Annotated in this window: 47 protein-coding genes and 6 pseudogenes; 50 read left to right on the forward strand and 3 right to left on the reverse strand. The window is 53.2% G+C overall.

Annotated elements, in window-relative coordinates; all coding sequences use genetic code 11:
- Positions 1-1,395, forward strand: a 1,395-nt coding sequence (locus tag NI21_RS0110990) for a VirD4-like conjugal transfer protein, CD1115 family (protein WP_033126272.1), incomplete at its 5' end; no start/stop codon positions are given.
- A gap of 146 nt (positions 1,396-1,541) precedes the next feature.
- Here NI21_RS0110990 and NI21_RS0110995 read toward each other — a convergent pair.
- A complete protein-coding gene (locus tag NI21_RS0110995; protein WP_002382856.1) occupies positions 1,542-2,750 on the reverse strand; it encodes an IS110-like element ISEnfa110 family transposase in 1,209 nt (402 codons plus the stop codon).
- Between the two features lie 471 nt (positions 2,751-3,221).
- Between NI21_RS0110995 and NI21_RS16480 the strand changes: the two are divergent.
- The 20 genes and pseudogenes from NI21_RS16480 to NI21_RS16500 all read left to right on the forward strand — a co-directional run.
- Positions 3,222-3,350 (forward strand): annotated as a pseudogene (locus NI21_RS16480) (Maff2 family mobile element protein); the annotation flags it as partial.
- A gap of 657 nt (positions 3,351-4,007) precedes the next feature.
- A complete protein-coding gene (gene tet(W) / locus NI21_RS0111000; RefSeq protein ID WP_033126273.1) occupies positions 4,008-5,927 on the forward strand; it encodes a tetracycline resistance ribosomal protection protein Tet(W) in 1,920 nt (639 codons plus the stop codon).
- Between the two features lie 50 nt (positions 5,928-5,977).
- Positions 5,978-6,745, forward strand: a complete 768-nt coding sequence (locus NI21_RS0111005; RefSeq protein WP_002586626.1) for a class I SAM-dependent methyltransferase — start codon at positions 5,978-5,980, stop codon at positions 6,743-6,745.
- Between the two features lie 171 nt (positions 6,746-6,916).
- Positions 6,917-7,339, forward strand: a complete 423-nt coding sequence (locus NI21_RS0111010) for a sigma-70 family RNA polymerase sigma factor (RefSeq protein ID WP_002586616.1) — start codon at positions 6,917-6,919, stop codon at positions 7,337-7,339.
- The gene (locus NI21_RS0111015) at positions 7,332-7,544 is read left to right on the forward strand and encodes a helix-turn-helix domain-containing protein (protein WP_002586615.1); all 213 of its coding nucleotides are present in this window, start codon (positions 7,332-7,334) and stop codon (positions 7,542-7,544) included. Before NI21_RS0111010 ends, NI21_RS0111015 begins: the two co-directional genes overlap by 8 nt.
- Positions 7,545-8,065: 521 nt before the next feature.
- Positions 8,066-8,464, forward strand: coding sequence for a plasmid mobilization relaxosome protein MobC (mobC, locus tag NI21_RS0111020; protein WP_009259638.1), 399 nt, complete (start codon positions 8,066-8,068; stop codon positions 8,462-8,464).
- A pseudogene (locus NI21_RS17285) lies at positions 8,436-9,464 on the forward strand (relaxase/mobilization nuclease domain-containing protein); the annotation flags it as partial. The gene mobC (NI21_RS0111020) and the pseudogene NI21_RS17285, both read left to right, overlap by 29 nt.
- Before the next feature lie 111 nt (positions 9,465-9,575).
- Positions 9,576-10,163 (forward strand): annotated as a pseudogene (locus NI21_RS17290) (relaxase); the annotation flags it as partial.
- Positions 10,153-10,539, forward strand: a complete 387-nt coding sequence (locus tag NI21_RS0111030) for a cysteine-rich VLP domain-containing protein (RefSeq protein WP_009259636.1) — start codon at positions 10,153-10,155, stop codon at positions 10,537-10,539. The pseudogene NI21_RS17290 and the gene NI21_RS0111030, both read left to right, overlap by 11 nt.
- A 136-nt stretch (positions 10,540-10,675) precedes the next feature.
- Positions 10,676-11,407 carry a replication initiator protein A gene (locus tag NI21_RS0111035; protein WP_009259635.1) on the forward strand — a complete coding sequence of 244 codons (732 nt, stop codon included), beginning with the start codon at positions 10,676-10,678 and terminating at the stop codon, positions 11,405-11,407.
- The gene (locus NI21_RS0111040; RefSeq protein WP_033126274.1) at positions 11,404-12,246 is read left to right on the forward strand and encodes an ATP-binding protein; all 843 of its coding nucleotides are present in this window, start codon (positions 11,404-11,406) and stop codon (positions 12,244-12,246) included. Before NI21_RS0111035 ends, NI21_RS0111040 begins: the two co-directional genes overlap by 4 nt.
- A gap of 14 nt (positions 12,247-12,260) precedes the next feature.
- Positions 12,261-12,449: a transposon-encoded TnpW family protein gene (locus NI21_RS0111045; RefSeq protein WP_009259633.1), complete on the forward strand. Its 189-nt coding sequence runs from the start codon at positions 12,261-12,263 to the stop codon at positions 12,447-12,449.
- 111 nt (positions 12,450-12,560) lie between these two features.
- Positions 12,561-14,180: a recombinase family protein gene (locus NI21_RS0111050; protein WP_009259632.1), complete on the forward strand. Its 1,620-nt coding sequence runs from the start codon at positions 12,561-12,563 to the stop codon at positions 14,178-14,180.
- A gap of 261 nt (positions 14,181-14,441) precedes the next feature.
- Entirely contained in the window at positions 14,442-14,666 is a 225-nt protein-coding gene (locus tag NI21_RS0111055; protein WP_033126275.1) for a helix-turn-helix transcriptional regulator, read from the forward strand.
- Positions 14,667-14,841: 175 nt separating this feature from the next.
- Positions 14,842-15,711, forward strand: a complete 870-nt coding sequence (locus tag NI21_RS0111060; protein WP_000228166.1) for a nucleotidyltransferase domain-containing protein — start codon at positions 14,842-14,844, stop codon at positions 15,709-15,711.
- A complete protein-coding gene (locus NI21_RS0111065) occupies positions 15,692-16,426 on the forward strand; it encodes a bifunctional 2-polyprenyl-6-hydroxyphenol methylase/3-demethylubiquinol 3-O-methyltransferase UbiG (RefSeq protein ID WP_000662263.1) in 735 nt (244 codons plus the stop codon). The genes NI21_RS0111060 and NI21_RS0111065 overlap by 20 nt, the downstream gene beginning before the upstream one ends.
- A gap of 32 nt (positions 16,427-16,458) precedes the next feature.
- Entirely contained in the window at positions 16,459-17,367 is a 909-nt protein-coding gene (ant(6), locus tag NI21_RS0111070; protein WP_024400881.1) for an aminoglycoside 6-adenylyltransferase, read from the forward strand.
- Positions 17,364-17,906 (forward strand): streptothricin N-acetyltransferase Sat4, encoded by a 543-nt coding sequence (gene sat4 / locus NI21_RS0111075; protein ID WP_000627290.1) that lies wholly within the window; start codon positions 17,364-17,366, stop codon positions 17,904-17,906. Before ant(6) ends, sat4 begins: the two co-directional genes overlap by 4 nt.
- 92 nt (positions 17,907-17,998) lie before the next feature.
- Complete coding sequence (aph(3')-IIIa, locus tag NI21_RS0111080; protein ID WP_001096887.1) at positions 17,999-18,793, forward strand: aminoglycoside O-phosphotransferase APH(3')-IIIa; 795 nt, start codon at positions 17,999-18,001, stop codon at positions 18,791-18,793.
- 275 nt (positions 18,794-19,068) lie between these two features.
- Positions 19,069-19,383 (forward strand): annotated as a pseudogene (locus tag NI21_RS16500) (helix-turn-helix transcriptional regulator); the annotation flags it as partial.
- A gap of 1 nt (position 19,384) precedes the next feature.
- On the opposite strand, the pseudogene NI21_RS0111085 reads toward NI21_RS16500, so the two are convergent.
- Positions 19,385-19,660: pseudogene (locus NI21_RS0111085) on the reverse strand (helix-turn-helix domain-containing protein); the annotation flags it as partial.
- Positions 19,661-20,193: 533 nt separating this feature from the next.
- Between NI21_RS0111085 and NI21_RS17050 the strand changes: the two are divergent.
- The 23 genes and pseudogenes from NI21_RS17050 to NI21_RS0111195 all read left to right on the forward strand — a co-directional run bounded on the left by NI21_RS17050 (position 20,194) and on the right by NI21_RS0111195 (position 40,903).
- Positions 20,194-20,385: a hypothetical protein gene (locus tag NI21_RS17050; RefSeq protein ID WP_171031583.1), complete on the forward strand. Its 192-nt coding sequence runs from the start codon at positions 20,194-20,196 to the stop codon at positions 20,383-20,385.
- Positions 20,386-20,724 carry a DeoR family transcriptional regulator gene (locus NI21_RS0111095; RefSeq protein WP_033126276.1) on the forward strand — a complete coding sequence of 113 codons (339 nt, stop codon included), beginning with the start codon at positions 20,386-20,388 and terminating at the stop codon, positions 20,722-20,724. It begins immediately after the preceding gene.
- Positions 20,721-21,020: a DUF3847 domain-containing protein gene (locus NI21_RS0111100; RefSeq protein ID WP_033126277.1), complete on the forward strand. Its 300-nt coding sequence runs from the start codon at positions 20,721-20,723 to the stop codon at positions 21,018-21,020. Before NI21_RS0111095 ends, NI21_RS0111100 begins: the two co-directional genes overlap by 4 nt.
- Positions 21,017-21,337 carry a transposon-transfer assisting family protein gene (locus NI21_RS0111105; RefSeq protein ID WP_052084072.1) on the forward strand — a complete coding sequence of 107 codons (321 nt, stop codon included), beginning with the start codon at positions 21,017-21,019 and terminating at the stop codon, positions 21,335-21,337. The genes NI21_RS0111100 and NI21_RS0111105 overlap by 4 nt, the downstream gene beginning before the upstream one ends.
- 336 nt (positions 21,338-21,673) lie before the next feature.
- Positions 21,674-21,895: a hypothetical protein gene (locus NI21_RS0111115; RefSeq protein ID WP_033126279.1), complete on the forward strand. Its 222-nt coding sequence runs from the start codon at positions 21,674-21,676 to the stop codon at positions 21,893-21,895.
- 135 nt (positions 21,896-22,030) lie between these two features.
- Entirely contained in the window at positions 22,031-23,620 is a 1,590-nt protein-coding gene (gene mobQ / locus NI21_RS0111120) for a MobQ family relaxase (protein ID WP_033126280.1), read from the forward strand.
- Positions 23,621-23,690: 70 nt separating this feature from the next.
- On the forward strand, positions 23,691-24,338 hold the full coding sequence (locus tag NI21_RS0111125) for a CHC2 zinc finger domain-containing protein (protein WP_173015420.1): 648 nt from the start codon (positions 23,691-23,693) through the stop codon (positions 24,336-24,338).
- A gap of 13 nt (positions 24,339-24,351) precedes the next feature.
- Positions 24,352-25,650 carry a virulence-associated E family protein gene (locus NI21_RS0111130; RefSeq protein WP_033126282.1) on the forward strand — a complete coding sequence of 433 codons (1,299 nt, stop codon included), beginning with the start codon at positions 24,352-24,354 and terminating at the stop codon, positions 25,648-25,650.
- Between the two features lie 253 nt (positions 25,651-25,903).
- On the forward strand, positions 25,904-26,101 hold the full coding sequence (locus NI21_RS0111135; RefSeq protein WP_033126283.1) for a hypothetical protein: 198 nt from the start codon (positions 25,904-25,906) through the stop codon (positions 26,099-26,101).
- A 6-nt stretch (positions 26,102-26,107) separates the two neighbouring features.
- Entirely contained in the window at positions 26,108-27,772 is a 1,665-nt protein-coding gene (locus NI21_RS0111140) for a recombinase family protein (RefSeq protein WP_033126284.1), read from the forward strand.
- Between the two features lie 91 nt (positions 27,773-27,863).
- Positions 27,864-27,950, forward strand: a pseudogene (locus NI21_RS16520) (Maff2 family mobile element protein); the annotation flags it as partial.
- An 83-nt stretch (positions 27,951-28,033) separates the two neighbouring features.
- The gene (locus NI21_RS0111145; protein WP_002578790.1) at positions 28,034-28,903 is read left to right on the forward strand and encodes a VirB6/TrbL-like conjugal transfer protein, CD1112 family; all 870 of its coding nucleotides are present in this window, start codon (positions 28,034-28,036) and stop codon (positions 28,901-28,903) included.
- A 20-nt stretch (positions 28,904-28,923) separates the two neighbouring features.
- Positions 28,924-29,346 (forward strand): PrgI family protein, encoded by a 423-nt coding sequence (locus NI21_RS0111150; protein WP_002578789.1) that lies wholly within the window; start codon positions 28,924-28,926, stop codon positions 29,344-29,346.
- A gap of 10 nt (positions 29,347-29,356) precedes the next feature.
- Entirely contained in the window at positions 29,357-31,738 is a 2,382-nt protein-coding gene (locus NI21_RS0111155) for a VirB4-like conjugal transfer ATPase, CD1110 family (protein ID WP_002578788.1), read from the forward strand.
- Positions 31,739-31,740: 2 nt separating this feature from the next.
- Entirely contained in the window at positions 31,741-32,109 is a 369-nt protein-coding gene (locus NI21_RS0111160) for a DUF3851 family protein (RefSeq protein WP_002578787.1), read from the forward strand.
- Positions 32,102-33,838, forward strand: coding sequence for a CD1108 family mobile element protein (locus NI21_RS0111165; protein WP_002588927.1), 1,737 nt, complete (start codon positions 32,102-32,104; stop codon positions 33,836-33,838). Before NI21_RS0111160 ends, NI21_RS0111165 begins: the two co-directional genes overlap by 8 nt.
- Positions 33,839-33,868: 30 nt before the next feature.
- Positions 33,869-34,126 (forward strand): DUF4315 family protein, encoded by a 258-nt coding sequence (locus NI21_RS0111170; RefSeq protein WP_002588926.1) that lies wholly within the window; start codon positions 33,869-33,871, stop codon positions 34,124-34,126.
- The gene (locus tag NI21_RS0111175) at positions 34,116-34,889 is read left to right on the forward strand and encodes a DUF4366 domain-containing protein (RefSeq protein ID WP_002588925.1); all 774 of its coding nucleotides are present in this window, start codon (positions 34,116-34,118) and stop codon (positions 34,887-34,889) included. The genes NI21_RS0111170 and NI21_RS0111175 overlap by 11 nt, the downstream gene beginning before the upstream one ends.
- The gene (locus NI21_RS17055) at positions 34,886-35,104 is read left to right on the forward strand and encodes a hypothetical protein (protein ID WP_038270835.1); all 219 of its coding nucleotides are present in this window, start codon (positions 34,886-34,888) and stop codon (positions 35,102-35,104) included. Before NI21_RS0111175 ends, NI21_RS17055 begins: the two co-directional genes overlap by 4 nt.
- Positions 35,085-37,184: a type IA DNA topoisomerase gene (locus NI21_RS0111180; protein WP_002588924.1), complete on the forward strand. Its 2,100-nt coding sequence runs from the start codon at positions 35,085-35,087 to the stop codon at positions 37,182-37,184. The genes NI21_RS17055 and NI21_RS0111180 overlap by 20 nt, the downstream gene beginning before the upstream one ends.
- Complete coding sequence (locus tag NI21_RS0111185; protein WP_002588923.1) at positions 37,181-37,462, forward strand: hypothetical protein; 282 nt, start codon at positions 37,181-37,183, stop codon at positions 37,460-37,462. The genes NI21_RS0111180 and NI21_RS0111185 overlap by 4 nt, the downstream gene beginning before the upstream one ends.
- Before the next feature lie 2 nt (positions 37,463-37,464).
- The gene (locus NI21_RS0111190) at positions 37,465-40,686 is read left to right on the forward strand and encodes a YodL domain-containing protein (protein ID WP_002588922.1); all 3,222 of its coding nucleotides are present in this window, start codon (positions 37,465-37,467) and stop codon (positions 40,684-40,686) included.
- Position 40,687: 1 nt separating this feature from the next.
- The gene (locus NI21_RS0111195) at positions 40,688-40,903 is read left to right on the forward strand and encodes a transposon-transfer assisting family protein (protein WP_002588921.1); all 216 of its coding nucleotides are present in this window, start codon (positions 40,688-40,690) and stop codon (positions 40,901-40,903) included.
- Positions 40,904-40,952: 49 nt separating this feature from the next.
- Here the strand turns inward: NI21_RS0111195 and NI21_RS17060 are convergent, their stop codons facing one another.
- The gene (locus tag NI21_RS17060; protein WP_072853160.1) at positions 40,953-41,756 is read right to left on the reverse strand and encodes a hypothetical protein; all 804 of its coding nucleotides are present in this window, start codon (positions 41,754-41,756) and stop codon (positions 40,953-40,955) included.
- Between NI21_RS17060 and NI21_RS17065 the strand changes: the two genes are divergently transcribed.
- The 6 genes from NI21_RS17065 to NI21_RS0111220 all read left to right on the forward strand — a co-directional run bounded on the left by NI21_RS17065 (position 41,755) and on the right by NI21_RS0111220 (position 52,068).
- Positions 41,755-42,111: a TnpV protein gene (locus tag NI21_RS17065; protein WP_072853158.1), complete on the forward strand. Its 357-nt coding sequence runs from the start codon at positions 41,755-41,757 to the stop codon at positions 42,109-42,111. The genes NI21_RS17060 and NI21_RS17065 overlap by 2 nt on opposite strands.
- Before the next feature lie 53 nt (positions 42,112-42,164).
- Positions 42,165-50,153, forward strand: a complete 7,989-nt coding sequence (locus tag NI21_RS0111200; RefSeq protein ID WP_242842850.1) for an SNF2-related protein — start codon at positions 42,165-42,167, stop codon at positions 50,151-50,153.
- 1 nt (position 50,154) lies between these two features.
- Positions 50,155-50,961, forward strand: coding sequence for a DUF3848 domain-containing protein (locus NI21_RS0111205; RefSeq protein ID WP_002578490.1), 807 nt, complete (start codon positions 50,155-50,157; stop codon positions 50,959-50,961).
- Complete coding sequence (gene mobC, locus NI21_RS0111210) at positions 50,958-51,302, forward strand: plasmid mobilization relaxosome protein MobC (protein ID WP_002578491.1); 345 nt, start codon at positions 50,958-50,960, stop codon at positions 51,300-51,302. Before NI21_RS0111205 ends, mobC (NI21_RS0111210) begins: the two co-directional genes overlap by 4 nt.
- Positions 51,303-51,454: 152 nt before the next feature.
- Positions 51,455-51,760 carry a hypothetical protein gene (locus NI21_RS0111215; RefSeq protein ID WP_002578492.1) on the forward strand — a complete coding sequence of 102 codons (306 nt, stop codon included), beginning with the start codon at positions 51,455-51,457 and terminating at the stop codon, positions 51,758-51,760.
- Positions 51,757-52,068, forward strand: a complete 312-nt coding sequence (locus NI21_RS0111220; RefSeq protein ID WP_002578493.1) for a CD1845 family protein — start codon at positions 51,757-51,759, stop codon at positions 52,066-52,068. The genes NI21_RS0111215 and NI21_RS0111220 overlap by 4 nt, the downstream gene beginning before the upstream one ends.
- Positions 52,069-52,190 lie beyond the last annotated feature (122 nt).

The following is a 52,190-nucleotide window of genomic DNA, read 5'->3' on the forward strand; positions in this document are numbered from 1 at the left end:
GTGATCGGTGGCTCCGGTTCCGGCAAGACCCGCTTCTGGCTGAAACCGAACCTGATGCAGATGCACAGCTCCTATGTGGTGACAGACCCAAAAGGCACCATCCTGGTGGAGTGCGGCAAAATGCTTCAGCGCGGCACACCCAAGCTGGGCAAGGACGGCAAGCCCATGAAGGATAAGCACGGCAAGGACATCTATGAGCCTTATCGGATCAAAGTCCTCAATACCATCAACTTCAAGAAGTCCATGCACTATAATCCCTTTGCCTACATCCACTCCGAAAAGGACATCTTGAAACTGGTCACGACGCTGATCGCCAACACCAAGGGCGAGGGCAAGGCCGGGGACGATTTTTGGGTTAAGGCCGAGACGCTTTTGTACTGCGCCCTCATTGGGTATATCCACTACGAGGCCCCGGTGGAGGAACAGAATTTCTCCACCCTCATCGAGTTCATCAACGCGATGGAGGTCCGGGAGGATGACGAGGAGTTCAAGAACCCCGTGGACCTGATGTTTGACGCGCTGGAGGCAGAGAAGCCCAACCACTTCGCCGTCCGTCAGTACAAAAAGTACAAGCTGGCTGCGGGCAAAACCGCAAAATCCATCCTGATTTCCTGCGGTGCGCGCCTTGCCGTGTTCGACATCGCGGAGCTGCGGGAGGTCACGGCCTACGACGAGCTGGAGCTGGATACCCTGGGAGACCGGAAAACCGCCTTGTTCTTGATTATGAGCGACACGGACGATAGCTTTAACTTCCTGATCTCCATGTGCTACACCCAGCTGTTCAATCTGCTCTGCGAAAAAGCGGACGATGTGTACGGCGGGCGGCTGCCGGTCCATGTGCGGTGCCTCATTGACGAGGCCGCCAATATTGGACAGATCCCTCGGCTGGAAAAGCTGGTTGCCACCATCCGAAGCCGTGAGATTTCCGCCTGCCTGGTGCTGCAAGCACAGTCCCAGCTCAAAGCTATCTACAAGGACAACGCCGATACCATCATCGGCAACATGGATACCTCCATCTTCCTGGGCGGCAAAGAGCCGACAACCCTCAAGGAGCTGGCCGCCGTGCTGGGCAAGGAGACCATCGACACCTACAACACCGGCGAGAGCCGGGGCCGCGAGACATCCCATTCTCTTAACTACCAAAAGCTCGGCAAAGAGCTTATGAGCCAGGATGAACTGGCCGTCATGGACGGCGGCAAGTGTATCCTCCAGCTGCGCGGTGTGCGGCCTTTCCTCTCGGACAAGTACGACATCACCAAGCACCCCAATTACCCGTACACCGCCGACGCGGACCCCAAGAACGCCTTTGACATCGAGGCGTTCCTGTCCACCCGGCTCAAGCTCAAGCCCAACGAGGTCTACGATGTGTATGAAGTAGACGCAGAGGGCGTGTAAATCTGTTCCGCTGTGAAAGACCTGCTAATAAAAGTCAAGTAGAAATTTCAGATTTTTAGGGAGGCGAAAAAATGCAATACAAAATCAAGCCGCTGAGCATCTCAAAATTAAAACGGCGGCCAGCCAGATGGTATAGAGTGTAAAAATCAGTCGTGCTCCAGGGATTCCAAGTAGGCTTTCACAGAAGCGTAGTAGATGCGCAGGAACTTGTTGGCAGAGGCCATCATGTAGACACGATATGGCTTGCCTTCAGAGCGTTTCTTGTCCATGAACTGGTACACCGGCTCGTCTATTGGAGCACATTGCAGGATGACGCTCATCACCAGAAAGAGCGTCCTGCGCAGTGAGGCAGATCCTCGCTTGGAAATGCTACGGCTACGGACATCTATTTGACCGGATTGGTAGGGCGGGGCGTCAATACCCGCAAAGGCAACCAACGCTTTTTTGGAATGAAAACGGCGTACATCGCCAATTTCAGCCAGGAGTTGAGGGCCGAGGGTTGGGCCAACACCAAACATCCCCATCACTACAGGATACTCCGGCAGAGAAGCTGCCAGGGATTGCATCTCCTGTTTGAGAGCAGCTAACGCGGAAGAAGTTGTCTGGAGTTGAGAAATGGCCTGTTCTACCAAAAGTTTTGCCGTATCCGTTTTCGGTATGACACCGAAGTGTCTGCAAGCAGAGGCATAAATATCCAGCGCCTTATCCTCGCTGAAATTGTAGCCGTGCTTTCTGCACCACTTCTGGTATTGGGTAGTAAAGGCCTTCTCAGACCGGCCACAAACGCACTCGCAATGCCAAAAAGTAGCGACAAAGTCCACCCACTTCTCGCTGCCATCGGCGCGGGGCGGACTGGTAAACAAGCGATTTGCGTCTGGGAAGGTGGTGTCCAGCAGGGAGATCAGGTTATTCTTCAGCATGGTCTGAACTTTGGAATACTGTTGGTACTGCCGGTAGCAGATTTTCAGCATGAGTCGGGTATCCTCCTCCGGGATATATCTCGGCAATGTGAGCCAGTGGTCAAGACCGTAGTTGGCCAGCTTTACGGCATCCTTTTTGTCGGTTTTGGCCCGTCTTAAACTGTTGTTTCCGTAGTCATGCACCAGCATTGCATTGACTACCGAGACATAAAGGCCCGCGTCGTGGAGCAGCCAGGCCACCGGAGCATGGTAATTACCCGTGGATTCCATCACCACACGGGTCTCGCCGTCCAGGCTTTTGAGCAGTCCTGCCAGCTCGCTCAGTTCATTGGCGGTGTGACGTACTTCAAAGGGTGAAACCACTACCTCTCCGAAGGGCCGCATGACTGCAATCATGCTCTTACCCTTGGAAACATCGATGCCAACGCAGTTCATTCACATTCCTCCAATACAAAGAATCTGCAACCGGAATCCATCTTTTCTCGCTGCCGATTCAATCTATTGTGTGACACGAACTCTCCGACATCCGGTGGTTCAACCTGCTTAAATCGAACGCTGCAACGAGAGGATGGCTAACAGTCTTTCACACGGACATACAAGCCCAAGGAGTGATTGGTCAGCCAGTTGCTCCTCTCATTGTAGCTTAGGCACGAGATGGAGGGAAAGCCGGACTGGCTGTCCGGCTTTCCTGTCCAAATTTATTGTAATAGGAGTGATCTTATCTACCCGCCTCAACCGCCCCGGATGGGGCCATCGGCGTACAAAGCGGACAATCACCAAAAAATAATGAAAAAAGGAGGACAGCCGGAATCAGGCCCCGGAAACCGGGTGCCGATTGTTCCGGCTTTTGTATGCCTATGAATGACTAAATCAAACTTTTCAAATGATTCCGGCTAACTATAATTTATGGCATTTTTCAATCAGGCTATCACCGTTCTTCAGACCCTCGTTATCGCTCTGGGCGCTGGTCTCGGCATCTGGGGTGTCATCAACCTGCTGGAAGGTTACGGCAACGACAACCCCGGTGCGAATGCTCATGTACGGTAAGGAAGCAAGCAACCGAAAACAATAGATAGACCGCCAGCACTACACTATTCCGAACCAAAGACCAAAAGATAAGCATTTTGAGAAAATCTAAACTTTTGGATTTTCCTACAATGCCGACTACGGCGAAATCCCTCCCACTCCTTATATATTTCTTTCTGTATACATTGAATTTGTATTTAGTAAAATGCAGACAACACCACGGATCGGCTTTTGGCTGGACAATTCCAACCAAACACCGCAGCAGACAGTAGAAACCATTCTGAACGTTAGGAAGCCGGTATGATTGTTACATATAAGGGGAAGAAAAATTTCTTTTAGATACTTGTTTTCCTAAAACTGATGTGATATAATAATTCTATTCCAGAAAAGGAGTAAAAAATATGCGGCAAGGTATTCTTAAATAAAACTATAATCAAATAGTGGGAACAAAGGATTATGATAGTCCCTTTTGTAGGGGCTTAGTTTTTTGTACCCAATTTAAGAATACTTTTGCCTTATCAATTTTGACATATCCCCAAAAACAGCAATCACAAACAGGTGTATGCTGTATATGTGTATGTCAGCAAATTATCATCCCCAGTGGTAAAAGTATTTTACTGCTGGGGATTTTTATGCCCTTCGGGGCAGTAAAGGGAGGACAATCACATGAAAATAATCAATATTGGAATTCTTGCCCATGTAGACGCTGGAAAGACGACCTTGACGGAGAGCCTGCTATATGCCAGCGGAGCCATTTCAGAACCGGGGAGCGTCGAAAAAGGGACAACGAGGACGGACACCATGTTTTTGGAGCGGCAGCGTGGGATTACCATTCAAGCGGCAGTCACTTCCTTCCAGTGGCACAGATGTAAAGTCAACATTGTGGATACGCCCGGCCACATGGATTTTTTGGCGGAGGTGTACCGCTCTTTGGCTGTTTTAGATGGGGCCATCTTGGTGATCTCCGCTAAAGATGGCGTGCAGGCCCAGACCCGTATTCTGTTCCATGCCCTGCGGAAAATGAACATTCCCACCGTTATCTTTATCAACAAGATCGACCAGGCTGGCGTTGATTTGCAGAGCGTGGTTCAGTCTGTTCGGGATAAGCTCTCCGCCGATATTATCATCAAGCAGACGGTGTCGCTGTCCCCGGAAATAGTCCTGGAGGAAAATACCGACATAGAAGCATGGGATGCGGTCATCGAAAATAACGATAAATTATTGGAAAAGTATATCGCAGGAGAACCAATCAGCCGGGAAAAACTTGTGCGGGAGGAACAGCGGCGGGTTCAAGACGCCTCCCTGTTCCCGGTCTATTATGGCAGCGCCAAAAAGGGCCTTGGCATTCAACCGTTGATGGATGCGGTGACAGGGCTGTTCCAACCGATTGGGGAACAGGGGAGCGCCGCCCTATGCGGCAGCGTTTTCAAGGTGGAGTATACAGATTGCGGCCAGCGGCGTGTCTATCTACGGCTATACAGCGGAACGCTGCGCCTGCGGGATACGGTGGCCCTGGCCGGGAGAGAAAAGCTGAAAATCACAGAGATGCGTATTCCATCCAAAGGGGAAATTGTTCGGACAGACACCGCTTATCCGGGTGAAATTGTTATCCTTCCCAGCGACAGCGTGAGGTTAAACGATGTATTAGGGGACCCAACCCGGCTCCCTCGTAAAAGGTGGCGTGAGGACCCCCTCCCCATGCTGCGGACGTCGATTGCGCCGAAAACGGCAGCGCAAAGAGAACGGCTGCTGGACGCTCTTACGCAACTTGCGGATACTGACCCGCTTTTGCGCTGCGAGGTGGATTCCATCACCCATGAGATCATTCTTTCTTTTTTGGGCCGGGTGCAGTTGGAGGTTGTTTCCGCTTTGCTGTCGGAAAAATACAAGCTTGAAACAGTGGTAAAGGAACCCACCGTCATTTATATGGAGCGGCCGCTCAAAGCAGCCAGCCACACCATCCATATCGAGGTGCCGCCCAACCCGTTTTGGGCATCCATCGGACTGTCTGTTACACCACTCCCGCTTGGCTCCGGTGTACAATACGAGAGCCGGGTTTCGCTGGGATACTTGAACCAGAGTTTTCAAAACGCTGTCAGGGATGGTATCCGTTACGGGCTGGAGCAGGGCTTGTTCGGCTGGAACGTAACGGACTGTAAGATTTGCTTTGAATACGGGCTTTATTACAGTCCGGTCAGCACGCCGGCGGACTTCCGCTCATTGGCCCCGATTGTATTGGAACAGGCATTGAAGGAATCGGGGACGCAGCTGCTGGAACCTTATCTCTCCTTCATCCTCTATGCGCCCCAGGAATACCTTTCCAGGGCTTATCATGATGCACCGAAATACTGTGCCACCATCGAAACGGCCCAGGTAAAAAAGGATGAAGTTGTCTTTACTGGCGAGATTCCCGCCCGCTGTATACAGGCATACCGTACTGATCTGGCCTTTTACACCAACGGGCGGAGCGTATGCCTTACAGAGCTGAAAGGATATCAGGCCGCTGTCGGTCAGCCGGTCATCCAGCCCCGCCGTCCAAACAGCCGCCTGGACAAGGTGCGCCATATGTTTCAGAAGGTAATGTAAAGATACATAATCGTCAAGACGGCAACAATCAGAAGTTATGGAGGGTAACAATGGAATATAGTAAGGAAGATTTAATGGAAGCAAAAAAGCAAATTTGGGGAGTGGGAGAGAACATGGGAACAGAGGAAAGTAAAAAAATCTGGGAGGAGAACGCACAATTTTGGGATAATGCAATGGGTGACGAATCTAATGAATTTCACAGAGAGGTAGTGCGTCCCAAAGTAACGGAACTTCTATCTCCTAATCCTGCGGATTACATTTTGGATATTGCGTGTGGCAATGGAAATTATTCTTCGTATCTTGCACAAAGAGGCGCTTCGGTTGTCGCTTTTGATTACAGCAAAAAAATGATAGAATTGGCTAAAAGACGGCAATCACAATATGCAAAACAAATTGAATTTTGTGTGGCGGATGCGACCGATAGAAAAAGTATATTAGAATTAAAAAGAAATCGAGCCTTTACGAAAGCAGTTTCTAATATGGCAATTATGGATATTACGGATATTGAACCACTTCTTATGGCTGTTTATGAACTGTTGCAGGAAAGCGGAATTTTTGTCTTTGCAACGCAACACCCTTGTTTTGTCACGTTGACTGAAAAATATATGACACCGCACAGTTACTATGATATAGCGATTGAAGGGCAACCGAAAGAGCAGATTTATTATCATCGTTCCATACAAGATATTTTTAACCTTTGTTTTAGAGCTGGATTTGTCATTGATGGATTTTATGAAGAATGTTTTAAAACCAACAAAGAAATTCCTATGGTAATGATAGTAAGGCTTAAGAAGGTAAAACGTGATAGCTTAAAATAAATTCAAGTTTGTCGGGTAAATAGCAAACCCAGCCGAGCCAGTCAACGGTCAAGATGAACGGCGCATATGCGCAGCCGTTGACAGCCCCGCCCGCCTTTGCTGGTAGGCAATCAAGGGGCGACAGCAAGAAGTGCCACCGCCCCGCACTATTATTCAGAAAGGGGAATTTCCATGACCGACCAGATAGCCTATCAAGAATATATCCAGCGCAGGTACAACGCCTTTTGCAAGACTGTTATCCGCTGTGCCGCCTTGGACAAGATTTTGAAGCTTAAACGGCAATGGGAACGGCAAGTTTCCCTTGACTATCTGATGAACGAGAAGTTTGTCCAGTTTGCCGCGTCGGAGCCGGACGAGGAATACCCATTTACCGTCTGCGGTCAGACCGTCCTGCTCTGCAACGCCGCCCTTGCCGACGCGATCTCTGTTTTGCCGGAGCAGACGCGGGAAGAAATCCTGCGCTATTACTTTCTGCGCCAGCCGCAGCGCGTGATCGGCGCGTGTATTGGCCGGTCACGCAGCACAGCGGGGCGGCATATCCAGCTTGCCTTGCAGCGGCTACGCGAAGAAATGGGGGTGAGCCGGTATGAGTAGACTTCTCCCCTATGAAACAATCCTCAAAGCCCGTGAGGGCGACCCAGAAGCCGTGAACGCTGTCCTGCTCCACTACGCCGGATATATCCGCTATTTCTCAAAAGTGAACGGGCAGGTCAACGCCGAGGTGGAGGACTATGTAAAGCAGCGGTTAATTGACTGTCAATTCAAGTTCCGGCTTGACGAACCACCGGACAAGTCATAAAAACTGAATACCAGCCGCCACCGACGCGGCCAGCGAAAGCAGTAAGTCTTGAAAAAGATTTACTGCTTTTTTTGTTGTCCGGCTCCGCTCCCGGCCATTTTGCCCCCTGCCGGTTGTAGTAGTAAGCGAGGAGGGAATTTTTCTGCCCTGGTGTTTGGCATTTGGAGCATTTACCCGTAGTAGAGGGCAAAGAGAAAGGATTTCTCCAACACCGGGTAGAAACCACTGCGTCCGGTGTCATTTTAGCGAAAGCGGGCAGGAATGCCCTTTACAGGATTAGTAGTAGCAGAAAAAGAGAAACAAACTTTTGTGGTTGCAGTTTTCCAAAAAAGTGGCGGACGGAAGTGAGAGAAAGTTTGCAGTCACGGAGAGCAAGTTTCTACCACGGTGCCAAAATCCGCAATTCTGCGGTTTTGCCCCTCGCGGGAAACTTGTTGGGGAGTGCCTTCCCCAAACCCTGCTATGCGGCTTGCGCCGCTTATCCCCGCCGCGCTCATGCGGCAAGAAAGGAGGTCACGACCATGCGAAAGAAATACAACACACCCCACCGCAGCCGCGTTGTGAAAACCCGGCTGTCCGAAGATGAATACGCCGACTTCACAGCGCGGCTTGCGCCCTATGGTATCAGCCAGTCGGAATTTCTCCGGCAGGCGATACGGCGCACGACCATACGCCCCGTTATCCATGTGTCAGCGGTCAATGATGAACTGCTTTCCGCTGTTGGAAAGCTGGCCGCCGAGTACGGCAGGATCGGCGGCAATCTCAATCAGATTGCCCGGTATCTGAACGAGTACGGCGCACCTTACAATGCGCTGTCCGGCGAGGTGCGCGCTGCCATAGCCGACCTTGCCGCCCTCAAGTATGAAGTCCTCAAGAAAGTAGGTGACGCGGTTGGCAACACTCAAGCATATCAACTCTAAAAATGCCGACTACGGAGCCGCCGAGCAATACCTGCTTTTTGAGCATGACGAGTTTACCATGAAGCCCGTCCTTGATGAAACCGGCAGGCTTATCCCCCGCGAGGACTACCGGCTGTCCACACTGAACTGCGACGGGGAGGATTTTGCCGTTGCGTGTATGCGGGCAAATCTCCGATACGGAAAGAACCAGCAGCGGGAAGATGTAAAAAGCCACCACTATATCATCAGCTTTGACCCACGGGACGGCCCGGACAATGGCTTGACCGTAGACCGGGCGCAGGCATTGGGGGAGCAATTCTGTAAAGAGCATTTCCCCGGCCACCAAGCCCTTGTATGCACCCACCCGGACGGGCATAACCACAGCGGCAACATTCATGTGCATATCGTTATCAATTCGCTGCGGATAGAGGAAGTGCCGTTCCTGCCCTATATGGACAGGCCAGCCGATACAAAGGCCGGTTGCAAGCACCGCTGTACCGACGCAGCCTTGCGCTACTTCAAGTCCGAAGTCATGGAGATGTGCCACCGGGAGGGGCTTTACCAAATCGACCTCTTGAACGGCAGTAAGAACCGCGTGACCGACCGGGAGTATTGGGCGCAGAAAAAAGGACAGGCCAAGCTGGACAGGCAGAACGCCCCCATGATTGCAGGCGGTATCACGCCCCGGCAGACCAAGTTTGAAACGAACAAAGAGAAGCTGCGGCAGACCATACGGAAAGCCCTTGCCACCGCCGCCAGCTTTGACGAATTTTCCTCTCTGCTGCTGCGGGAGGGCGTGAGCGTTAAGGAGAGCCGTGGGCGGCTTTCCTACCTCACGCCGGACAGGACGAAGCCCATTACCGCCCGGAAGCTGGGCGACGACTTTGACCGCGCCGCTGTCTTTGCCGTTTTGGAGCAGAACGCCGCCAGAGCCACAGAAAAGGCCGCAGCCATACCCGAATACCCCCGGCATGGGAAAACCGGCATACAGCCTACAAAAGCCCCACAAACCGCCCCGAAACTCGTCGGCGCAAGCTCCATATCCTTCGCTTCCCCGCAAGCGGGAAAGCTCACTCATTCCGCTGCTTCTCCTCTCCCCGCAAAGCCAGACGGCTTTGCGGGGGCCCCAAGTGTGCAGCGGCTTGTGGACATTGAAAAGAAGCTGGCCGAGGGCAAAGGCCGGGGCTATGAACACTGGGCGAAGATACACAATCTGAAGCAGGCAGCCAAGACGCTGAATGTGTATCAGGAATACGGCTTTACTTCCCCGGAGCAGTTAGAAGCCGCTGTTGATACCGCCTATCAGGAAATGCGCCAGACCAGCGGCGAACTGAAAGCACTGGAAACCAAGCTACAAGGGAAAAAGGAGTTGCAGCAACAGGTACTTGCCTATGCCAAGACCAAGCCCGCCCGTGACGGGCTGCGGGCGCAGAAATCGCAGAAAGCCCGTGACGCATACCGGCAGGCAAACGAGAGCGATTTTATCATAGCCGACGCAGCCGCCCGGTATTTCAAGGCGCATGGCATTACCAAGCTGCCCGCCCGGAAAGCGTTGCAGGCCGAGATCGAGCAGCTTATCTCCGAGAAAGACGGCCTGTATAACACCTATCACGAACAGAAACAGCGGTTCAAGGAGTTGCAGACCGTCAAGCGGAACATCGACCAGATTTTGCGCCGGAACGAGCCGCACCGCAGAAAGGAGCAGAGCCATGAGCGATAAGTTACCGAGAATGGACTACCGCCAGCATCGGCGGGCGCGGCGGCTGGTACATGAGTGTTGTAACTACGACGAGGGAAACTGCCTGCTGTTAGACGACGGGGAGCCTTGCGTGTGCGTCCAGAGCATTTCCCTTTCCCTCATGTGCCGCTGGTTCCGTGTGGCTGTTCTGCCCCTTGACGGGGAACTGGCCGCAGCCCTCTTGCACCGAGGGAGCCGGAAACGCTGCGCCGTCTGCGGGGCGGCATTTGTCCCCAAATCCAACCGGGGGAAATACTGTCCCGGCTGCGCCGGACGCATGAAGAAAATCAAAGCCGCCGAGAGAAAGCGGAAACAAAGGCAGAAATGTCACGCTTTAGAGCCTTTCAAACCCGCATAAATCAAGGCTTTTTTCGTGGGTGTCAAAGGGTACGCGATACATTTATCCTTTTCCACCGGAAACGCCGTTCTAAGGCGTGACAAAACGCCAAAATCAACCCGAAACACAGGGAGGTGATACTATCGCTGATTATATCATGGCAGACACGCCGCTGCCTATCTATCTGCCCTACCCCCGTTTCCTGCTGAAAATGGAGATTTCCCAGACCGCCAAGCTGCTGTATTCGCTGCTGTTAGACCGTTCCACACTTTCCCAGAAGAACAAGTGGCAGGACGACGAGGGCAGGATATATATTATCTATCCCATCGCGGAGATAGCCGAAATACTGGATAAGGGCAGCACCACCATAAAGGGGGCGCTTAATGAACTGGACATGGCGGGGCTGCTGGAACGGGAACGGGGCGGCTTCTCCGCACCGAACCGCCTATATGTGAAAGTGCCGCGTGTGCCACAGGTACAGTTTTCCGACCAACTGATGGCCGGAAATCCGACCCTCATAGAGCCGGAAAACCGTCCTACTGATGGTCAGAAAACCGACCTTATGATGGTCGGAAAACCGTCCCCTAACCAAACTACTATAAACAACCTTACAGAGAGCCAAACAATGGGAGTGAGTGGGGAGCCGCCCGCGCCCTATGGCCGATACCAGAATATTTTTCTGTCGCAGACCGAATACGACGAGTTGCAGGCAGAGTACCCCGACAGGTTGGAACGGTTCATCGAGGAAATGAGCCGCTACCTTGCCGCCAACGGGAAAAGTTATCAGAACTATGCCGCCGCCCTGCGGATATGGGCGGGGAACGACAAAAAGAAAGCCCCGAAAAAGGGCATACCAGACTACTCATGCAAGGAGGGCGAGAGTTTATGAAGAACGAAATCAACGCTGTTTTGGAGAATATGACGGCCACCACCCCGGAGCCGGAGGACTACACCGGCGAGGACGGTTTACTGTACTGCGGCAAGTGCCGCAAGCCGAAAGAAGCCTATTTTGCGCCGGATAAGGCTGCTATCTTTGGCCGTGACCGCCACCCGGCAGAGTGCGACTGTCAGAGAGCCGCCCGCGAGGAACGGGAGGCCGCAGAGAAGCGGCGCAGGCACCTTGACACCGTGGAGGAACTGAAACGCCGGGGCTTTACCGACCCCACCATGCGGGACTGGACTTTTGAGAACGACAACGGCAGAAATCCGCAGGCCGGGATTGTCCGCCGGTATGTGGAACACTGGGAGGATATGCGAGCCGACAATATCGGCTGCCTGTTCTGGGGCGGCGTGGGAACCGGGAAAAGCTACCTTGCGGGCTGTATTGCAAACGCCCTCATGGAGAAAGAAATCCCCGTCCACATGACGAACTTTGCCCTTATCCTCAACGACCTTGCCGCCAGCTTTGAGAACCGCAACGAGTACATTTCCCGCCTTTGCCGCTATCCGCTGCTTATCCTTGACGACTTCGGCATGGAGCGCGGCACCGAGTATGGATTGGAACAGGTTTTCAATGTGATTGACAGCCGTTACCGTAGCGGCAAGCCGCTGATCGTCACGACCAACCTCACGCTGGACGACCTGCGGAACCCGGAGGACACCGCCCATTCCCGGATTTATGACCGCCTGCTTTCCATGTGCGTCCCGGTACGCTTTACCGGCGACAACTTCCGGCAGGAAACCGCGCAGCGGAAAATGGAGAGCATGAAGAAACTGATTACCGACTGAAAGGAGTATTGCCTATGGCAGATAGACAGCAGCACGACACCCGCACCACCCGCCGCCCCGACTGCGTGACGGAAATCCGCATGGGCAATTCCGTCCTTGTCGTGTCCGGCTATTTCAAGAAAGACACCACGACCACCGCCGCCGACAAAATGGCGCGGGTACTGGAAGCGGAAGCCGCTGCTACACAAAAATCGGCAATTTGACAAATCATAAAGAAGCTGATTTTACACTTTTGCCGCTATACAGCCCGCCCTATTCCGTGGTACAATGAAACCACGGAATAGTGGGGCTGGCTGTCGGAAACGGAGGATTTTATGTTAAGACAAGCCACCCAAAACCTCATTACCGCCCTTTATCCGAGATTGTCCCATGAGGACGAATTGCAAGGCGAGAGCAATTCCATATCGAACCAGAAAAGGATTTTGGAAACCTACGCCAAGCAGAACGGCTTTACCAATCTGCGCTGGTACACCGACGACGGCTTCTCCGGCGCAAACTTTCAAAGACCCGGTTTTCAAGCCATGCTTGCAGACATTGAAGCCGGGAAAGTGGGTACGGTCATAGTCAAGGACATGAGCCGGTTAGGGCGAAACTACTTGCAGGTAGGGTTTTACACGGAAATGCTGTTCCCCCAAAAGGGAGTGCGTTTTATCGCTGTCAACGACAATGTGGACAGCGCAAACGGCGGCATGGACAACGATTTTACCCCTCTGCGAAATCTGTTCAATGAATGGCTGGTGAGAGATACGAGCAAGAAAATCAAGGCAGTAAAACGAGCAAAAGGCATGAGCGGCAAGCCTGTTACCAGCAAGCCGGTCTATGGCTACCTCATGGACGAGGACGAGAACTATATCGTTGACGAGGAAACCGCGCCGGTTGTCCAGCAGATATACCAGCTTTGCCTTGCCGGGAACGGACCGACCAAGATTGCCCGTATGCTTACGGAGCAGCAAATCCCCACGCCGGGGACGCTGGAATACCGCAGGACGGGCAGCACCCGCCGCTACCACCCCGGCTATGAGTGCAAGTGGGCGACGAACACCGTCGTGCATATCCTCGAAAACCGGGAGTACACCGGCTGTCTGGTGAACTTCAAGACGGAGAAGCCCTCTTACAAGGTCAAGCACAGTGTAGAGAACCCCGTGGAGAAGCAGGCCATTTTTGAGAACCACCATGAGCCTATCATAGACCGGGAAACATGGGAGCGCGTGCAGGAGTTACGCAAGCAACGCAAACGCCCGAACCGCTATGATGAAGTGGGGCTGTTCTCCGGTATGCTGTTCTGCGCCGACTGCGGCCATGTGATGTACCAGCAGCGGTATCAGAACAAAACCCGCAAGCAGGACTGTTACATCTGCGGCAGCTACAAGAAGCGCACCCGCGACTGTACGGCGCACTTTATCCGCACCGACCTGTTGACCGCCGGTGTCCTCTCCAATCTCCGGCAAGTAACGGAATATGCCGCCAAGCATGAGAGCCGCTTTGTGAAGCTGCTTATCCAGCAGAACGAGATCGGCGGCAAGAGAAAGACCGCCGCAGCCACCAAGCAGCTTGAACAGGCGCAGGAGCGCATTGCCGAAGTGAGCCGCATTATCAAGCGGCTGTATGAGGACAATGTAAACGGCAAAATCAGCGACGAGCGTTTCATGGAACTGTCGGCAGACTATGAGCAGGAGCAGCGGGAACTGAAAGACCGCGCCGCCGCTTTGCAGGCCGAACTGGACAAGTCGCAGGCCGCCACCGTCAACGCGGAAAAGTTTATGGGTATCGTCCGAAAGCACCTTGCCTTTGAGGAATTGACCCCCACCCTCTTGCGGGAAATGATTGAAAAAATCGTCGTGCATGAGTGCAGCTATGACGAGAACGGCACCCGCAGGCAGGACATTGAGATTTATTACAGCTTTGTCGGCAAGATTGACTTGCCCGAAGCCTAACGCCCGACCTATCCGACACAATGGCCAAGTGCCGGATAGGAACGGCAAAATTTTTTACACTTCTATTACTTCTTTATCGCACATAAGCAAAGTCCCAGGGCATGAAGCAGCTCATGGCTAAGTAGATGTAATCAAGAGAAGAAAGGAAAAGCACAATCCAGACGGAACCGGCGGTTGTATCAAGAAATGTTTGTGGAATAGCAAGAACTTTGATATAATAGGAGCAGGAACCCCGGAACCGGGAGAAAGGCAGGAGGATAAATGCACATAAGCTATAAACCCCTCTGGCATACGCTGGTTGAGCGCAATATGAGAAAAGAGGACTTGCGGATTGCCGCCGGTCTTACCACAAATATGATTGCTAATATGGGAAAAGGGAAAAATATCAGCATGGAAACGCTGGTTCGTATCTGCGAATCCTTGAATTGTGGCATTCTGGATGTGATTGAATTAGAAAATGATGAAATCGAAAAACCCCAAAAATAAAACAATGTGCTGAAATGGAGAAAAATAAAAGTGAAGAAAAAAATCAGAATCATTCTTATAATGTGCTTATTAGCTATCTTTTGTGAAATTAAAAAAATTATAAATATGTTGAGTAGAAGCAAAAGATTTGGCTTGGAATTTTTACAGCAGTGAATCGATAAAAGGAGCATGCTTGATGGTAGATAATATTATTAAATCAGTAGCAGAGAAATTATCCTCTCTGTCTTATATAGAAGGTATTGTTTTAGGTGGTTCACGTGCAAGGGGCACCCATACAGAGGATTCGGATATAGATATCGGCATCTATTACAATTCAGAATCATTTGACATAAATACTATTAATCAATTCGCTACAAAGCTGGATGATGAGCATAGAAATAACCTTGTTGTACCTCCCGGAGCATGGGGTGATTGGATTAATGGCGGCGGATGGTTAGTCATAAACGGGTATCATGTGGATTTAATTTTACGTGATATTAAACGTGTGGAACAAATAATGAAAGATACAGAGCACGGAATTGTTACTGCCAATTATCAGACTGGGCATCCCCATGGTTATATTAGTGCAATGTATCGAGGAGAATTAGCGATTAGCAAAATACTATATGCTAAGAATGAAAGCTTATGCGAATTAAAAAAACAGGCAGAAACTTATCCCAATGCTTTGCAGAAAAGTTTAGTTAACTTTTTTATGTTTGAAGCAGGGTTCTCTTTAATGTTTGTAAAAGCAAATTCGGGAACAGACGATAAATATTATATTGCGGGTCATGTTTTTCGTATAGTTTCATGTTTAAATCAAGTGTTATTTGCATGTAATAATGCTTATTGTATCAACGAAAAGAAAGCTATAAAACTGCTTGAAACTTTTGAACATAAACCTGAAAAATATACCGAGAAGGTAAATCATATTTTTGAAGTACTCGGTATCTCACTTTTTGAATGCTACGACATGACCGAGAAGCTTTATAATGAAGTGAATGAAATTGTATCGGAGATAAATAACTTTTTAAACGAGGAGAGTTCAGATGAAAGAAAACAAATATGATGATAATATATTTTTTCAAAAATACAGTCAAATGAGTCGCTCGCAGAAAGGACTGGCTGGTGCGGGAGAATGGGAGACTTTGAAAAAGATGCTACCTGATTTTAAGGGTAAGCGTGTGCTTGATTTAGGATGCGGCTATGGATGGCACTGTATATATGCGATGGAAAACGGTGCTTCCTCTGTAGTAGGTGTTGATATTTCTCATAAAATGCTCGAAGTAGCAAAAGGAAAAACCCATTTTCCACAGATTGAATATGAATGCTGTGCCATAGAAGATGTGGATTTCCCAGAGGAGAGCTTTGATGTAATACTAAGTTCGCTTGCGTTTCATTATGTAGCAGACTATGAGAATTTAATAAAAAAGATATATAGGATGCTGAAGGCTGGTGGCAATTTAGTTTTTACAGTTGAACATCCTGTTTTTACTGCTCATGGAACACAAGACTGGTATTATAACGAAAAAGGAGAAATACTGCATTTCCCGGTGGACAATTATTATTATGAGGGCAAACGGACAGCTATGTTTTTGGAAGAAAAGGTTACAAAATATCATAGAACACTGACCACATATCTAAATACACTGCTTTCAAATAGTTTTATAATAAATCAGATTGTGGAGCCACAGCCGCCAGAGAACATGATGGATATTCCGGGGATGGCGGATGAAATGCGACGCCCAATGATGCTGATTGTATCGGCAAAAAAGAAGATGTAATAATATAGAAAAAATAAACGAGGAGTATGTAAATGAGATCAGAAAAAGAAATGATGGATTTAGTACTTTCTTTAGCAGAACAGGATGAACGTATTCGAATTGTGACCCTTGAGGGGTCACGCGCAAATATTAATATACCTAAGGACGAATTCCAGGATTATGATGTCACATACTTCGTAACAGATGTGGAATCCTTTACTTTAAAGGATGAATGGCTTAAAAGCTTCGGGAATATTATAATGATGCAAAAACCGGAGGATATGGAACTATTCCCGGCTGAAGAGAAAGGCTACTCCTATATAATACTTTTTGATGATTATAATAAAATAGACCTTACCTTATTGCCCCTGGAAGAGTTGGGAAACTACCTGAATGACGATAAATTGATAAAGATTATTCTGGATAAGGATGGAAGGATTCAGCAAGCTGTAGTTCCGACCGACATGGATTATCATATAAGAAAACCCAGTGCCCGGGAATACGATGACTGCTGCAATGAATTCTGGAACACCACTACCTATGTGGTTAAGGGACTGTGCCGTAAGGAAATTTTATTTGCTATTGATCATTTTAATCAGATTGTTCGCCATGAGCTGCTGAGAATGATATCATGGAAGGTCGGCATCGAAACAGGCTTTAAATTAAGTGTAGGCAAGAACTATAAGTTTATTGAAAGGTATATATCCGAGGATTTGTGGGAGAAACTTTTGTCCACCTACCGGATGGATTCCTATGAAAACATATGGGAAGCATTATTTCTATGCCATCAATTGTTCAGGGCGGTATCCGGTGAGGTGGCGGAAAGGCTTCATTATGCCTATCCGGAGTATGATAGGAATATAACAAAATATACCAGGGACATGTATAAAAAATACACTGGTAAAACCGGCTGCCTGGATAGCACATATGCCGCTGATATAGAAGAGAGGCGGGAACAGTGATTACAGAAATGAAAGCAGGGCACCTGAAAGATATCGATAAACCCAGCGAACCATTTGAGGTGATAGGTAAGATTATACCGAGGTATGAAAACGAGAATTGGACCTTTACAGAATTACTCTATGAAGCGCCATATTTAAAAAGCTACCAAGACGAAGAGGATGAAGAGGATGAGGAGGCAGATTGCCTTGAATATATTGACAATACTGATAAGATAATATATCTTTACTACCAAGACGATAAATGCGTCGGAAAAGTTAAACTGCGAAAAAATTGGAACCGGTACGCTTATATAGAAGATATCGCCGTATGTAAGGATTTCAGGGGGCAAGGCATAGGCAGCGCGCTTATCAATATATCTATAGAATGGGCAAAGCATAAAAACTTGCATGGACTAATGCTTGAAACCCAGGACAATAACCTTATAGCTTGTAAATTCTATCATAATTGTGGTTTCAAAATCGGCTCCGTCGATACTATGTTATACGCCAACTTTGAAAACAACTTTGAAAAAGCTGTTTTCTGGTATTTAAGGTTTTAGAATGCAAGGAACAGTGAATTGGAGTTCGTCTTGTTATAATTAGCTTCTTGGGGTATCTTTAAATACTGTAGAAAAGAGGAAGGAAATAATAAATGGCTAAAATGAGAATATCACCGGAATTGAAAAAACTGATCGAAAAATACCGCTGCGTAAAAGATACGGAAGGAATGTCTCCTGCTAAGGTATATAAGCTGGTGGGAGAAAATGAAAACCTATATTTAAAAATGACGGACAGCCGGTATAAAGGGACCACCTATGATGTGGAACGGGAAAAGGACATGATGCTATGGCTGGAAGGAAAGCTGCCTGTTCCAAAGGTCCTGCACTTTGAACGGCATGATGGCTGGAGCAATCTGCTCATGAGTGAGGCCGATGGCGTCCTTTGCTCGGAAGAGTATGAAGATGAACAAAGCCCTGAAAAGATTATCGAGCTGTATGCGGAGTGCATCAGGCTCTTTCACTCCATCGACATATCGGATTGTCCCTATACGAATAGCTTAGACAGCCGCTTAGCCGAATTGGATTACTTACTGAATAACGATCTGGCCGATGTGGATTGCGAAAACTGGGAAGAAGACACTCCATTTAAAGATCCGCGCGAGCTGTATGATTTTTTAAAGACGGAAAAGCCCGAAGAGGAACTTGTCTTTTCCCACGGCGACCTGGGAGACAGCAACATCTTTGTGAAAGATGGCAAAGTAAGTGGCTTTATTGATCTTGGGAGAAGCGGCAGGGCGGACAAGTGGTATGACATTGCCTTCTGCGTCCGGTCGATCAGGGAGGATATCGGGGAAGAACAGTATGTCGAGCTATTTTTTGACTTACTGGGGATCAAGCCTGATTGGGAGAAAATAAAATATTATATTTTACTGGATGAATTGTTTTAGTACCTAGATTTAGATGTCTAAAAAGCTTTAACTACAAGCTTTTTAGACATCTAATCTTTTCTGAAGTACATCCGCAACTGTCCATACTCTGATGTTTTATATCTTTTCTAAAAGTTCGCTAGATAGAGTTCTATATTAGAGATGTAAAGAGTTTTGGTGAAGAGGTTTGTGAGTATGGCTTTTATAACCAGGGTGCAATGAGAAGCACTAACAGCAGCTAGCTTAAGAACGCATAGGATATACTTTTTATGGAAGTCACAGAGGAGGAATAAAATTTGAACAGGATTAACAGAGTAACCTCTATTCTTATTCAGCTGCAATCAAAAAAAATAATTCCTGCCAAAGAAATTGCACAGCGATTTAATATAAGCTTAAGGACAGTTTACAGAGATATCCGGACACTTGAAGAAGCCGGAATACCAATTGGATCTGAGGCCGGAAAAGGATATTTTCTTGTAGAGGGCTTCCTACTTCCGCCGGTAATGTTTACAGCGGCGGAAGTGGGTGCATTGATTACAGCAGGGAAATTTTTAAATTGCCATGGAGATGAATCATTTATAAAGGATTTTGATTCAGCTATGTATAAAATCACACGACTTCATCACTCAAATGTAATTCTTCTATCGGCGTGTTTTCATATTTCCGATTGTTGGTAAGGCCGAGCAGATAGTCAACGGACACCTGATAGAAGTCTGCCAGCTTCAACAGGCTGCCGTGATTGATTTCCTTGTATTCATCGTTGTCGTTTTCATAGCTGCCGAGGGCTGATTTTGAAATGCCGGTTTTCTGCGCCAATTCTTCCAGATTTAAGCCCTGTTCCACCCGTAAATCTTTCAGGCGTTCCTGTACGGAAATGCGGGTTTTCATAGATACATCGCTCCTTCCTGCGGCTGGCTGCCGCCGTCAATTTCATTATACCATACCCGTTCCGCAATCGTGGAAATTTTCGATTTTGGGGCGGTTTTCCTACTTTGTGGATATACGGGAGAAGGCTCAAAAATGTGCCATAATGGGCTTAGTTCATCGATGGATTATTCCAATCGAATGACCGGCCTGTATGGGATATGCTCCCCGGCGATGTAGCGCAACGACTTGCGGCAGGGAAATGGAGGAACCATGACCGCAACGAGCGTACCAAAGGGAGCGAAACGCCGTTGTGAGAGCCAGGGGCAGGAACGACATCAGGGAGAACCGGCGAAAATGAACACCGAATTGATACCGAAACACAACAATCCGATAGGGCATAGTCTACCCTATCCATAATACTACGGGGGATTTCCGGGCGGCTCTATGGCCGCTTTTTCCTTGAAAATCGCCCCGAAACACGACACTAAAATCTGCTATCCGTCTATTGCGGCTGTTACGGCTGAAATGGGCGGATTTTTGTTTAAGGAGGCACCATGCCGAGAATGCCGAAAAAGAGGAAGCTGGAACTGTCTTTCTTCCTCAATGAACGGGGGCGGGTAACGTACAACGACCTTTGCCGGAAATGCCAGCGCACTTGCAAGCAGAGTTTCCGGGCGGTCATTGTGGACTGCCCCTATTATCTTTCCAAACGCTCAAAACGAAAAGTAAAGGAGGACACCGATTGAATGGAAGTTGAATTTATGACCGCAGACACCGCCCTACCGCCCTGTATGCCGCTGCCGAGAGCCATGCTGCGGCTCCCGATCAGCAGCACCGCAAAGGTCATGTACGCCCGGATGTTGGATATTGTTTTCTTGTCAGGTATAGAGGACGCCAACGGGATTTTGTTTATCCATTTCCCTATCGTGGAACTGGCGGCGGCACTTGCCCGCAGCACCATGACCGTGAAGCGTTCCCTGAATGAATTGGAGGACGCCGGACTGATACTGCGAGTGCGTCAGGGCTTCGGGGAACCCAACAAAATATATGTACTCATTCCGAAGAAGGAGGCCAGCCGCCGATGAATGAAAAGCTGGAAAAACTCAATCAGGAGATAGAGAAAACGGAAAAGAAGCTGCGCTGGGCGCAACAGGAGGAAAAGCGTCTGACCCATCAGGCTAAGGCGCTGACCCGGAAGGAACGGACGCACCGGCTTTGCACCAGAGCCGCCATGCTGGAAAGCTACCTTCCCCACCCGGAAGCCATCACGGATGAACAGGTCAGTTTGTTCTTGAAGCTGCTGTTCCGGAAGGACAGCACCCGGCAGCTTATGGAAAAAGTGTTCGCCGGAAACGGCACAGAGAAGGAGGGCGCAGAATGAAGATGGATTTTTCAAAAGACGAGTTGGCTATGGTCTATCAGTACGCCGCCGGTACGAAGGAAGAAACTCTTGCGGGGCTGAAAGAAATCGTGCCGGTTATCCGTGACCGGCAGACAAGGGAGATTGTGGAGAATACCATCCGAAAGCTGGACGCCATCCCGGAGCCGGAGTGCCGCCGCTTTATCGCTGATACGAAGCAGCGGTTTATCCAGAAGCGGGACAATTCCATCCGGCGCAGGCTTGCCGAAGCCAAGGCACAGGCGAGGGCGGAAAAGCCACATCCCAAGAGAAAACAGCCAGACCGGGAACGGTCATAATTGCTTCCAGAGCCGCAGCCCGTGGACTGCCCCTCTGAAAGAGGGCGCAACTATACACCACCTGAAGGTAGTGTGTTGCGCCCTGCCGGGGGCTTCCTGCGGAAAGCGGATGATTGCCCGCAGCGTTCCGGCTCCTGTCAATCATCACAGAGGAAGCTACACTTCCCCTGCGCTGGCTGACGCCAGCTACCCCTTTGTGTACTTGCCGCCCGGGAACACCTTGCACTGCAAGCTGTTCCCGTCCAGCAAGTTTTACAATAGGCCGCTATACTTTTCTGAAACGATGAGGTATAATGAAGTCAACGACAAATTGGAATTTGGAGGGGATATAGCAATATGAAAAACAATAGATACTTAACTGTTGGCTTATTAACAGGATTTATTGTTGGTGGTTGCATAGGTGTGTTGGCATGGGCGTTTTTGCAAAATCTTTTTGCCATTCCTATTTGTGCAAGTATCGGAATGTTGATTGGAATTGTTATAGGCACGGTGATTGATTATGAAAAAACATCAAAAGAAATAGATAAAATAGATGATTCCTTAAAGGGAAAATCCTAATTTATCGGGCCACCCTGATCCGAACTTTCAAAACTGAATACCAGCCACCCACCGGCGGCACCACCGAGCAGGAAATCTTGAAACAGGTTCCCTGCTCTTTTTATGCCCGGACACCGGGAGAAAGGAGGACGTGACTTGCCATGCCCGCACTTTGATGTGAAAATCATCCAGCGCAGCAAGCGCCAGTCAGCCGTTGCGTCTGCCGCCTACCAGAGCGGGGAACGGCTGTTTTCCGAATACGACCAGAAACAGAAATACTATTCCCATAAAAGCGAAATCGTCCACACCGAAATCATGCTGCCGCCCCATGCCCCGCCGGAATACGCAGACCGGAATACCTTGTGGAACGCCGCCGAAGCCATCGAGAAGCAATGGAACTCCCAGCTTGCCCGGAGGTTTGTGCTTGCCATTCCGAGGGAACTTCCCCGGTCACAGTACGCCGACCTTATCCGGGACTACTGCCGGGAGTTTTTTGTTTCCAAGGGCATGATTGCCGACTTTGCCATCCATGACAAGGGGGACGGAAATCCCCACGCCCACATCCTGCTTACCATGCGGGCAATGGACGAACAAGGCAAGTGGCTCCCAAAGAGCCGGAAGGTTTATGACCTTGACGAGAACGGCGAGCGTATCCGGCTTGCGTCCGGCAGATGGAAAAGCCACAAGGAGGACACCGTGGACTGGAACGACCAGAAGTACGCCGAGATATGGCGGCAGGGCTGGGCTGACACGGCGAACCGCTATCTGGAAGCCATCGGCAGCCCGGAGCGCCTTGACCTTCGTTCCTATGCCCGACAGGGGATTGATAAAATCCCCACCGTCCACATGGGGCCAGCGGTCAGCCAGTTGGAGAAGAAAGGCATACAGACCAACATCGGCAACCTGAACCGGGACATCAAAGCCGCCAATTCCCTCATGCAGTCTATCCGGCAGATGGTACGCAGCTTAAAGGGCTGGCTGTCCGGCCTGAAAGAGAAAAAGGCAGCGCTGCTGGAAGTGCTGGAACAGGCAAAGGAGCCGACCATCCCCGAACTGCTTTCCCGGTATCTGGATATGCGGAGCGAGGAACGCACCGGCTGGACTTCCAAGGGGAAGCTGAAAGGCACTGTTGGCGATTTCAACAAGGTCATGGAAGCCCTTGACTTCCTGCGGCAGAAAGAGATCTCCACCGTGGAGAGCCTTGACGCCTATCTGGATAAGGTCAGCGGGGAGATACTTTCTGCCAAAACCGACATCCGAAAATCGGAACGCCGGATAAAGGCCATCGACACCACCCTTTCCCATATCGCCAACCACGGAGCCTACAAAGAGGTTTACAAGAAATACGCTTCCATCGGCTGGAAAACCCGAAAGGAGAAGTTTGCCGCCGAACACCGGGAGGAACTGGACGCCTACCTTGCCGCAAAGCGTTTCTTCAAAGCCCATCAGGAGGAATTGCCCTTCGATGCGAAAGAGTTAAAGAAAGAACGGGCGCAGCTTTCCGAGGAACTGTCTAAAAAAAATGAGGGATTGCAGGCGGTTCAGGCGGATATGAAGCTGCTGCGGGATGTGCGCTACTGGATAAACCATGTGCTGCCGCCCGACCAGCGCCGTGTTGTGCCGGAGCCGGGAAAGAAGCCGTCCATCAACGAACAATTAAGCTGGAAGATTGAGGGCGCAAAACAGCGGGAAGAACAGAAACGCCAGCAGCCCCGCCGCCAGCAAAAACAGGATATGGAACTTTAACCAATCAGGCGCTTGCCTTTTCTTTGTGAGAATGGCAGGCGCTTTTTCTATTTTCAGGAGGATTTGCCTATTGAACGTATTTGAAGCCGTGAAGCAGTCTGTTTCCACCCGGCAGGCCGCCGAGCATTACGGTATCCGGGTAGGGAGAAACGGGATGTGCGTCTGCCCTTTCCATGACGATAAAAACCCCAGCATGAAGGTTGACCGGCGTTTCCATTGCTTCGGCTGTCAGGCAGACGGGGATGTGATTGACTTTGTTTCCCGTCTGGAAAACGTCAGCCCCAAAGAAGCCGCCCTCATGCTGGCGCAGGACTTCTCCATCCCCTATGAGGACAGGGAGCCGCCAAGCAGGAGCCGCCCGAAGCGGAAGCCACGTCAGGAAAGCCCGGAACATCAATTTAAGCGCATGGAGCGCCACTGTTTCCGGGTACTGTCCGACTATCACAATCTGCTGCGCTGCTGGAAGCGGGACTATGCCCCAAAGACGCCGGAGGAAGAATGGCACCCGCTTTTCGTGGAAGCCTTGCAGAAACAATCCCATGTGGAATATCTGCTGGATGTGCTGCTGTTCTCCGACATAGGGGAACGGGCTGCCCTGATTGCCAGCTACGGAAAGGAAGTGAGGAACCTTGAGCGGAGAATGGCAGACCTTGCCGCCAGAACTGCGGCAGGCCGTGACGGACACCATCGAAGCCGCACCCCCGCCCCGGAGCGTTGAGGAAGTGAAAGCCATGCTGGAGGGCACCGAGAAAGGCGGCGTGCGGAACAGTATCCACAACTGCCTGACCGTGTTCCAGTATGACCCCATTCTTTCCGGGGCGGTTGCAAAAAATCTCCTGACCGAGCGTATTGACCTTCTAAAGCCCATCGGCAGGAAACGCAGAACCGGCAGCAAGGCCATGACCGACACGGACATGAAATATATCCGGCTGTATCTGGAAGATACCTACGGCCTGACAAGCGAGAAAAAGATAGCAGACGCCGCTGATCTGGCCGCAGACGCCAACAGCTACCATCCCATCCGGGACTACCTGAACGGCCTTGTCTGGGACGGGAAAGAGCGTATCCGCTACTGCCTGCGTCACTTTCTGGGAGCCGACACAGACAACTTCACTTACCATTCCCTGCGGCTGTTCCTGCTGGGAGCCATCCACCGGGCATTCTGCCCCGGCTGTAAGTTTGAGGTCATGCTCTGTCTGGTTGGCGGTCAGGGAGCCGGGAAATCCACCTTCTTCCGGCTGCTGGCCGTAAAAGACGAGTGGTTTTCCGATGATTTGCGGAAGTTGGACGATGATAACGTGTACCGCAAGCTACAAGGCCACTGGATAATTGAAATGTCGGAGATGATTGCCACCGCAAACGCCAAGAGCATAGAGGAAATCAAGTCATTTTTAAGCCGCCAGAAGGAGGTCTATAAAATCCCCTACGAAACCCACCCGGAGGACAGGCTGCGGCAATGCGTGTTCGGCGGGACTTCCAATGCGCTGGACTTCCTGCCCCTTGACCGTTCCGGGAACCGGCGCTTCCTGCCGGTCATGGTCTACCCCGGACAGGCCGAGGTACACATTTTGGACGATGAAGCCGCTTCCAGAGCCTATCTGGAACAGGTATGGGCGGAAGCCATGACAACCTACAAAAGCGGCGATTTTAAGCTGTCTTTTACACCCGAAATGATACAGTACCTCAAAGAACACCAGCGGGATTTCATGCCGGAGGACACCAAGGCCGGGATGATACAGGCGTACCTTGACCGCTACACTGGCAGCGCCGTATGCTCTAAGCAGCTTTTCAAGGAAGCCCTGAACCACCCCTTTGACGAGCCGAAGCAATGGGAAATCCGGGAAGTCAACGACATCATGAACCACTGTATCACGGGATGGAAGTATTTCTCCAATCCCCGGATATTTGAAGGGTACGGCAGGCAAAAGGGCTGGGAACGAGAAGCCCCGGCAACGGGCGCTGACAACGGGCGTGAAAAAACGCCGGACGGATTTGTGGAAGTCACGGAGCAGATGGAACTTCCCTTCTGAATAATCCGGAGAAATCACAGCCGGTTGCCGACCCCGTTGCTATCCCGTTGCCGAGCCGGTTGCCGGGAAAAAGACCGTAACTGCGGGCTTTTCTCCCCTCTGACAACCAAAGCAACAGAAAAATAAAAGAAAAAGTAAATAAACAGTAACCCGCCAGACAGAGATTGTTTTCGAGGTTTTTTGAAGACCGTTGCCGGACTTCGTTGCCGACCTTCTCCTGTCTGGCTTATTTTATTTATGGAGGTAACTGCCTATGGCAAAAAGCAAAACTGAAATCCATGTCACAACGGTATTTGACGGCGAACTGGACGCTACGGATGTTTTCGTGAGCCTGATTGCACAGAAATACAGCCAGAGAAATAATAAAGAATATCTTGCGAAAAAGCAAGATTTAGAGTATAATAAAGACAAGGTTCAGAGTGACCGTGTTCCGTCTGGATTGTGCGGGTAAACGGTTATGATGAACGGAATGGAATATACAGGCATGGACGCAATACTGGCGGGCAGCTTCCGGGCGGCTATCTATTGCAGGCTTTCCAAGGACGATGACCTTGACGGGGAGAGCGCCAGCATTGCAAACCAGCGGGATATGCTGGAAACCTACTGCGAGAAGCAGGGATGGGAGGTTGTTGCAGTCTATCAGGACGATGGCTACACGGGGCTGAACATGGAGCGCCCCGACCTGAAACGGATGTTGAAAGCCATCGAGCGCAGGCAGATAAACCTTGTGGTCACGAAAGACCTATCCAGACTGGGTAGGAATTACTTGCAGACCGGCTTCCTGATTGAAGATTTCTTCCCCCGCCACGGCGTCCGGTATATCGCCATGAATGACGGTATCGACACCATGCGGGACAACAACGACATTGCGCCGTTCAAGAACATCCTCAACGAGATGTACAGCAAGGACATTTCCAAGAAGGTTCATTCCTCTTATCTGCTGAAAGCGCAGAAAGGCCAGTTTACCGGCTGCCTTGCCCCCTTCGGGTATCGGAAAGACCCGGAGGACAAAAACCATCTGCTGATTGATGAGGAAACGGCCCCCATTGTCCGGCGTCTGTTTGCGTGGGCGCTGGAAGGACACGGCCCCAACTACATCCGGCGCAGGCTGGAAGAAGAAAAAATCCCATGCCCGACCTACTGGAACCGGGTGCGGGGCTTTCGGAACGTGTCAACCAAGTGGGAAAAGAAAGACCCGGTAAACGGGCGGTATATGTGGGATTTCTCCGTGATTAAGGACATCCTGATGAACCCCGTCTACACCGGCGCTATCGCTTCCCAGAAGAAGGAATACCGCTTCAAAATCGGCACCATCGGGGAGAAGAAGCCGGAGGACTGGATTGTGGTGGAGAACCAGCATGAGCCGCTTGTTGACCGCAAGACCTTTGACATCGTGCAGCGCAAGCTGAAATCCCGGCAGCGCCCCCGCCAGACCGGGGAAATCAGCCTGTTTGCGGGGCTTATCAAGTGCGGCGAGTGCGGGAAGTCGCTGACGATCCGCTACACCAACGACAAGCACCCGAAGCAGATTTATTCCTGTAAGACCTACAACGCCTACGGGAAACAGCACTGTACCCAGCACCGGGTTGAGTACGACACCCTTTACAGCCTTGTACTGAACAAAATCCGGGAGTGCGCCAGAGCCGCCCTGATGGACGGGGAAGCCGTTGCCGGGAAGCTGACCGATACCTGCGAAGCAGAGCAGAAAGGCCAGCGGGAAGCATTGGAGCGTTCCCTTACCAAAGACGAGGAACGGATTGACGTTCTGGAAAAGATGGTGCTGCGGCTGTATGAGGACATGGTTGCCGGACGTATCAGCGAAGCGAACTTCAATCTGCTGATGGAAAAGACGCAGGCGGAACAGGCCGAGTTGAAGGCAAGGGTTGAGGAAGGCCGGAAAAAGCTGGCCGATGAAATCCGGCTTGCGTGTGACGCCCGCCAATGGGTGGAAGCCATTCAGGAATACGCCGACATCACGGAACTGGACGCCGCCACCTTAAACCGCCTGATTAAAGAAATCGTTGTCCATGAGAGTATAGACAGCGATAAGACAAGACACATTTCTATCGAAATTCATTTCAATCTCAAACCCATCCCGGAAGTGGAGCAGGTCACGGCCTGACCTGCCCCCGCCGGGGCGGTTCTTAAAAACTCCATAGATATTTCTTGACACGCCGCCGCCCGCCATCGAGCCGTTTTCCTACACCTATTTGGGGATAAAACAGCTCATGGCTGGCGCTGGCGTCGCCGTGGTCGGCATGGTCCTCGTACCCCTGCTCTCCAGCCTGTTCACCGTCTGATCGCTCCCGTCGTTAAGCTGTCATAAGAAATCCTTGCCGCCCCTGCCCCCAAGCGGGGGCGGCTGAAAGGAGGTTGACACCGTATGGATTTCTTACTCGATGCCCTTACTGACTGGCTCAAGGAAATGTTGGTAGGCGGCATTATGAGCAACTTATCGGGGATGTTCGATAGCGTGAACCAGCAGGTCGCAGACATTGCGACACAGGTGGGCCAGACCCCTCAGGGCTGGAACGGGAGTATTTTCAGCATGATCCAAAATCTCTCCAACTCCATCATGGTGCCGATTGCTGGCGTGATCCTGGCTATCGTGATGACGCTGGAGCTGATTCAGATGATTACCGACAAGAACAACCTGCATGATGTGGACACCTGGATGATCTTCAAATGGGTGTTCAAATCTGCCGCTGCCATCCTCATCGTCTCAAACACCTGGAACATCGTGATGGGCGTGTTTGACGCAGCTCAAAGTGTGGTGGCGCAGGCGGCGGGCATCATCGGTTCCGACGCTTCCATCGACATCTCCTCTGTCATGACCGATATGGAGTCCCGGCTGATGGATATGGACCTGGGGCCGCTGTTCGGCCTGTGGTTCCAGTCGCTCTTTATCGGCATTACCATGTGGGCGCTTTACATTTGTATCTTTATCGTGATTTATGGCCGTATGATTGAGATTTACCTTGTGACCTCGGTGGCTCCCATCCCTATGGCCACCATGATGGGCAAGGAATGGGGCGGTATGGGCCAGAACTATCTGCGCTCGTTGATCGCCCTGGGCTTCCAGGCATTTCTCATCATCGTCTGTGTGGCGATCTACGCCGTGCTGGTGCAGAGTATTGCCACCGAATCCGACATCATTATGGCCATCTGGAGCTGCGTGGGCTATACGGTCCTGTTGTGCTTTACGCTCTTTAAGACCGGCAGCCTCGCAAAATCCGTTTTCAATGCACATTAACCAGGAAGGAGGTAATCCCTTTGGCTTATGTACCTGTACCCAAGGATCTTACGAAAGTCAAAACCAAGGTCGCGTTCAACTTAACCAAGAGGCAGCTTGTCTGCTTCGGCGGCGGTGCGCTGATCGGCGTACCGCTTTTCTTCCTGCTCCGGGGGCCTGTGGGAAACAGCGTGGCTGCCATGTGTATGATGCTGGTCATGCTGCCCTTCTTCATGCTGGCGATGTATGAAAAACACGGTCAGCCCCTGGAAAAGATCGTGGGCAATATCATCAAGGTGGCCGTCATCCGGCCCAAGGAGCGCCCGTATCAGACCAACAACTTCTATGCCGTTTTGGAACGGCAGGAAAAACTCGACAAGGAGGTGTATGACATTGTTCACGGTAATCAAAAGCTGGCTGCACCGGCTGTTCGGAAAAGACGAAAAGACCGCGCAGCCGGTTAATCAGAAAAAGATGAAAAAGCTGTCCCGCGCCGACAGAAAGCAGATCGAGGCTGCCATTGCCCGTGCCAATCGCACAGACAAAAAGAAAAAATCGGCTCAGGACAGTATCCCCTATGAACGGATGTGGCCGGACGGCATCTGCCGTGTGGCAGGCAGCCGCTACACAAAGACCATCCAATTCCAGGACATCAACTATCAGCTCTCGCAGAACGAGGACAAGACAGCGATCTTCGAGGGCTGGTGCGATTTCCTCAACTACTTCGACAGCTCCATTCAGTTCCAGCTGTCCTTTTTGAACCTGGCAGCCTCTGAGGAGACCTTTGCCCGCGCCATCAACATTCCTCTCCAGGGGGATGATTTTGACAGCATCCGGGTGGAGTACACCACCATGCTGCAAAACCAGCTGGCAAGAGGCAACAACGGTCTTATCAAGACCAAGTACCTGACTTTCGGCATCGACGCCGACAGCCTCAAGGCCGCCAAGCCCCGTCTGGAGCGCATTGAGACCGACATTCTCAACAACTTCAAACGCCTGGGCGTGGCCGCCGAGACCCTGGACGGCAAGGCGCGGCTGGCACAGCTTCACGGCATTTTCCACATGGATGAACAGGTGCCGTTCCGCTTTGAATGGGACTGGCTGGCTCCGTCCGGTCTGTCCACCAAGGATTTCATCGCGCCGTCCGGCTTCGAGTTCCGCACCGGCAAACAGTTCCGTATGGGTAAAAAATACGGGGCTGTTTCTTTTTTGCAGATCCTCGCCCCGGAGCTGAATGACCGGATGCTGGCGGATTTTCTGGATATGGAAAGCTCTCTGATCGTCAGCCTGCATATCCAGTCCGTAGATCAGATCAAGGCCATCAAGACGGTCAAGCGGAAAATCACCGACCTGGATAAATCCAAAATTGAGGAACAGAAAAAAGCCGTCCGCGCCGGATATGACATGGACATCATTCCCTCCGACCTTGCCACCTACGGTGCCGAGGCCAAGAAGCTCTTGCAGGATTTGCAGAGCCGAAACGAGCGAATGTTCCTTGTGACCTTCCTGGTGCTGAACACGGCGGACAATCCCCGGCAGCTGGGCAACAATGTGTTCCAGGCCAGTTCCATCGCACAGAAGTACAACTGCCAGCTGACAAGGCTTGACTTCCAGCAGGAAGAAGGGCTGATGTCTGCGCTGCCCTTGGGCCTCAATCAGATCGAGATTCAGCGGGGGCTGACCACCAGTTCCACGGCTATCTTTGTTCCGTTCACCACCCAGGAGCTTTTCCAGAACGGCAAAGAGGCGCTGTACTACGGTATCAACGCCCTGTCCAACAACCTCATCATGGTGGACCGCAAGCTGCTGAAAAACCCCAATGGACTGATTCTCGGCACCCCTGGTTCCGGCAAGTCCTTCAGCGCCAAGCGCGAGATCGCCAACTGTTTCCTGCTCACCAATGATGACATCATTATCTGCGACCCGGAGGCCGAGTACGCGCCCTTGGTGGAGCGCCTGCATGGGCAGGTCATCAAGATTTCGCCCACCAGCAGCAATTACATTAACCCTATGGATTTGAACCTGGACTACTCGGACGATGAAAGTCCGCTGTCTCTCAAGTCCGACTTCATCCTGTCTCTGTGCGAGCTGATCGTAGGCGGCAAAGAGGGCTTGCAGCCGGTTCAGAAAACCATCATTGACCGCTGTGTGCGGCTGGTGTATCAGGACTATCTCAATGACCCCCGCCCGGAGAATATGCCCATCCTGGAGGACCTCTACAACCTGCTGCGGGCGCAGGACGAGAAAGAGGCGCAGTACATCGCCACGGCGCTGGAAATCTATGTGACCGGCTCCCTCAATGTGTTTAACCATCAGAGCAATGTGGACATCAACAACCGTATCGTCTGCTACGACATCAAGGAGCTGGGCAAGCAGCTGAAAAAGATCGGTATGCTGGTGGTCCAGGACCAAGTGTGGAACCGCGTTACCATCAACCGTGCTGCCCACAAATCCACCCGTTACTACATCGACGAGATGCACCTGCTGCTGAAAGAGGAACAGACCGCCGCCTACACGGTGGAGATTTGGAAGCGGTTCAGAAAATGGGGCGGCATCCCCACCGGCATCACGCAGAATGTCAAAGACTTGCTTTCTTCCCGCGAGGTGGAGAACATCTTTGAGAACTCCGACTTCGTGTATATGCTCAACCAGGCGGGCGGGGACCGGCAGATTCTCGCCAAGCAGCTGGGCATTTCCCCTCACCAGCTTTCCTATGTGACCCACTCCAGCGAGGGCGAGGGCCTGCTGTTCTATGGCTCCACGATCCTGCCTTTCGTGGACCATTTCCCCAAGAACACCGAGCTGTACCGCATTATGACCACCAAACCCCAGGAACTGAAAAAGGAGGATGAATGACCATGAAACCCAACACCGAACTGAATACCATGATGTTTTTTGACGATGCCCTGGAGGGTGAGCGCACCCAGCTGCTCACCGAGCTGGCCGATGCCGTCAGCGAGACCCGCACGGCGGCGGATCAGGCTGCGGAGCTGAACGAGGACGGCGAAGCGGGCCTGCTGCGCCTGACGGAAATCTGGTGCGCCATGAACGGCGTCCCGGCCATCGTCATCTTCGAGGGCGGGCAGTCCGAGCTGCTGGCCAATGTGGTGGCGCAGATCTACGCCCATCTGCTTCAGCACCCCTCCCGTGACCCTGTGGGGCTGGCCGTCTATGTGGAGCTGCGCTACATGACGGCCTCCCTCATGTTGGGGGAATGGTTTGAATAAGGAACCGCGCCTGCGCTTTACGGACGAGGAACGGGCTGACCCGGCTCTGGAGAAGCCCATCCGTAAGGCGGACAAGGCCGCCGCCAAAGCAGACAAGGCGCAGGCCAAAATCCCCAAAAAGCAGGTCCGGCAAAAGACGGTGGACCCGGAGACCGGCAAAGTGACCACCAAGCTGGTGCTGGAGGACAAGAAGAAGCCGCCCTCCAAATTGTCCCATGCGGTGCGGGATACCCCCGCCAATGCCGCTCTGGGGAAGCTCCACAAGGAAATCCGGGAGACCGAACAGGACAATGTGGGCGTGGAGAGCGCCCACAAGTCCGAGGAGGCTGCCGAGACCGGCGTTAGGCTTGCACGGGAAGGCTACCGCAGCCACAAGTTGAAGCCCTACCGCAAGGCGGCCCAGGCCGAGCAGAAGCTGGAGAAGGCCAATGTGAACGCCTTGTATCAGAAGTCCCTGCGGGAAAATCCCCAGCTTGCCAGCAACCCCATCTCCCGCTGGCAGCAGAAACAGGCCATCAAAAAGGAATACGCTGCCGCCAAGCGCGCCGGTCAAGCTGTCGGGAACACCGCCAAGACTGCGGAGGCCACCGGCATGGCGGCCAAGGCGGTCAAGGAGAAAGCCCAGCAAGCGGGCGCGTTTGTCATGCGCCACAAAAAGGGCTTTTTGATTGCGGGTGCGATCTTCCTGCTGGTCTGTATGCTGCTCAACACCATGTCCTCCTGCTCCATGATGGCGCAGAGTATCGGTTCCGTGGTGTCCGGCACCACCTACCCGTCGGATGATCCTGAGCTGGTGGCGGTGGAGGCCGACTACGCTGCCAAAGAAACGGCGCTGCAAGCCGAGATCGACAACATCGAAAGCAGCCATCCGGGGTATGACGAGTACCGCTATGACCTGGATATGATCGGGCATGACCCCCATGAGCTGGCAGCCTACCTGTCCGCCGTGCTGCAAGGCTATACCCGGCAGAGCGCCCAGGCCGAGCTGGAGCGCGTGTTCGACGCACAGTATGAACTGACGCTTACCGAGGAAGTGGAGATACGATACCGCACCGAAACTTCCACGGACCCCGTGACCGGCGAGACGACCACCGAGGAAGTCCCGTATGAGTATTACATTCTGAATGTGAAGCTCACCAGCAAGCCCATATCTTCCGTGGCTTCGGAGCTGCTAACCCCGGAACAGCTGGAAATGTACCAGGTGTACCGGCAGACGCTGGGCAACAAGCCGCTGATCTTCGGCGGCGGCTCCCCGGATACGAGCAACTCCGAGGACCTGACCGGCGTGGTATTCGTCAACGGCACCCGCCCCGGCAATCAGGCCGTGGTGGACATAGCCAAAAGTCAGGTGGGCAATGTGGGCGGTCAGCCCTACTGGAGCTGGTACGGCTTCAATTCCCGTGTGGAATGGTGCGCCTGCTTCGTGTCCTGGTGCTACGGCCAGATGGGGCTGTCCGAGCCGCGCTTTGCCGCCTGCCAGTCCCAGGGTATTCCGTGGTTCCAGTCTCACGGACAATGGGGCGGGCGTGATTACGCCAATATCGCCCCCGGCGACGCCATCTTCTTTGACTGGGACCTGGATGGCAGCGCCGACCATGTGGGCCTTGTGGTCGGCACAGACGGCAGCCGGGTCTACACCGTGGAGGGCAATTCTGGCGACGCCTGCAAGATCAAGAGTTATTCCCTGTCCTACGAGTGCATCAAGGGCTACGGCCTGATGAACTGGTAAGGCCGATTTATGAGAAAAGGAGTGATTGAAATGGCTAAGAACAAAATCCAGCGCATTGACCAGGAGATTGCCAAGGTCCGCGAGAAGATCGCGGAGTACCAGGACAAGCTGAAAACCCTGGAGGCGCAGAAAACCGAGGCGGAGAACCTGGAAATCGTTCAGATGGTGCGCGCCCTGCGGCTGACCCCGGAGCAGCTGAACGCCATGCTCTCCGGTGGTACGGTCCCTGGCATGGCCGCTGCCTCCGCCAACTACAACGAACAGGAGGATACCGACCATGAAGAATAAGAAAATTTTCAAAACCCTTTCGGCCCTCTGCGCCGCCCTGGTGCTGATGATGGGCCTTTCCGTGACTGCCTTTGCCCAGGGAACGGAAGAACTTCCGGCGGAGGATGCCACCAACGACAGCAATGTGGTCGTGGAGGAAACCGAGGACAGTCCGGCCCTGACCCCGGATGGCAACGCCGCCCTGGTGGATGATTTCGGCGACAACAAGCAGCTCATCACCGTCACCACCAAGGCAGGCAACTACTTCTACATCCTCATTGACCGGGCCAACGAGGACAAGGAAACCGCTGTCCACTTCTTAAACCAGGTGGACGAGGCGGACCTGATGGCGCTGATGGAGGACGGTCAGACCACCCAGGAGCAGCCCGCCACCTGTACCTGTACGGAGAAATGTGTGGCCGGTGCGGTGAATACGGCCTGCCCGGTGTGTGCCACCAATATGAGCGCCTGCACGGGTAAGGAGCCGGAACCGGAGACCCCGGAAGAAACCCCGGAACCGGAAGAACCGGCGCAGAAACCCGCAGGACTGAATCCGGCCATTCTTTTGGCGGTGCTGGCTCTGATGGGTGGCGGCGGCGCTTTTGCCTACTTTAAGCTGGTAAAAAGCAGACCCAAGACCAAGGGCAACGACAATTTGGACGATTATGACTACGGCGAGGATGATACCGATCAGGAGGACGAGGACTCCTGGGAGACCGAGGAATCTGACGAGCCGGACGCTGACGGGGGCGGCGACGAGGAAAGCGAGGACAAGACGGTTTGACCCGCTTCACCGACAGCCCCTATGAACGCATGATGACACGCAGGCCGGAGGGCGGGAAGGAAACTTCCCGTCCTCCTACTTTATCTCCCGGCCACCCCTGTTATGGCTGCGGAAATTACCGTGACGGTCAGCCCTGCGTGGGATTCTGCCACCGGCAGCTGACCGCATGGCTGCGGGAAAGGAGGATGAAAAACCATGAAGCTGGTGATCGCTGAGAAACCGTCCGTTGCCCAAAGTCTGGCCGCCGTGATTGGGGCCACCGCCCGCAAGGACGGCTATCTGGAGGGCGGCGGCTGGCGGGTCAGCTGGTGTGTGGGCCATCTGGCTGGTCTGGCCGACGCCGACGCTTATAACCCGGACTACGCCAAGTGGCGCTATGACGATCTGCCCATTCTGCCGGAACCCTGGCAGATGGTGGTGAGCAAGGACAAGAAGAAACAGTTTGATGTGCTGAAGCAGCTGATGAACGCCCCGGATGTGACCGAAGTGGTAAACGCCTGCGACGCCGGACGCGAGGGGGAGCTGATCTTCCGCAGCGTCTATGAGCTGGCGGGCTGCCAGAAGCCCATGAAGCGGCTCTGGATTTCCTCAATGGAGGATTCCGCCATCCGGGAGGGCTTTGCAAACCTGCGCCCCGGTGCAGACTATGACGGCCTGCGGGATGCGGCCCTCTGCCGCGCCAAAGCGGACTGGCTGGTGGGTATCAATGCCACCCGGCTGTTTTCCGTGCTGTACCACCGGACCCTCAACATCGGACGTGTCATGTCCCCGACGCTGGCCCTCATTGTCCAGCGAGAAGCCGAGATCGACACCTTCAAGCCGGTGCCATTCTACACGGTCACACTGGAGCTGCCCGGTTTCACCGTTTCCGGGGAGCGCATGGCAGACAAGGCTGCCGCCCAACAGCTGAAAACGGCCTGCCAAGGTGCGGCTGCCACAGTGAAAAAAGTGGGGCGCAAAAACAAATCCGAGAAGCCGCCCGCCCTCTATGACCTGACCACCCTCCAACGGGACGCCAACCGGCTGCTGGGGTTCACCGCCCAGCAAACCCTGGACTACCTGCAAAATTTGTATGAAAAGAAGCTCTGTACCTACCCTCGGACGGACAGCCGCTATCTGACTTCGGATATGGCGGCGAGTCTACCGGAGCTGGTCCAGCTCACTGCCGGGGCGATGCCCTTTTCCAATGGCATGGAGATTGCCTGCAATGCCGCCCAGATTGTCAACGACAAGAAAGTGACCGACCATCATGCAGTGATCCCTACCCGCAACCTCCAGGGCGCGGACCTGTCCGGCCTGCCGGTGGGCGAAAAGGCGGTGCTGGAGTTGGTGGCTCTGCGCCTGCTGTGCGCCGTGGCCCAGCCCTATACCTTTGCGGAAACCGCCGTTGTTGTCGAGTGCGCCGGAGCGGAGTTTACTGCCAAAGGCCGCACAGTGAAAAATTACGGCTGGCGGGCGCTGGACGCTGCCTATCGCGCAGGGCTGAAGAATGTGGAGCAGGACAAAGAACCCGAGGACAAGGCTCTGCCTGAGCTGTCTGAAGGTCAGACGCTGCCCCTTTCTGGTGCTACCGTCAAGGAGGGCAAGACCACCCCGCCCAAGCACTTCACCGAAGATACGCTACTCTCCGCAATGGAGACTGCCGGGAAGGACGATATGCCGGAGGATGCCGAGCGCAAGGGCCTGGGGACCCCGGCCACCCGCGCCGGGATTCTGGAAAAGCTGGTTTCCACCGGCTTTTTGGAGCGCAAAAAGAGCAAGAAAACCGTGCAGCTCATGCCATCCCATGACGCGGTATCCCTTATCACCGTGTTGCCGGAGCAGCTGCAATCGCCCCTTCTGACTGCTGAGTGGGAGTACCGGCTGGGTGAGATCGAGCGTGGCGAGCTGGCCCCGGAGGATTTCATGGCTGGGATTAGTGCCATGCTCAAAGAACTTGTGGGAACCTATCAAGCTATCAAGGGAACGGAGTATTTGTTCAGCCCTTCCCACGAAGTGGTGGGCAAATGCCCCCGCTGTGGCGGAGAGGTTGCAGAAATGCAAAAAGGCTTCTTCTGTCAGACAGAATCTTGCAAATTTGCAATTTGGAAAAACAACAAGTGGTGGGAGATGAAGCACAAGCAACCTACCAAAGCCATCGTAACGGCACTGCTCAAAGATGGCCGCGCTCATGTGAGGGGCTTGTACTCCGAGAAAACCGGCAAGACCTACGATGCCACTGTGGTGTTGGCGGATGATGGGCAGTACGCCAACTTCAAGCTGGAGTTTGACCAGCAGAAAGGTGGCAAACGATGAAGCTCTCACGCTATGAACAGGAAACCATCATCCTCTACAACCAGGCCGAAGCCACCGCCGAGGTCTATACCCATGACCCCCGGCTGCTGGAGAAGCTGCGGCGACTGGCAGAGAAATACCCGGACCAGATTGTGAAAAAGGACCGCCAGACCTTTCTCGTTCCCAAACGCTGTGTGTCCGTCCGGGAACCTTACAGCGCCGAGCGCCGTAAGGCAGCCAGTGAACTGGCCAAGGCTGCCGGATACAGGCCGCCCACCCCCAAGAAAGGCAATGAGTAAGCATGGCTGAAAGTGTCTTTGAGGCTGTCAAGCAGTCCATCACCGTCCGAGAAGCAGCGCAGATGTACGGAATCGAGGTCAACCGGAGCGGCATGGCCTGTTGTCCCTTCCACGATGACAAAAATCCCAGCATGAAGCTGAACGAGGAATATTTTTATTGCTTTGGCTGCGGAGCCACCGGCGATGTGATTGACTTCACAGCGAGGCTCTACAATCTGTCCCCCAAAGAGGCCGCCGAGAAGCTGGCCCAGGATTTTGGCCTGGCTTATGACAGTCAGGCCCCTCCCCGGCGACGCCATGTCCGCCAGAAATCCGAGGCGCAGAAATTCAAGGAGGACCGAGACCATGCCTTTCGTGTCCTGGCCGACTACTTTCATTTGCTCCGCAAGTGGGAAACGGACTACACACCCAAAACACCGGAGGAAAATCCACATCCCCGATTCATGGAGGCAATCCAGAAAAAGGACTATGTGGGCTATCTGCTGGATTTTTTTCTGGAGAACAGCCCGGAGGAGCAAAAGCTGTGGATTGCCGAACATCAATCAGAAATAGCCAAATTGGAAAGGAGAGTGAAATTCATGGCTGATAAGACCACCAATCGAGAACGGTTACAAGAGATCACAGCGGGCATTGAACAGGGTATCAAGGAACTGTTTGAGAGCGAGAAGTATATGCGCTATCTGTCCGTCATGTCCAAGTTCCACCGCTACTCCGTCAACAACACCATGCTCATCTATATGCAGCGCCCGGACGCCACCCTGGTGGCCGGGTTCAACAAGTGGAAAAATCAGTTTGAGCGCCATGTGAAAAAGGGTGAGCATGGTATCACCATCATTGCCCCCACGCCCTACAAAAAGAAGATCGAGGAAATGAAGCGCGACCCGGATACTCATGCACCCATCCTGGACGCGGATGGCAAGGCGGTCATGGAGGAAAAAGAAATTGAAATCCCCATGTTCCGTCCGGTGAAGGTGTTCGATGTGAGCCAGACGGACGGAAAGCCCCTGCCAGAGCTGGCCTCCAGCCTGTCCGGGACGGTGCCGCACTATGAGGCTTTCATGGAAGCTCTGCGCCGCTCGGCTCCGGTTCCCATCGAGTTTGAGCCGATGGCCGAGAACATGGACGGCTATTTCTCCTCTGACCAGCAGCGGATCGCCATCCGGGAAGGCATGAGCGAGGTGCAGACTGTTTCCGCCGCTGTCCATGAGACCGCGCACAGTAAGCTCCACGACCCCAAAAAGTACGAAGCGGAGCCGACCTGGAAGATCGTGATGGTGAGCGAGGGCGGCACCAAGCATGACTTCCGTCTGGACTTCGCCACCGAAGCAGAGGCGGAACAGGCCGCCGCCGAGGAAGGCTGGCGCTATGTGGACGAGAATCGGTTTGAGTGGCGGTTGGAAGTGGAGGAAGATCTGACGGCGGTGAAACAGGCCGCCAAGAACCGCAACACCGAGGAAGTGGAGGCCGAGAGCATTTCTTATGCGGTTTGCCAGTATTTCGGCATCCAGACCGGCGAGAACAGTTTTGGCTACATCGCTTCCTGGTCGAAGGACAAGGAGCTGAAGGAGCTGCGGGCCAGTCTGGAGACCATCAACAAGACTTCCTGCGAGCTGATTAACGACATCGAGCGCAACTACAAGGAAATCTGCAAGGAGCGCGGCATTGACCTGACTGCCGCCACGGAACCGCAGCAGGACTCTATCGAGCAGCTGGCAGCAGACATCGACCAGTTCACTTTCGATTATGACCCTTATGAGTATCGGAACAATGCAGATAGCCGTGAGGACGCACTGCACGAACTGACTGCCACACTCCGAAGCGGAGATGCCAGCGGTGTACGCGAATGGCTCCAGAATATCGTGAACGAGGATGAACCGGATGAAACCACCCAAAAAGCTGCCGAGCTTATGGGACGCTTGGATCAGCTGGTGCCGATGACTGAACCGGAACAGCTGACCGAGCCGGAAAATACCGAAAGTGTCCAGCCCAGCGCCGAGTACCGGGAGGCCCTGTTGGTGCTGGATGATACCAGCTACCTTCATGTTCAGCCCTGCGACACCGGCTGGGACTACACGCTCTACGATGTGGCAACCATGAAGCAGATGGACGGCGGCCAGTTGGACGGGCCGGATATGGGCCGTTCCACAGCGGTTAGCCATATCTGCGAGGACCTGGGGATGGGCGGCAAGTCCATCAAGTATGCGCCGCTGTCCATGATCGAGACTTTGCAGGAGGCGGCTTACCACCAGATGCAGGAACAGGTCAGCCAGCAGACCACAGAAGCTGCCGCCACCCAGCTGCCGGATGCCCAGGAGCAGGCGTTGGACGAGTATCCCATGCCGGACCCGGCACTGACTCAGGATGATCTGGAGAAATGCGGCTACCTGGACGGTGACCTTCTGCCCCTCTCCAAAGAGCGAGCCTATGAGCTGATGGAGCGAGACCTGACCGTTTATATCGTCCAGGAGGGTGAAAACCCGGAAATGGCCTTTGACACTGCCGACCTGGACGCCCATGACGGTATCTTTGCTGTGTCCCGCGAGGAATGGGAGCAAAGCCCGGACTTTCACGAAAAAGTTTTGGAACGACAGGATCGGCAGTTGGAACGGGAACAGGCGTTTCTTTCCCATGAGGGAAATTGTTTTGCTATTTATCAGGTGAGCAAGGATGACCCGCAGAATGTGCGTTTTATGAATCTGGATTGGCTGCAATCGCACAATCTGTCCGTAGAGCGGAGTAACTATGACCTTATCTATACCGCCCCTCTGGACGGTTCCGGCAGCACTATGGAGCAGCTGGAAAGGCTGTATGAGCAGTTCAATCTGCAAAAGCCGGTGGATTTTCACAGCCCGTCTATGAGCGTCAGTGACATCGTTGCCATCAAGCAGAATGGTCAGGTATCCTGTCATTACTGCGACAGTGTTGGTTTCACCCAGGTGCAAGGTTTCTTGCCGGAAAATTCGCTGAGAAATGCGGAAATGACGGTGGAAGATGATTACGGCATGATCGACGGTATCATCAATAACGGCCCAAAGGAGCCGACAGTGGCCCAGCTGGAACAACAGGCCCGCAGTGGTCAGCCCATTTCTCTTATGGACTTGGCAGCAGCCGTCCATCGAGAGGAACGGGAAAAGAAAAAGTCCGTAATGGAGCAGCTGAAAAGCCAGCCCAAGACGGAACACAAAAAGACAGCGCAAAAAAAGAGCGCGGAAAGGGAGCTTTGATATGAACAACTTCACCTTTGAGGAAACGAACCTTCTTTGCATCTACAACACCGGCAGCCGCACCGGGCTGATCGACGCTCTGACGGAGATGCGCGGTGAGCTTTCGCCGGAGGAAGCCGAGCTGCGGGAACTGACGGACAGCGCCCTGGGTAAACTCCAAGCTATGAACGACACCGAGTTTGCCGAACTGGAGCTGTACCCAGATTTCGACGAGTAAAAAACACACATAAAGACCTGATGGGACGGCCTGATATGCCGTCCCATTTCTATTCAACATGAAGGGAGGACAGAAAACCATGCCATCCAAAGCTGAATTTTACCGGCAGATGGCCGAACAGGTATCGACCCAGCTTGTAGGCAGCTGGAAGGAGTGGACGGCTTTTCTCACCACCGCCGCCCGCCTTTATAAATACCCATTCCACGAGCAAATGATGATTTACGCCCAGCGCCCGGATGCCACCGCCTGCGCCGAGTATGACCTGTGGAATGAAAAAATGGGACGGTATGTGCGCCGTGGCTCCAAGGGTATTGCCCTGGTGGACGATTCCGGCGACAAGCTTCGCCTGCGCTATGTGTTCGATATTTCCGATACCGGCACCCGTGAACATTCCCGTACACCCTGGTTGTGGCAGCTGGAAGAACAGCACATTGGGCCTGTGTCGGCCATGCTGGAGCAAAACTACGGCGTTGCCGGTGACAATCTCGCCCAGCAGCTCACGGATGTAGCCGGAAAGCTGGCGAGTGAGTATTGGGACGATCATCAGAGAGATTTCCGCTATATCGTTGACGGTTCGTTCCTGGCGGAGTACGATGATTACAACATCGAAGTCCAATTTAAGTCCGCCGCCACCGTCAGTATCGCCTATGCCCTGATGTCTCGCTGTGGGCTGGATACGGAACAATATTTCCAGCATGAGGACTTCATGCCGATTTTCGATTTCAATACCCCGGCCACGGTTGGGGCGTTGGGCGCGGCGGTCAGCCAGATTAACCAGCAGGTTTTGCGGCAGATCGGCGTCACCATCCAGATCTATGAGCGCGAGCAACTCGCGGAAAGGAGCGTTACACATGGAGAACAGCCTGACTTACACGATGAACGGAGATTATCAGATTCCCGACCTGAAGCTGACCGAACAGCCGGAGAAGCCCCTGGGCAAGTACGGCAGGATGCGGAAAGCGTACCTGAAGGAACACCGGCCCCTGATTTACAATCAGCTGCTGCTGACCGAGAAGCTGTACCCGCACCTCATCGAGATCGACGAGACAGCGCAGAGCCGTCTGGAGCAGATGATGCCCCAGCTGGCGAAAGACGCGGGCGCGACGGAGCAGCTGAAAGCCAGCGACCCGATGCGCTGGGTGGGCCTGATGAACACCTGCAAAGCACAGGCCGAGGAGATTCTGATGGCGGAGCTTATTCACAGCTGAGTTTCTTCCTCTCCGAAGCAGAACAAATCAGAATCATAGATGAAGCAGAGAATGTGAAAACATCCTCTGCTTTTTCTTTTGCCCAGGCTGACATCGACCATGTGCTGCGGCTGGGCGGCAACACCTATCGCCAGAGAGAGCGCATTGTCGCGGCCTTTGAGGAGCAGAAGTCCACCACCGAGATCGCAGACACCCTGAAAACCCTGTACCATGGCGGCAACGGGATTGGCAGCATCACTGCATGGTATGCCGAGGATGGAATCCATCTTTCCCACGGCAAAACTGCCCGTTACGATAAGTCCGCCCAGGTCATTTCCTGGGAGAGTGCCGCTGAGCGTATCGGCCAGCTTTTGCAGGACGGCCAGTTTGCCACCAATGTGGAGCTGGCTGAGGCTGCGGGCTATGAACGCTCCCTCCTCGCGGAAAAGTTCTGGAATCTGTACCACGATTTCAGCGAGGAAGCCAGAGAAGCTGGGTATCTGCCCATCCTTTCCAACAATCCGGGGCGCGGTTTCCCGGAGGAATCTGCATGGCTCACCGAACAGCTGAAAAGCCCGGAGTTTCGCCAGAACCTTGCGGAAGAATATGCTGCCTTCTGGACGGCCTACCAGCAGGATCGGGATTTGCTGCGCTTCCACTACCATAAACCCAAAGAAATTTGGGAGAACCTGCAAGATCTGTCCTTGCCTCGCACCACCTTTACCTCTCAGTTGACGGAAGTACCTTCGGTCAAGCAGTTTATCTCTGAGGACGAGATCGACGCCGCCATGACCAGAGGCAGCGGATTTGAGGGCGGTAAGGGCCGAGTTTTCACCTTTTTCCAGGAACCCCATACGGATAAGGAAAAGGTGGATTTTCTCAAACATAAGTATGGTATTGGCGGTCACTCCCATGCCCTGTCCGGTGCAATGAAAAGCGATGAAAGCCACGACGGAAAAGGTCTGCACTACAAAAAAGACGGCTGCCCGGATGTGCATTTCACCTGGGAGAAAGTCGCCAAACGGATTACCGACCTGATCCAGAAGGGACGCTATCTCACAGAACAGGAACAGGCGGAGTATGACAAAATCCAGGCAGAAAAGGCCCTGGCGGAAGAAGATGCCCTGCAAGCCCAGCAGCCGGACCCGGCTGTGTGGGAATACAACGGCGTCAAGGAGCGCCACCCGGATGATATAATCCTCTACCAAATGGGGGATTTTTTTGAGCTGTACGGTGAGGACGCCAAAACTGCTGCTGCGGAACTGGACCTCAATCTCACGACCCGCGCTATCCCCGGCGGTGGCCGTGTGGAAATGTGCGGCTTTCCGGCAAACCGGCTGGAGCAGGTTGTGGAACAGCTGCGGGATAAGCATGATGTGACCATTTCCGCTGTCCCGAAGGGCGGCAGGGAGCGGCAGGAGTATTCCATGCCCTCTATCGACCATGAGGCGGAACAGCACATCAATGCCCAGGAAGCGGAGTTTGGCGCAGACGGGACCAGAGTATTTCAGGAGACCGAAGCAGCCGCAGCCCCTACGATTCGAGAACTGCATGAGCAATACAAGCCCATTGTACTTGCCGCTGTTATGGAAGATGTGCCATATCGCAATGCCTGCGGTCACAGTGACCATGAGAACGCCGTGATCGAGGGCAATGCCGCTATTCGCCGTGCTGTCCTGGGATCTGGCAACATGGAGCTGCTCCGCCTCTATTCCGACACACCGGAGTTCCGCCAGCGCCTTCATCGAGAAATCATCGACGAGACCTATCCCAAGCTCCATGAGCTGCTGCACCCTCTCACGGACAATGACATCGACAAGGCTATCCAGGACTGGAACGGCAAAATCGAAAGTAAACACGCCGTTGTCCGTTACATGGAGAAACATGGGCGGGAAAAAGATACCGCTGCATGGCTGGCCCATGAGTTTGACGGCGGCGATGGCAAAACCCCGTTTTCGGTTCGCCCGGAAAGCCCCGAAGGAACGGTGCTGCCCTGGCCCAAGGTACAGCGCCGGATCGCTCAGCTTATCAAGGAGGACCGGTTCTACACCGAAGCGGAACAGGACCGGTTCGACAACATCGACCCCATCGCCATTCGGGAGGCTTTGGCCGAGCGCGGCATTGTGAATGGTGAACTGGTGGATGAGGAAAAACTGGATAATGACCCATTCATCCAGCGTGTTATGGCGGATGTGGAGGCCATATCCAGAGAGAGCGTCCCGGCAGATGAGCCGGAACAGCCTTCTCCCCATAATTTGCGTGTTCTGGTTTCAGATGAGGAATACGCTGCGGCTCGTGGCACACTCCGGGAGCGAACCTCCTACGATCCAGCGGTTCCTCCTTACAATGTGGGTGATATTGTCTATCTGGATGACCGGCCCCATCAGATCACAGAGCTGCGGGATGACACGGTGCAGCTGCTGCCCACCGGCATGAGCTATCCCATCTACCGGGTTGAGAGCCGGGAACGGTTTGAGCAGCTTTTGCGGGAGGATAACCGCAACGACTTCTATACCGAATTCCTGCCTGCAAATCTGGATACGGTGGACCAGGACCTTCGGGATGTGCTGGCCCATGGCCTGATTGGTGAGGCGGACAAGGCGGAGCTTTCCGAGCTTCTTCGCAACGGCAAGAGTAACCAGGAGGTAGCCTTGTGGCTGAGCCGGGCCTATCCCAACATCGTGGAAACGATGGAGCTGGAGACCGGCGAGACCGCCGATTACCGCACGATGCCGGAAGGTATCGAGCTGGAAGTGCTGGATGCAGATGAAAAGCGTCTGGCCATGCTGTTCTTCCAGTGGAGCGAGGTTGCGCCTTTGCTGCGCGGGATGTATGCCCGTCAGTTGGACGGTTTTGAGCAGGAACGCCCCGAACCGGCTGCCGAAACCCCGGCCTTCCAAGCCGAGACTGTGGCTGTCTATCCGGGCGATAAGAACAATCTGCCCTATGATGTGGTTGTTCAGACCCTGCGAACCAATGAGCCGGAGCCGCCCACGCCTGCTGTCGAGCCGGAAAAGACTCTGGATGAGGTACTGGACGAACACCCCGTTTCCATTCAGGTAAACGGCGAGTGGCAGACCTTCCCCAATGTCAAAGCTGCCGAGGAAGCCTCTTATGAGGAATACAAGGCCAATCTGCGTCGCACCGCCGAGAATTTCCGTATCACTGACGATCACCTGGGCGAAGGCGGCCCCAAGGCTAAGTTCCAGGCCAATGTCGAGGCAATCAAGCTGCTGAAATACCTGGAGGAAACCACCGAGCAGGCAACGCCGGAACAGCAGAAAATCCTTTCTCGGTATGTGGGCTGGGGCGGCCTTGCCGATGCCTTTGACCCCGACAAGGAAAGCTGGAGCAAGGAATATGCCCAGCTGAAGGAACTGCTGACCCCGGAGGAATACGCTGCTGCCAGAGGTTCCACCCTCAACGCGCACTACACCAGCCCTACGGTCATCAAAGCGATTTACGAGGCTGTGGGCCGCATGGGATTTGAGACCGGCAACATCCTGGAGCCGTCCTGTGGTGTAGGCAATTTCTTCGGTATGCTGCCGGAGGAAATGCGAAACAGCCGTCTTTACGGCGTGGAGCTGGATTCCATCAGCGGGCGTATTGCCCAGCAGCTCTACCCCAAGGCCGACATCACCGTGGCAGGGTTTGAGACCACCGACAGGCGGGATTTCTACGATCTGGCGGTGGGTAATGTACCGTTTGGCCAGTATCAGGTTCGGGATAAAGCCTATGACAAGCTGAATTTCAGCATTCACAACTACTTTTTCGCCAAGGCTCTGGATCAGGTTCGTCCCGGTGGCGTGGTGGCCTTTGTCACCAGCCGCTACACGATGGACGCCAAGGATTCCACCGTGCGCCGGTATCTTGCTCAGCGCGCCGAACTGCTGGGGGCCATCCGTCTGCCCAATGACGCTTTCAAAAAGAACGCAGGTGCCGAGGTCGTTTCGGACATCATCTTCCTGCAAAAGCGTGACCGTCCGTTGGACATCGTGCCGGAGTGGACGCAGACCGGGCAGACCGAGGACGGCTTTGCCATCAACCGCTATTTCCTGGACCACCCGGAAATGGTGCTGGGCCGACAGGAACCGGAAAGCACCGCCCACGGCATGGACTACACCGTGAACCCCATCGAGGGGCTGGAGCTTGCCGATCAGCTGCATGATGCCGTGAAGTACATTCGCGGCACCTACCAGGAGGCCGAGCTGCCGGAGCTGGGCGAGGGCGAAGCCATCGACACTTCTATCCCTGCTGACCCCAATGTGAAAAATTACTCCTACACCGTTGTGGACGGCGATGTGTATTACCGTGAAAACAGCTGTATGGTACGGCCTGACCTGAATGCCACCGCCGAAGCCCGTGTGAAAGGACTGGTGGGTCTGCGAGAATGTGTCCAGCAGCTCATTGATCTGCAAATGGACGCCGCCACACCGGACAGCGCCATCCAGGACAAACAGGCCGAACTGAACCGGCTCTATGACAGCTTCTCTGCAAAATATGGTCTTATCAATGACCGGGCGAACCGGCTGGCCTTTGCTGATGATTCCAGCTACTATCTGCTCTGCGCGCTGGAAGTCATTGACGAGGACGGCAAGCTGGAGCGCAAGGCGGATATGTTCACCAAGCGCACCATCAAGCCCCACAAGGCGGTGGACACTGTGGATACCGCAAGTGAAGCTCTGGCCGTATCAATTTCCGAAAAAGCCTTTGTCGATATGGCGTATATGGCGGAGTTGACCGGCAAGACCGGCGACGAACTGGCCGCCGAGCTAAAAGGCGTGATCTTCCGTGTACCTGGGCAGTTGGAGAAAGACGGCACTCCCCATTATGTAACAGCCGACGAATACCTGTCCGGCAATGTGCGGCGCAAGCTGCGTCAGGCACAGCGGGCCGCACAGCAGGACCCTTCCTTTGCAGTCAATGTGGAGGCCCTTACCGCTGCCCAGCCCAAAGACCTGGATGCGTCGGAGATTGAGGTGCGCCTGGGCGCTACCTGGATCGACAAAGAGTACATCCAGCAGTTTATGTATGAGACCTTCGACACGCCGTTTTATCTCCAGCGCAATATCGAGGTCAACTATTCTTCTTTCACCGCTGAGTGGCAGATCACCGGCAAAAGCTCTGTAAGCCAGAACAATGTGGCAGCCTATACCACCTACGGAACCAGCCGTGCCAATGCCTACAAGATTCTGGAGGACAGCCTGAACCTGCGGGATGTCCGTATCTACGACACCATAGAGGATGCAGACGGCAAAGAGCGCCGGGTGTTGAATGCCAAAGAGACCACCCTGGCCGCCCAAAAGCAGCAAGCGATCCGGGACGCTTTCAAAGACTGGATTTGGAAAGACCCGGACCGCCGCCAAGCTCTGGTCCGCCAGTACAATGAGGAAATGAACTCCACCCGTCCCCGTGAATACGACGGCGGACACATTACTTTCGGTGGTATGAACCCGGCCATCACCTTGCGGGAACACCAGAAAAACGCTATCGCTCATGTGCTGTACGGCGGCAATACGCTGCTGGCACACGAGGTAGGCGCTGGCAAAACCTTTGAAATGGTGGCTGCCGCCATGGAGAGTAAGCGCCTGGGCTTGTGTCAGAAATCCCTCTTTGTGGTGCCGAACCATCTGACCGAACAATGGGCGTCGGAGTTTCTGCGGCTCTATCCTTCCGCCAACATTCTTGTCACCACCAAAAAGGACTTTGAGACCCACAACCGCAAGAAGTTCTGCGCCCGCATTGCCACCGGCGATTATGACGCCATCATCATGGGACACAGCCAGTTTAAGAAAATCCCCATCAGCCGAGAGCGTCAGGAACGGCTCCTTCAGGAGCAGATCGACGAGATCACCGAGGGCATTGCCGAGGTGAAGTACAGCGGCGGTGAGCGTTTCACGGTCAAGCAGTTGGAACGCACCAAGAAGTCCCTGGAAGCCCGGCTGGAGAAATTGCAGGCCGAGAGCCGCAAGGACGATGTGGTAACATTCGAGCAGTTGGGTGTGGACCGCCTGTTCGTCGATGAGGCGCATAACTATAAAAACCTGTTTTTATACACCAAGATGCGGAATGTGGCAGGTCTCTCCACAAGCGATGCCCAAAAGTCCAGCGATATGTTTGCAAAGTGTCGCTATATGGATGAACTGACCGGAAACCGTGGTGTGATTTTCGCCACTGGCACCCCCGTATCGAACAGCATGACCGAACTTTACACCATGCAGCGGTATCTCCAGTATGACCGCCTGCAAGAGCTGAACATGACCCACTTCGACTGCTGGGCCAGCCGCTTCGGAGAAACCGTCACGGCGCTGGAGCTGGCACCGGAAGGCACCGGCTACCGGGCAAGAACGAGATTCAGCAAGTTTTTCAACCTCCCGGAGCTGATGAACTTGTTCCGTGAAGTTGCCGACATCAAAACCGCCGATCAGCTGAACTTGCCCACCCCGGAGGTGGAATACCACAACATCGTGGCCCAGCCTACTGAACACCAAAAAGAGATGGTGCAGGTTCTCTCCGAGCGCGCCTCCAGGGTACACAGCGGCAGCGTTGACCCCTCAGAGGACAATATGCTCAAGATTACCGGCGATGGCCGCAAGCTGGGTCTGGACCAGCGTATCATCAACCAGCTGCTGCCGGATGAACCCGGCACCAAGGTCAATCAGTGTGTGGGTAATATCATGCAGATCTGGCGGGACGGCGAGGCTGACAAGCTGACCCAGCTGGTATTCTGCGACATTTCCACGCCCCAGGCAGCCCCCTCCAAAAAGGCAGCCAAACAGCTGGATAATCCCACACTTCATGCGCTGGAACAGGCTGTGCCGTTGGATGAGCCTGAGCCTGCCTTTACCATCTATGAGGACATCCGCCAGAAGCTCATCGCCCAGGGAATGCCCGCCGAGCAGATTGCTTTTATCCACGAAGCCAAGACCGAGGTGCAGAAGAAAGAACTGTTTTCCAAGGTTCGCACTGGGCAGGTGCGCGTCCTGCTGGGCAGCACCTCCAAAATGGGCGCTGGCACCAATGTGCAGGACCGGCTTGTGGCGCTCCATGACCTGGATTGTCCGTGGCGTCCGGGAGACCTTGCCCAGCGCAAGGGCCGTATCGAGCGCCAGGGCAACCAGAATCCGCTGGTCCATGTGTACCGCTATGTTACCGAGGGAACTTTCGATGCCTACCTGTGGCAGACGGTGGAGAACAAACAGAAATTCATTTCGCAAATCATGACCAGCAAAAGCCCGGTCCGCTCCTGCGATGATGTGGACGAAACGGCGCTGTCCTTTGCCGAGATCAAGGCCCTGTGCGCCGGAGACCCCCGTATCAAGGAGCGCATGGATTTGGATGTGGAGGTTGCGCGTCTGAAGCTGATGAAAGCTGACCATCAGAGCAAGCAGTACCGCCTGGAGGATCAGTTGCTCAAATACTTCCCCCAGGAAATCGAAACTAACAAGGGGTTTATTAAAGGCTTTGAAGCGGATCTGGAGACCCTGGCCGCCCATCCTCACCCGGAGGATGGCTTTGCTGGAATGGAGATCCGGGGCGATGTGCTGACTGACAAAGAAAACGCCGGTGCAGCCTTGCTAGACGCCTGTAAGGAGGTCAAAGGCTCCGAACCGGTGCAGATCGGCAGCTATCGGGGCTTTACTATGTCCGTGGAGTTTTCCGCTTGGAAACAGGAATATACGCTCCTGTTGAAAGGCCAGATGACCCACCGGGCAAGCCTCGGCACAGACCCGCGCGGAAACCTCACCCGTATCGACAATGCACTGGCTCAAATGCCTCAGCGTTTGGAAGCCGTGAAAAACCAGCTGGACAACCTTTACCAACAGCAGGCCGCAGCCAAAGAGGAAATCGGAAAGCCGTTTCCCTTTGAGGATGATCTGCGAGTCAAGTCCGCCCGTCTGGTGGAACTGGACACGCTGCTGAACATTGACGGCAAGGGCCATGCCCAGCCGGAAACTGTGGTTGCCAAGAGCGCACGGCCTTCGGTGCTGGACAGCTTGAAGCGCCCGGTGCCACCCCGTAGCCCTGAAAAGAAACCGAAACAACATGAGGAGGTGCGATAACATGAATACCAACGATCTGAATACGGCCCTTTATGAGAAGATGGCCGCTGAACAGGACAAATACCGGGACTGGCTGAAAAGCCAGCCCCCGGAGGAAATCCTGCACCATACCTATGAGTACACCGTCCGGGAGGACATTGTGATGGCGATGGAGGACTTGGAGCTGACCGATGCCCAGGCCCAGGCGCTTTTGGATTCGCCTACACCGCTGGCCGATGTGTACCGTCACTTTGAGAAGCTGGAGACCGGCTACATGGATGTGATCCGGGACAGCATTGAAAACCGAGCGGATGATGTGTGTAAGGTTTTGGAAGAACAGCGGTCCATCCCTCTCTATCTCCATTCTGCCGCCTATGCGTCCCAGCATGGGGAGATGGCACAATATAACCGCTCTTATCAGGCAAACTTTGACTGTAAAGAGGCCATTGAACACGCCATCAGCGCCCACTATGCGGATAACCGACTGGATACGGAGTCTGCGGTTAAGGCGGTGCTGGAAAAGTTCGGGTCGGAACGAGTACAGTTCATCCTTGCCAACACCATCCAGCATAAGGACAGCGACGGTCGCGTTTCCCGTGACAACAAAGCCTGGGCAAAGACCATTCCCATGCCGGAGGACAGCGGCACTTCGCGCCACTGTGCTTATCTGGTTGTGGATGAGGTCAATCTTGGTCTGACCGATCTGTTTACACGGCAGGCACGAAAAACGCTTCAGGAACCGGAGAAAGGCTCTGTCTTGCAAAAGCTCAAACAGGAGCCTACCACCCACAAGCCTGCTTTATCGAAGAAACAGGAGCCGGAACGATGAGCGCCAAAAAGCGTAAACGGGATGTGCCGGTCCTGTTTTGGGTTTCCGATGCGGAGATGGAAGCGATCCAGCAGAAAATGGCACAGTTCGGAACAAAAAACCTGAGCGCCTATCTGCGGAAGATGGCTGTGGACGGCTATGTGGTACAGCTGGACTTGCCGGAGCTGAAGGAACTGGTATCCCTGTTGCGCCGAAGCAGCAATAACCTGAACCAGCTCACCCGACGGGTACATGAAACGGGGCGGATTTATGATGCTGACCTGGAGGATATAGCCCAACGGCAGGAGCAGTTATGGGAGGGCGTGAAAGAAATCCTAACCCAGCTTTCCAGGCTTTCGTAACAGGGATATATGCCCCAACTGCGGAGGGAGGAACGGCGTTCTTTTCGCCGCGCCTTCCTCCGTTTTTTCTTTTGCCCATATCCTTGTCTTTTTGAAATGTTGGAAGGATAATATGGGTAGAAAACAGATTGCCGCAAAGGAGTTGAGAATAGATGAAAACCTTTGAGAAGGTGTTGGAGATTTTTCGTGAGTATTTGGACTGTGATCTAGAGGAAGAAGTCCTCCCTTGTCGAGAAGGTTATCTCCGCGTCACATGGAATGGAGATTCCCGCTACTGTGTGGATGGACTTCTCAGCCGGACACCGGACGAACTATTCGAGGTGCTGTTATCTGATTATCGCAGCTATGAGGAACTGCGGCTAACCAAAGGATGCCGAGAAGTGACGGAAGAAGATGAAAGACAGGCAGAAATTCTCTGTCAGAGCTTTCGGGAACGATGGAAGGAGGAAGAAAAATGAGGGCGATCTGGTTCATTCTGAAACTGCCGTTGAAGATTTTAATGGCTCCGGTGATTCTGTCGCTGACCCTGTTCGTCTGGATTTGTGTGGGGATTGTCTATGTCTCCGGTTTGGTGCTGGGGCTTATCAGCATGGTGGTTGCCCTGCTGGGTGTGGCAGTTCTGATTACTTACTCCTTGCAAAACGGCATTATCCTGCTGGTGATAGCATTTCTCATTAGTCCCTATGGTTTGCCAATGGCTGCAATCTGGCTACTGGGCAAGGTACAGGACTTGAAGTTTATCATTCAAGATTTGGTTTATGGATAATATGAAAACCTCCGACGAATTTCGTCGGAGGTTTCAGACTGTAGACAAAGGTGGTGCTGGAGCCCTAGCTCCAGCACCACTCTTTTTGCCAAAATGCCAACTCCCATATTTTCTTATAAAGG

It is taken from the genome of Eubacterium sp. ER2 (genome assembly GCF_000765215.1).
GTDB classification, from domain to species: Bacteria; Bacillota; Clostridia; order Lachnospirales; family Lachnospiraceae; genus Claveliimonas; species Claveliimonas intestinigallinarum.

Excerpts from the sequence above, each read along its gene's own strand:
- NI21_RS0110995 (WP_002382856.1), bottom strand. The coding sequence starts at position 2,750 with ATGAACTGCGTTGGCATCGATGTTTCCAAGGGTAAGAGCATGATTGCA.
- NI21_RS0111005 (WP_002586626.1), top strand. The coding sequence starts at position 5,978 with ATGGAATATAGTAAGGAAGATTTAATGGAAGCAAAAAAGCAAATTTGG.
- NI21_RS0111010 (WP_002586616.1), top strand. The coding sequence starts at position 6,917 with ATGACCGACCAGATAGCCTATCAAGAATATATCCAGCGCAGGTACAAC.
- NI21_RS0111015 (WP_002586615.1), top strand. The coding sequence starts at position 7,332 with ATGAGTAGACTTCTCCCCTATGAAACAATCCTCAAAGCCCGTGAGGGC.
- mobC (WP_009259638.1), top strand. The coding sequence starts at position 8,066 with ATGCGAAAGAAATACAACACACCCCACCGCAGCCGCGTTGTGAAAACC.
- NI21_RS0111030 (WP_009259636.1), top strand. The coding sequence starts at position 10,153 with ATGAGCGATAAGTTACCGAGAATGGACTACCGCCAGCATCGGCGGGCG.
- NI21_RS0111035 (WP_009259635.1), top strand. The coding sequence starts at position 10,676 with ATGGCAGACACGCCGCTGCCTATCTATCTGCCCTACCCCCGTTTCCTG.
- NI21_RS0111040 (WP_033126274.1), top strand. The coding sequence starts at position 11,404 with ATGAAGAACGAAATCAACGCTGTTTTGGAGAATATGACGGCCACCACC.
- NI21_RS0111045 (WP_009259633.1), top strand. The coding sequence starts at position 12,261 with ATGGCAGATAGACAGCAGCACGACACCCGCACCACCCGCCGCCCCGAC.
- NI21_RS0111050 (WP_009259632.1), top strand. The coding sequence starts at position 12,561 with ATGTTAAGACAAGCCACCCAAAACCTCATTACCGCCCTTTATCCGAGA.
- NI21_RS0111055 (WP_033126275.1), top strand. The coding sequence starts at position 14,442 with ATGCACATAAGCTATAAACCCCTCTGGCATACGCTGGTTGAGCGCAAT.
- NI21_RS0111060 (WP_000228166.1), top strand. The coding sequence starts at position 14,842 with ATGGTAGATAATATTATTAAATCAGTAGCAGAGAAATTATCCTCTCTG.
- NI21_RS0111065 (WP_000662263.1), top strand. The coding sequence starts at position 15,692 with ATGAAAGAAAACAAATATGATGATAATATATTTTTTCAAAAATACAGT.
- NI21_RS17050 (WP_171031583.1), top strand. The coding sequence starts at position 20,194 with ATGCCGAGAATGCCGAAAAAGAGGAAGCTGGAACTGTCTTTCTTCCTC.
- NI21_RS0111095 (WP_033126276.1), top strand. The coding sequence starts at position 20,386 with ATGGAAGTTGAATTTATGACCGCAGACACCGCCCTACCGCCCTGTATG.
- NI21_RS0111100 (WP_033126277.1), top strand. The coding sequence starts at position 20,721 with ATGAATGAAAAGCTGGAAAAACTCAATCAGGAGATAGAGAAAACGGAA.
- NI21_RS0111105 (WP_052084072.1), top strand. The coding sequence starts at position 21,017 with ATGAAGATGGATTTTTCAAAAGACGAGTTGGCTATGGTCTATCAGTAC.
- NI21_RS0111115 (WP_033126279.1), top strand. The coding sequence starts at position 21,674 with ATGAAAAACAATAGATACTTAACTGTTGGCTTATTAACAGGATTTATT.
- NI21_RS0111130 (WP_033126282.1), top strand. The coding sequence starts at position 24,352 with ATGCTGGAGGGCACCGAGAAAGGCGGCGTGCGGAACAGTATCCACAAC.
- NI21_RS0111135 (WP_033126283.1), top strand. The coding sequence starts at position 25,904 with ATGGCAAAAAGCAAAACTGAAATCCATGTCACAACGGTATTTGACGGC.
- NI21_RS0111140 (WP_033126284.1), top strand. The coding sequence starts at position 26,108 with ATGATGAACGGAATGGAATATACAGGCATGGACGCAATACTGGCGGGC.
- NI21_RS0111145 (WP_002578790.1), top strand. The coding sequence starts at position 28,034 with ATGGATTTCTTACTCGATGCCCTTACTGACTGGCTCAAGGAAATGTTG.
- NI21_RS0111155 (WP_002578788.1), top strand. The coding sequence starts at position 29,357 with ATGAAAAAGCTGTCCCGCGCCGACAGAAAGCAGATCGAGGCTGCCATT.
- NI21_RS0111160 (WP_002578787.1), top strand. The coding sequence starts at position 31,741 with ATGAAACCCAACACCGAACTGAATACCATGATGTTTTTTGACGATGCC.
- NI21_RS0111170 (WP_002588926.1), top strand. The coding sequence starts at position 33,869 with ATGGCTAAGAACAAAATCCAGCGCATTGACCAGGAGATTGCCAAGGTC.
- NI21_RS0111175 (WP_002588925.1), top strand. The coding sequence starts at position 34,116 with ATGAAGAATAAGAAAATTTTCAAAACCCTTTCGGCCCTCTGCGCCGCC.
- NI21_RS0111180 (WP_002588924.1), top strand. The coding sequence starts at position 35,085 with ATGAAGCTGGTGATCGCTGAGAAACCGTCCGTTGCCCAAAGTCTGGCC.
- NI21_RS0111185 (WP_002588923.1), top strand. The coding sequence starts at position 37,181 with ATGAAGCTCTCACGCTATGAACAGGAAACCATCATCCTCTACAACCAG.
- NI21_RS0111190 (WP_002588922.1), top strand. The coding sequence starts at position 37,465 with ATGGCTGAAAGTGTCTTTGAGGCTGTCAAGCAGTCCATCACCGTCCGA.
- NI21_RS0111195 (WP_002588921.1), top strand. The coding sequence starts at position 40,688 with ATGAACAACTTCACCTTTGAGGAAACGAACCTTCTTTGCATCTACAAC.
- NI21_RS17065 (WP_072853158.1), top strand. The coding sequence starts at position 41,755 with ATGGAGAACAGCCTGACTTACACGATGAACGGAGATTATCAGATTCCC.
- NI21_RS17060 (WP_072853160.1), bottom strand. The coding sequence starts at position 41,756 with ATGTGTAACGCTCCTTTCCGCGAGTTGCTCGCGCTCATAGATCTGGAT.
- NI21_RS0111205 (WP_002578490.1), top strand. The coding sequence starts at position 50,155 with ATGAATACCAACGATCTGAATACGGCCCTTTATGAGAAGATGGCCGCT.
- mobC (WP_002578491.1), top strand. The coding sequence starts at position 50,958 with ATGAGCGCCAAAAAGCGTAAACGGGATGTGCCGGTCCTGTTTTGGGTT.
- NI21_RS0111215 (WP_002578492.1), top strand. The coding sequence starts at position 51,455 with ATGAAAACCTTTGAGAAGGTGTTGGAGATTTTTCGTGAGTATTTGGAC.
- NI21_RS0111220 (WP_002578493.1), top strand. The coding sequence starts at position 51,757 with ATGAGGGCGATCTGGTTCATTCTGAAACTGCCGTTGAAGATTTTAATG.